General features: G+C 69.2%; 38 protein-coding genes and 1 pseudogene. 15 read left to right on the top strand and 24 right to left on the bottom strand.

Translation table 11 applies throughout. The features are described 5' to 3' along the window. From tssI to uvrD, 6 genes are all read right to left on the bottom strand, one after another. A partial coding sequence (gene tssI, locus ACFOJE_RS11150; protein WP_377814418.1) for a type VI secretion system tip protein TssI/VgrG occupies positions 1 to 849 on the bottom strand: 849 nt, incomplete at its 3' end. A gap of 58 nt (positions 850 to 907) precedes the next feature. Then, positions 908 to 1,426 carry an Hcp family type VI secretion system effector gene (locus ACFOJE_RS11145; protein WP_377814417.1) on the bottom strand — a complete coding sequence of 173 codons (519 nt, stop codon included), beginning with the start codon at positions 1,424 to 1,426 and terminating at the stop codon, positions 908 to 910. A gap of 272 nt (positions 1,427 to 1,698) precedes the next feature. Continuing rightward, complete coding sequence (locus ACFOJE_RS11140) at positions 1,699 to 2,004, bottom strand: PepSY domain-containing protein (RefSeq protein ID WP_377814416.1); 306 nt, start codon at positions 2,002 to 2,004, stop codon at positions 1,699 to 1,701. A 131-nt stretch (positions 2,005 to 2,135) separates the two neighbouring features. Further along, on the bottom strand, positions 2,136 to 3,074 hold the full coding sequence (locus ACFOJE_RS11135; RefSeq protein WP_377814415.1) for a Tim44 domain-containing protein: 939 nt from the start codon (positions 3,072 to 3,074) through the stop codon (positions 2,136 to 2,138). Positions 3,075 to 3,171: 97 nt separating this feature from the next. Continuing rightward, a complete protein-coding gene (locus ACFOJE_RS11130) occupies positions 3,172 to 3,768 on the bottom strand; it encodes a TetR family transcriptional regulator (protein ID WP_377814414.1) in 597 nt (198 codons plus the stop codon). Positions 3,769 to 3,852: 84 nt separating this feature from the next. Further along, on the bottom strand, positions 3,853 to 6,036 hold the full coding sequence (gene uvrD, locus ACFOJE_RS11125) for a DNA helicase II (protein ID WP_377814413.1): 2,184 nt from the start codon (positions 6,034 to 6,036) through the stop codon (positions 3,853 to 3,855). Between the two features lie 118 nt (positions 6,037 to 6,154). Here uvrD and ACFOJE_RS11120 point away from each other — a divergent pair, with 118 nt between their 5' ends. Beyond that, positions 6,155 to 8,308, top strand: a complete 2,154-nt coding sequence (locus tag ACFOJE_RS11120) for a putative bifunctional diguanylate cyclase/phosphodiesterase (RefSeq protein WP_377814412.1) — start codon at positions 6,155 to 6,157, stop codon at positions 8,306 to 8,308. 11 nt (positions 8,309 to 8,319) lie between these two features. On the opposite strand, the gene trhP is transcribed toward ACFOJE_RS11120, so the two are convergent. Next, positions 8,320 to 9,681, bottom strand: a complete 1,362-nt coding sequence (gene trhP, locus ACFOJE_RS11115; protein WP_377814411.1) for a prephenate-dependent tRNA uridine(34) hydroxylase TrhP — start codon at positions 9,679 to 9,681, stop codon at positions 8,320 to 8,322. A 368-nt stretch (positions 9,682 to 10,049) separates the two neighbouring features. Further along, positions 10,050 to 12,788, bottom strand: coding sequence for a DNA polymerase I (polA, locus tag ACFOJE_RS11110; RefSeq protein WP_377814410.1), 2,739 nt, complete (start codon positions 12,786 to 12,788; stop codon positions 10,050 to 10,052). A gap of 75 nt (positions 12,789 to 12,863) precedes the next feature. Here polA and ACFOJE_RS11105 point away from each other — a divergent pair, with 75 nt between their 5' ends. Further along, entirely contained in the window at positions 12,864 to 13,145 is a 282-nt protein-coding gene (locus ACFOJE_RS11105; protein ID WP_377814409.1) for a DUF2782 domain-containing protein, read from the top strand. 15 nt (positions 13,146 to 13,160) lie between these two features. Next, positions 13,161 to 14,111, top strand: coding sequence for a homoserine kinase (locus ACFOJE_RS11100; protein WP_377814408.1), 951 nt, complete (start codon positions 13,161 to 13,163; stop codon positions 14,109 to 14,111). Positions 14,112 to 14,220: 109 nt separating this feature from the next. Here ACFOJE_RS11100 and ACFOJE_RS11095 read toward each other — a convergent pair whose 3' ends face one another. After that, positions 14,221 to 14,568 carry a hypothetical protein gene (locus ACFOJE_RS11095; protein WP_377814407.1) on the bottom strand — a complete coding sequence of 116 codons (348 nt, stop codon included), beginning with the start codon at positions 14,566 to 14,568 and terminating at the stop codon, positions 14,221 to 14,223. A gap of 485 nt (positions 14,569 to 15,053) precedes the next feature. Between ACFOJE_RS11095 and ACFOJE_RS11090 the strand changes: the two genes are divergently transcribed. Beyond that, positions 15,054 to 16,079, top strand: coding sequence for a cytochrome-c peroxidase (locus tag ACFOJE_RS11090; protein WP_377814421.1), 1,026 nt, complete (start codon positions 15,054 to 15,056; stop codon positions 16,077 to 16,079). Positions 16,080 to 16,106: 27 nt separating this feature from the next. Here ACFOJE_RS11090 and ACFOJE_RS11085 read toward each other — a convergent pair whose 3' ends face one another. From ACFOJE_RS11085 to recC, 10 genes and pseudogenes are all read right to left on the bottom strand, one after another. Continuing rightward, positions 16,107 to 16,529, bottom strand: coding sequence for a hypothetical protein (locus ACFOJE_RS11085; RefSeq protein ID WP_377814406.1), 423 nt, complete (start codon positions 16,527 to 16,529; stop codon positions 16,107 to 16,109). A gap of 28 nt (positions 16,530 to 16,557) precedes the next feature. Further along, positions 16,558 to 18,441 carry a patatin-like phospholipase family protein gene (locus tag ACFOJE_RS11080; protein ID WP_377814405.1) on the bottom strand — a complete coding sequence of 628 codons (1,884 nt, stop codon included), beginning with the start codon at positions 18,439 to 18,441 and terminating at the stop codon, positions 16,558 to 16,560. A 129-nt stretch (positions 18,442 to 18,570) separates the two neighbouring features. After that, positions 18,571 to 18,903 carry a DMT family transporter gene (locus tag ACFOJE_RS11075; protein WP_377814404.1) on the bottom strand — a complete coding sequence of 111 codons (333 nt, stop codon included), beginning with the start codon at positions 18,901 to 18,903 and terminating at the stop codon, positions 18,571 to 18,573. A gap of 136 nt (positions 18,904 to 19,039) precedes the next feature. After that, positions 19,040 to 19,446 (bottom strand): annotated as a pseudogene (locus tag ACFOJE_RS11070) (YpsA SLOG family protein); the annotation flags it as partial. A 153-nt stretch (positions 19,447 to 19,599) separates the two neighbouring features. Then, positions 19,600 to 19,884, bottom strand: coding sequence for an excalibur calcium-binding domain-containing protein (locus ACFOJE_RS11065; RefSeq protein ID WP_377814403.1), 285 nt, complete (start codon positions 19,882 to 19,884; stop codon positions 19,600 to 19,602). Positions 19,885 to 19,996: 112 nt separating this feature from the next. Next, a complete protein-coding gene (locus ACFOJE_RS11060; RefSeq protein ID WP_377814402.1) occupies positions 19,997 to 20,284 on the bottom strand; it encodes a hypothetical protein in 288 nt (95 codons plus the stop codon). Positions 20,285 to 20,835: 551 nt separating this feature from the next. Then, positions 20,836 to 21,519: a TSCPD domain-containing protein gene (locus tag ACFOJE_RS11055; RefSeq protein WP_377814401.1), complete on the bottom strand. Its 684-nt coding sequence runs from the start codon at positions 21,517 to 21,519 to the stop codon at positions 20,836 to 20,838. Between the two features lie 93 nt (positions 21,520 to 21,612). Continuing rightward, positions 21,613 to 23,442 carry an exodeoxyribonuclease V subunit alpha gene (recD, locus tag ACFOJE_RS11050; RefSeq protein WP_377814400.1) on the bottom strand — a complete coding sequence of 610 codons (1,830 nt, stop codon included), beginning with the start codon at positions 23,440 to 23,442 and terminating at the stop codon, positions 21,613 to 21,615. A gap of 118 nt (positions 23,443 to 23,560) precedes the next feature. After that, a complete protein-coding gene (locus tag ACFOJE_RS11045) occupies positions 23,561 to 27,238 on the bottom strand; it encodes a UvrD-helicase domain-containing protein (RefSeq protein ID WP_377814399.1) in 3,678 nt (1,225 codons plus the stop codon). Between the two features lie 52 nt (positions 27,239 to 27,290). Continuing rightward, positions 27,291 to 30,620, bottom strand: coding sequence for an exodeoxyribonuclease V subunit gamma (recC, locus tag ACFOJE_RS11040; RefSeq protein ID WP_377814398.1), 3,330 nt, complete (start codon positions 30,618 to 30,620; stop codon positions 27,291 to 27,293). 142 nt (positions 30,621 to 30,762) lie between these two features. Here recC and ACFOJE_RS11035 point away from each other — a divergent pair, with 142 nt between their 5' ends. The 9 genes from ACFOJE_RS11035 (at position 30,763) to ACFOJE_RS10995 (ending at position 39,202) form a co-directional block, all read left to right on the top strand. Next, positions 30,763 to 31,875: a PilT/PilU family type 4a pilus ATPase gene (locus tag ACFOJE_RS11035; protein WP_377814397.1), complete on the top strand. Its 1,113-nt coding sequence runs from the start codon at positions 30,763 to 30,765 to the stop codon at positions 31,873 to 31,875. A 195-nt stretch (positions 31,876 to 32,070) separates the two neighbouring features. Beyond that, on the top strand, positions 32,071 to 33,759 hold the full coding sequence (locus ACFOJE_RS11030) for a Na/Pi cotransporter family protein (protein ID WP_377814396.1): 1,689 nt from the start codon (positions 32,071 to 32,073) through the stop codon (positions 33,757 to 33,759). A gap of 151 nt (positions 33,760 to 33,910) precedes the next feature. Then, a complete protein-coding gene (locus tag ACFOJE_RS11025) occupies positions 33,911 to 34,819 on the top strand; it encodes a glutamate/aspartate ABC transporter substrate-binding protein (RefSeq protein WP_377814395.1) in 909 nt (302 codons plus the stop codon). Between the two features lie 25 nt (positions 34,820 to 34,844). Then, positions 34,845 to 35,591 (top strand): amino acid ABC transporter permease, encoded by a 747-nt coding sequence (locus tag ACFOJE_RS11020; RefSeq protein WP_377814394.1) that lies wholly within the window; start codon positions 34,845 to 34,847, stop codon positions 35,589 to 35,591. Beyond that, positions 35,588 to 36,256: an amino acid ABC transporter permease gene (locus ACFOJE_RS11015; RefSeq protein ID WP_377814393.1), complete on the top strand. Its 669-nt coding sequence runs from the start codon at positions 35,588 to 35,590 to the stop codon at positions 36,254 to 36,256. Before ACFOJE_RS11020 ends, ACFOJE_RS11015 begins: the two co-directional genes overlap by 4 nt. After that, on the top strand, positions 36,253 to 36,981 hold the full coding sequence (locus ACFOJE_RS11010) for an amino acid ABC transporter ATP-binding protein (RefSeq protein ID WP_377814392.1): 729 nt from the start codon (positions 36,253 to 36,255) through the stop codon (positions 36,979 to 36,981). The genes ACFOJE_RS11015 and ACFOJE_RS11010 overlap by 4 nt, the downstream gene beginning before the upstream one ends. 118 nt (positions 36,982 to 37,099) lie before the next feature. After that, positions 37,100 to 38,113, top strand: a complete 1,014-nt coding sequence (locus ACFOJE_RS11005) for a DUF5924 family protein (protein ID WP_377814391.1) — start codon at positions 37,100 to 37,102, stop codon at positions 38,111 to 38,113. A gap of 108 nt (positions 38,114 to 38,221) precedes the next feature. Then, a complete protein-coding gene (locus ACFOJE_RS11000) occupies positions 38,222 to 38,710 on the top strand; it encodes an acyl-CoA thioesterase (RefSeq protein ID WP_377814390.1) in 489 nt (162 codons plus the stop codon). A 75-nt stretch (positions 38,711 to 38,785) separates the two neighbouring features. Beyond that, entirely contained in the window at positions 38,786 to 39,202 is a 417-nt protein-coding gene (locus ACFOJE_RS10995) for a DUF3301 domain-containing protein (RefSeq protein ID WP_377814389.1), read from the top strand. A gap of 40 nt (positions 39,203 to 39,242) precedes the next feature. On the opposite strand, the gene zapE is transcribed toward ACFOJE_RS10995, so the two are convergent. The 4 genes from zapE to ACFOJE_RS10975 all read right to left on the bottom strand — a co-directional run bounded on the left by zapE (position 39,243) and on the right by ACFOJE_RS10975 (position 43,089). After that, on the bottom strand, positions 39,243 to 40,367 hold the full coding sequence (gene zapE, locus ACFOJE_RS10990) for a cell division protein ZapE (protein WP_377814388.1): 1,125 nt from the start codon (positions 40,365 to 40,367) through the stop codon (positions 39,243 to 39,245). Positions 40,368 to 40,420: 53 nt separating this feature from the next. Next, positions 40,421 to 41,302, bottom strand: coding sequence for an alpha/beta fold hydrolase (locus ACFOJE_RS10985; protein ID WP_377814387.1), 882 nt, complete (start codon positions 41,300 to 41,302; stop codon positions 40,421 to 40,423). A gap of 90 nt (positions 41,303 to 41,392) precedes the next feature. Then, the gene (ycaC, locus tag ACFOJE_RS10980; protein WP_377814386.1) at positions 41,393 to 42,019 is read right to left on the bottom strand and encodes an isochorismate family cysteine hydrolase YcaC; all 627 of its coding nucleotides are present in this window, start codon (positions 42,017 to 42,019) and stop codon (positions 41,393 to 41,395) included. 74 nt (positions 42,020 to 42,093) lie between these two features. Beyond that, on the bottom strand, positions 42,094 to 43,089 hold the full coding sequence (locus ACFOJE_RS10975; RefSeq protein WP_377814385.1) for a TerC family protein: 996 nt from the start codon (positions 43,087 to 43,089) through the stop codon (positions 42,094 to 42,096). A gap of 345 nt (positions 43,090 to 43,434) precedes the next feature. Between ACFOJE_RS10975 and ybaL the strand changes: the two genes are divergently transcribed. Next, complete coding sequence (gene ybaL / locus ACFOJE_RS10970) at positions 43,435 to 45,135, top strand: YbaL family putative K(+) efflux transporter (RefSeq protein ID WP_377814384.1); 1,701 nt, start codon at positions 43,435 to 43,437, stop codon at positions 45,133 to 45,135. 43 nt (positions 45,136 to 45,178) lie between these two features. Continuing rightward, positions 45,179 to 45,799: a DedA family protein gene (locus ACFOJE_RS10965; RefSeq protein ID WP_377814383.1), complete on the top strand. Its 621-nt coding sequence runs from the start codon at positions 45,179 to 45,181 to the stop codon at positions 45,797 to 45,799. 56 nt (positions 45,800 to 45,855) lie between these two features. Here the strand turns inward: ACFOJE_RS10965 and ACFOJE_RS10960 are convergent. Further along, the coding region (locus ACFOJE_RS10960; protein WP_377814382.1) for an energy transducer TonB at positions 45,856 to 46,428 on the bottom strand (573 nt) is incomplete at its 5' end.

Here is a 46,428-nt window from a genome sequence, read left to right as displayed (position 1 = left end):
GTAGTCGTGACGATGGCGCTCCAGGGCCCGGCGGGCCAGCGCCTTGCCCCGCTCGCGGTCGGTGAAGCGGCCGGGGTAGTCGTAGTCTTCCAGATCCGGCGCCGGCTCCCGCTCCGGCGACCGTTGGCAGGCCGCCTCCAGGCGCAGGCGCGGCTTTTCGAAGTCGTAGTCGCGCCGGGTCACCCGCCCGGGGCGGGTTTCCAGGCGCAGGCCGAAGCGCTCGATCACCGGCGTATCCGCCACCAGGCCGCTGCCCTGCCGGTAGGCGGTCGGCGCCAGGCGGGGAAACGCCGTCTGGTCGTCGCCGAACACCAGCACATGCCCGTCGGGCGCGTGGCGGAAGTGGTAGTGGATCCCTTCCTCCTCGCACAGCCGCTGGACGAAGTGCAGGTCGCTCTCGTCGTACTGCACGCAGTACTCGCGCGGCGGGTAGTCGCTGCCGAGCGGGAAGCGGCAGGCGTCCTCGAGGATACCGTGCTCCTCGAGCACCCGGGCGACGATCTGCGGCACGGACAGCTGCTGGAAGATGCGCTGGTTGACCCGCTGGGCCAGGTAGGCCAGCCGCGGCACCAGCGCGACCCGGTAGCGGGTCAGCCGCCGGCCGGATTCGCCCTGGGCGACCCGCTGGATCAGCCCGTGCACGCCGTGGCCGGTACGGTCGAAGGCGAGAAAGGCCGGCCGGTGCAGCAGGCGCTCCAGGGCCAGATCGGGCCGTTCGCCGACCAGCTCCAGGTCGAAGCGATACGGCTGGCTGATCGCCTCGCGGCCGCTGAAGCCGAGCACCTGCAGCTCGGACGGCTGGCCTTCGATGGTCAGGCGGAAACGGGGCTGGTTGGCCGGCTGGAACATCCGCGGTCCTCGTGCAGGAAGAGAATGCCGGCCGGGGAAACCCGGCCGACGGACCGACTCAGGCGGCGATCGGCGAACGCCAGTCGTCCGAGCCTGAGGTGCCGGAGACTTCGTGGGTCCAGACGATCTTGCGGTAGGTGAAGTAAACGTCCTCCAGGTGGGTGAAGTGCGCCATGTTCGGGTCCTGGCAGTTCGGCATGCGCGACTGCACGTCGACGATCACCGCGTCCTCCAGCTCGATGGTGAAGTAGTGCTCCTGGGTGCCGGTGGCCGAGGTGCGATACCACTCCAGACGGCACTTGGAAAGGCGCTCGCCGGAGGTCAGGGCGTTGAAGATCAACGGCGAGGACTTGTCGAACACCTTGGTGATCATCAGCGGCTTGTGCACGCGCTGCCCGGTCGGCTGGCCGGACTGCGGGTCGCGCGGGATGATGACCTGGTGGTTGAAGGCCTGGACCAGGATCTGGTCTTCGTGTCCTTCCTGGAAGATGTTGCCGACCGAATCCTCGGTGAAGGTGCCGGCGGTGATCAGGCCCTGCTTGGTGCCTTCGAGGGACAGGTACGCGGGTGTTGGCATGAGAGCTCTCCTTGCCTGGGTCATGGACCGGATGGGTCCGGGAGCCATGACCAGGACAAGAGTCGTGCCGCTTCCGGATTTCCCTTGCCGATCAACAGGTTGAGGAACAAGGGCCGGAGCCCGTGTGAAGTGGGTCACCAACGGCTGCGCAGCTTGTTGCCCATGGCCGGGCGCATCTTGCGCAGCTCCTCCCGGAGCCCGGGCGATGCGGGCCGGAGGCCGTTACCGAGCGGGCCCGCCGGCAAGGACTTGCGCAGCGCGCCGGCCGGCAATCAGTCCTGCTGATCGCGGAGGATCTTGCCGTTGGTGGCGTCGACCTCCACGTCCCACTCCGTGCCCTGGGCGTCGCGCAGCTCCACCTGGTAGACATAGCGGCCGTACTCCTGCTCCAGCTCCTTGTCCTTGAAGGTCGCGCCGGGGTGCTTGGACAGGGCCGCGGCGTTGAGCTGGTCGAACGGCAGGATGGTGCCGGCGTCACGCAGCTTGACGATCTCGTCCGGGCCGAGGTCGCGAGCCTGGGCCAGGCCGGCGGTGGCGGCGAGCAGTGAGGTGGCGAACAGGGCGGTCAGTTTTTTCATGTCTGCTTCTCCGAAGAATGAGTGCTTTCGATGGGACTCACTCTAGCGGGGCAACCTTAACCAAAGCTGTACGGGCACCCGGAAAAAACGAAACCCGGGCACAGGCCCGGGTTTCGTCGGTATCGCGCGGATCAGCCGTTCTGGCGGATGCCGGCGAGCAGCCAGGGCTGGTTCTGGCCCTGCCGGCGCTCCATGCGCCAGCTTTCGCTGAAGGGCTCGCCCTGGTCGAAGCGGGAGGACTTGGACACGCCGCTGAAGGTCAGGGTGGCCACGGTCTTGTCGGCCAGATCGTCGATGCCATCCAGCTGCACGTGCAGATCGTCGATGTAGGTGGACTGGTAGCCGTCACCCAGGCCGTCGCGCTCCTGCTTCAGGAAGGAGAGCATCTGCGGGGTGACGAACTCGGCGATCTTGTCCATCTCGTTGGCGTCCCAGTGCTGCTGCAGGGCCATGAAGTGCTCCTGGGCTGCCGCCAGGAAACGCTGCTCGTTGAACCAAGCCGGCGCGTTGAGCACCGGGCGGGCCGTCGCCCGCGAACCGCCGACGGCATTCGGCGCGGCAGGCGCCTGGCGCTGCAGGGGCGCACCGGGCATGGCGCGGCCCTGGGGCATCGGCGCATGGCCGGCCATGGCCGGTTGCTGCTTGTGCCGGCGGGCGACGACGAAGCGGAACACCAGGAAGGCGATCAGGGCGATGATCAGGAAGTCGAGGAGCTGGAAGCCCTGGAAGCCGTCGCCCATGAACATCGAGGCCAGCAGGCCGCCGGCGGCGATGCCGGCCAACGGGCCGAGCCAGCGCGAAGCACCGCTGGCCGGACGGACCGGAGCGGCGGCGGGATTGGCCTGCGGCTGCGTGGCCGGGCGGGTCGTGGTCGAGGCGCCGGGTGCAGGGGCAGGTGCGGCACCGACGGAATTCGGCTGCTGCTGCGGGGCCTGGCGGGTCTGGGTGGTCTGATGGGTCGGCGCGCTGCCGAACGACTTCCCACCGCCAAAACGCTTGGCGGCGTTGACGTCAAGGCTCAGCGTCAGGGCGACGCAGAAAGCCAGGGCGAGGCTGAGAAAACGCTGCATGTAAGGTTCCCGTTGATTGGTTTACGCGCGTCATCTTGCCCAGCGTGACCATGCATTGCCAGTATAAAAAGTGTTTCGGGCTTTTGCCCTTTTCCACCTAACGGACGGCCGGACACGCCTGCGGCCGTCGCAGCCAGACCGGCAGCCAGCAGCGCAGCCGCCGACGCAGGAAGGCACGGAACTGGATCTCGCTCTCCTCGGGATGGCGCAGCCAGTGGGCGAAGGCACGCAGATAGACCAGGGTCAGGGCGCACTCCTCGCCGACCCGCCAGCAATGGCTGCTCTCGCAGCCGGCGGCCTCGCGCCACCATTGTACGGTGCGACTGATCCGCTGCAGACCGCCCAGCTGCAGGTGCAGGTGCCCGGGTTCGAGCTTGTAGCAGAGCATCTGCTCGGTCACCTCGCGGTGCGGCTCGAGAGCCTTCAGCCAGGCGACCAGCAGCTCCTCCAGGCGCCCCAGCAGCTCCAGGGCCGGCAGGTCGGCTCCCCTGGAGCGGGCCAGCAGGGCGGCGTCGGCGCGGTCGAACCAGGCCTCGACCAGGGCGTCCTTATCCCGGTAGTGACGGGCGATGTCGTCCAGGGCGACGCCCAGTTCGGTCGCCACGTCGCCCAGGCGCAAGCACTCCCAGCCACGGCGTTCGGCGAGAATCAGGGCGGTATCCAGTATGCGGGCGGCACTCAGGGTATTCGGCATCGGATTCACCTCCGCCTTGAGTATGGCCGACGACCGGCGGGCGCGCCGCGACCTCGACCAGCGGCGCCGCCCGACGCTTTTCGGCTACAACGACTCCAGCTTGGCGTAGCTGAGCATCAGCCACTTGCTGCCTTCGCTCTCGAAGTTCACCTGCACCCGGGCGTGAGCGCCGGCGCCCTCGAAGTTGAGGATGGTGCCCTCGCCGAACAGCGCATGGCGCACGCGCTGGCCGAGGCTGAACGGGGTCTCCGGCACGCCGACGCCGGCGAAGCTCGGGCCGCCGGCGCGCGGAGCGGCGCCGAAGGGCCGACTGACGCTGCCCGACAGGCGCACTTCCTGGATCAGCGCCGGCGGGATCTCGCGGACGAAACGCGAGACCTTGTTGTAGGTCTCGCTGCCGTAGAGCCGGCGGGTCTCGGCGTAGGTCACCACCAGACGGCGCATGGCGCGGGTGATGCCGACGTAGGCCAGACGGCGCTCCTCCTCCAGGCGACCGGGCTCTTCCAGGCTCATCTTGTGCGGGAACAGGCCCTCCTCCATGCCGACCAGGAACACCAGCGGGAACTCCAGGCCCTTGGCGCTGTGCAGGGTCATCAGCTGCACGCCGTCCTCGAAGTCGCCGGCCTGCTGCTCGCCGGCCTCCAGGGAGGCGTGGTCGAGGAAGGCGGCCAGCGGCGACCGAGCCTCCTCGTCCTCGTAGTTCTCGAAGGCACGGGCGGCGCTAACCAGCTCCTCCAGGTTCTCCACCCGGGACTGGGCCTTCTCGCCCTTCTCCTCGCGGTGGTAGGCGAGCAGCCCGGACAGCTCGATCACCACCTGGGTCATCTGCGGCAGCGACATCTCCTCGACCTTCAGCGCCAGGGTGTCGATCAGTTCGACGAAGGCGTTCAGCGCGCTGGCGGCCCGGCCGGAGACCACCTTGGTACCCACCGCCTGGTGCAGCGCGGCCCACAGCGAAAGGTCCTCGCGACGCGCCAGCTCGCGCAGGCTCTCGACGGTCTTCTCACCGATGCCGCGCGCCGGCAGGTTGATCACCCGCTCCAGCGCCGCGTCGTTGTGGCGCTGGTGGATCAGCCGCAGGTAGGCCATGGCGTTCTTGATCTCGGCGCGCTCGAAGAAGCGCTGGCCGCCGTAGATGCGGTAGGGAATCTTCTCCCGCAGCAGGGCCTCCTCCAGCACCCGCGACTGGGCGTTGGAGCGGTAGAGGATGGCGATCTCGCTGTGCGCGAGGCCCTCCTTCAGCGCCCGCTCGATGCCCTCCACCACGTAGCGCGCCTCGTCGTGCTCGTTGAAGGCGGCGTACAGGCCGATCGGCTCGCCGTCGCCGCCCTCGGTCCACAGCTCCTTGCCCAGGCGGCCCTGGTTGTTGGCGATCAGGGCGTTGGCGGCCTTGAGGATGCTGGCGGTGGAGCGGTAATTCTGCTCCAGGCGGATGGTTTCGGCGTCCGGGAAGTCGTCGCAGAACTGGCGGATGTTCTCGATCTTCGCCCCACGCCAGCCGTAGATCGACTGGTCGTCGTCGCCCACCACCATCAGGCTGGCGCCGCCCTGGGCGAGCAGGCGCAGCCAGGCGTACTGCACGGCGTTGGTGTCCTGGAACTCGTCCACCAGCAGGTGGCGGAAGCGCCGCTGGTAGTGCTCGAGCAGGCCCGGCCGGTCGCGCCACAGATCGAGGGCGCGCAACAGCAGTTCGGAGAAGTCGATCACCCCGGCACGGGCACAGGCGGCCTCGTAGGCGCCGTAGATCTTCAGCTGGGTGGAGAGGAACAGGTCGCCGCCGGCCTGGATGTGCTGCGGCCGCAGGCCCTCGTCCTTCTGCGCGTTGATGAACCACTGGGACTGGCGCGCCGGCCAGCGCTGCTCGTCGAGGCCCAGCTCGCGGATCACCCGCTTGACCAGGCGCTGCTGATCGTCGGAGTCGAGGATCTGGAAGTTCTCGCTGAGGCCCGCCTCCTGCCAGTGGGCGCGCAGCAGGCGGTGGGCCAGACCGTGGAAGGTGCCGACCCACATGCCCATCGGGTTGAGGCCGAGCAGCTGCTCGATGCGCCCGCGCATCTCGGCGGCGGCCTTGTTGGTGAAGGTCACCGCGAGGATCGAATGCGGCGAGGCGTTCTCCACTTCGATCAGCCAGGCGATGCGATGCACCAGCACGCGGGTCTTGCCCGAACCGGCGCCGGCCAGCACCAGCTGGCGACCGAGGGGCGCGGTCACGGCCTGGCGCTGGGCATCGTTGAGGTTATTCAGGAGAAAAGAGAGGTCTTCATGCATCAGACCATTCTAGCGACCGCTGCGAAGACGGGGCAAACTCCGTACTGCCGGGCAGGCTGGAAAGCCGAGGGAGGCGCCGGGTTATCGCAATCAGGGACAGTACAGGGAAACGTTGGCCATGCATTTTCTCTTCTCGCCCGATGTCACCCCGCCGGCGCTGGAACCGGAAGCGATATACAAACGCTACGGAGAACAAATCGAGGCGGCGCTGAACCGCCGGCTGTATCACGGCTCGATCCTGCCCACCCTGCTTACGCTGGTCGGCGGCCTGTGCGGCGTGGCCCTGTTCCGGAGCCAGCACGACCCACAGGTACTGGTGGTCGTACTGGCCTGGCTGCTCCTGCTGATCGGCCTGAGCCTGTGGCAGATCGTCAGCTTCCTGCGCTCCCCGGCCACGCGGCAGGCCGAACCCCGCTGGCGGCAGCTGTTCCTGCTGGGAGCCCTGGCCTCGGGCGCGACCCTGAGCCTGCTCGGCATCGTCTTCCTGCCGCAGGCCGAGTCCCCCCAGAGGGCGCTGCTCTACGGCCTGCTGACGGCGGTGACCATCTGTGCCAGCGTGGCCTATGCCGTCAGCCTGCGGGCCTTCCTCGCCTTCATCCTGCCCTCCCTGCTGCCGGTCGGCCTCTATCTGCTCACCGAAGGGTACGACCGCCTGCAGGCCTGGGGGATCTTCAGCCTGGTCCTGCTCGCCGCGCTGCTGCTCACCGGCTGGCAGATCAACCGGACCGAGCGGCGCAACCTCCTCAGCACCTTCCAGCAACAATCGCTGCTGGAGTTCGAGGAGCAGGCCTGGCATGCCACCGTGCGGCTGAACGACGAGCTGGCCAACGAGGTCCGCCAGCGCCAGCGTGTCGAGGAGGAGCTGCGCGCCGCCCAGCTGGCGCTGGAGGAGCGCGTCACCGAGCGGACCCGGGCGCTCGGCGCCAGCGAACGGGCGCGGCGCGAGGAGGAAGCCAAGCGGCTCTATCTGACCAGCCACGATCCGCTGACCGGGCTGGCCAACCGCAATCAGCTGCTGCAGCGCCTGGAGGAACTCGCCCGCCAGCCGCGTCAGCGGAGCGAGGAACTGGCCCTGCTGCACATCGACCTGGATCGCTTCAAGCTGATCAACGACAGCCTCGGCCATCGCCTGGCCGACGAGATCCTCTGCGAGCTGTCCCACCGCCTGAGCAGCAGCCTGCGTCAGGCCGACACCATCGCCCGGGTCGCCGAGGACCAGTTCTCCGTCCTCCTCGAATGCGGTTGCCCGGAGGAACTCGATTCGTTGGCCCGCCGCCTGCTGGCAGTGCTGCGCCACAGCGTGCAGATCGGCGAGCACGAGGTGGTGGTCAGCGCTTCCCTAGGCATCGGCCTGCTGTCGGTGGCGGACGGCGATCCGGCCCGGCTGCTCAGCCAGGCGAGCATGGCCATGCGCCATGCCAAGCAGTTCGGCGGCAACACCGTGCAATTCTGGCGCGAAGGTCTGCAGAACAGCAGCCACGAGCGCCTGCTGCTCGAGGCGCAGCTGGACAAGGCGCTCGAGCAGGGCCATCTGGAGGTGTTCTACCAGCCCCGCCTGGGCCTTTCCGAGAACCGCCTGCAGGGCGCCGAAGCCCTGGTGCGCTGGCGCCACCCGCAGCTCGGTCTGGTTTCCCCGGCCGAATTCATTCCCCTCGCCGAAGAAACCGGGCAGATCCGCGCCATCGGCGCGTTCGTCCTGCGCCGCGCCTGCACCCAGGTGCTCGCCTGGCAGCAGGCCGGGCTCGGCGAGCTGTGCATCTCGGTGAACATCTCCATGCAGCAGCTGCGCGAGCGCGATTTCGCCGCCCAGGTCGCCACGGTGCTGGAAGAAACCGGCCTGCCGGCGCACCAGCTGGAGCTGGAGCTGACCGAAAGCCAGCTGTCGGACAACATCGAGGAACTGAAGGAGCTGCTGCTGCAGCTGCGCGGGCTGGGCGTGCGCCTGGCGATCGACGATTTCGGTACCGGCTACTCGTCCCTCGCCTACCTCAAGCACCTGCCGGTGAACGTGGTGAAGATCGACCAGACCTTCATCCGGGCGCTGGACGGCTCGGGCAAGGGCGGCGATGCGGCGATCATCCGGGCGATCATCGCCATGGTCCACAGCCTGGGCCTGGAGGTGGTGGCCGAGGGCGTCGAGCAGCAGGCGCAGCTGGAGTTCCTGCGCGACCACGGCTGCGACGAGATCCAGGGCTACCTGATTAGCCGCCCGGTGGAGGCCTCGGCCTTCGCCGACCTGTTGCGCAGCCGGGAGGCCAGCCCGGTCGCCTGAGCGGCGGACGCTCAGCCGCGGGTGGTGGCGCCGTCCAGCTCGCGCATCAGCAGGGCGTAGTCCAGGTTCACCCCTTCCGGCACCGGCAGGTAGAGGACGTGACCGTCGCCGGGCGCCACCTCGGTGCGCTCGCCGTGCTTCTTCTCCAGGGTCTCCAGGCGGAAGTTCAGGTTGCCCTGGGGCGTCATCAGCTCCAGGCGGTCGCCGACCGCGAAGCGGTTCTTCACCCGCACCTCGGCCAGGTCGCCACGACGCTCGCCGGTCAGCTCGCCGACGAACTGCTGGCGCTCGGAAACCGAATAGCCATGCTCGTAGTTCTGGTATTCGTCGTGCACGTGGCGGCGCAGGAAGCCCTCGGTATAGCCGCGGTGGGCCAGGGACTCCAGGGTATCCATCAGCGACCGGTCGAACGGCCGGCCGGCCACCGCGTCGTCGATCGCCTTGCGGTAGACCTGGGCGGTGCGCGCCACGTAGTAGTGGCTCTTGGTGCGGCCCTCGATCTTCAGCGAATGCACGCCCATCTTCACCAGCCGCTCCACGTGCTGCACGGCGCGCAGGTCCTTGGAGTTCATGATGTAGGTGCCGTGCTCGTCCTCGAAGGCCTCCATCAGTTCGCCCGGCCGGTTGGCCTCCTCGAGCAGGAACACCTGGTCGGTGGGGCTGCCCGCGCCCAGGGTCGGCTCGATCTGCTGCACCGGGATCGGCTGGTACTGCTGGACGATGTTGCCCAGCTCGTCTTCCTTGCCCTCGTGGGCCTTGTATTCCCAGCGGCAAGCGTTGGTGCAGGTTCCCTGGTTGGGGTCGCGCTTGTTGATGTAGCCGGACAGCAGGCAGCGGCCGGAGTAGGCCATGCACAGGGCGCCGTGGACGAACACTTCGAGTTCCATGCCCGGCACCTGCTCGCGGATCTCGCCGATCTCCTCCAGCGACAGCTCGCGGGAGAGGATCGCCCGGGTCAGCCCCTGGCGGCGCCAGAACTCGACGCTGGCCCAGTTCACCGCGTTGGCCTGTACCGAGAGGTGCACGGCCATCTCGGGGAAGTGCTCGCGCACCATCATGATCAGCCCCGGGTCGGACATGATCAGCGCATCCGGCCCCATGTCGATCACCGGCTGCAGGTCCTTGAGAAAGGTCTTCAGCTTGGCGTTGTGCGGCGCGATGTTGACCACCACGTAGAACTGCTTGCCCTGGGCATGGGCCTCGTCGATGCCGAGCGCCAGGTGGGCGTGGTCGAACTCGTTGTTGCGTACCCGCAGGCTGTAGCGCGGCTGCCCGGCGTAGACGGCGTCGGCCCCGTAGGCGAAGGCGTAGCGCATGGACTTGAGGGTGCCGGCGGGCGACAGGAGTTCGGGACGGAAGGCAGGAGCAGTCATGGCGCGGCGACTCGCAGGGGTAGCGAAAAGAGCGGGGAATTCTACTGTGCTTTACCGTCAGGGCAATCGCCCGGGCGGAAATGGGACGGGAAGCCCGTATCGCAGACGAAAAAAACCCCGGACTTCGTATGGGGGAGGATGAAGTCCGGGGTCCAAGTTCGGATCTCTAGGGCGGGATCCGAGTATCTGCCAACACTTAACACAACAAGGAGCATCGAAAGGCCTTTCAGCCAATCGTACGAACTCTGACTGTACGGTCGAACCAGAAGTTCCGAACGATCGGAAAAAAAATGTCCCGCCATGTCAGTTTTTTCCGCCGGGAAGCCGACGATGGCAGCGTCGGCCCCGGTCTTCCTGAGTCCGCTGGGTCAGTGCGCCTCGTCCCAATTGGCGCCGACGCCCGCCTCCACCACCAGCGGCACCGCCAGCTCGGCAGCGGTGCTCATCAGCGGGCAGACGGCCTCGCGCACCCGCTCGATCTGGTCCTCGCGCACCTCCAGCACCAGTTCGTCGTGCACCTGCAGGATCACCCGGGCGTCCGCGCCGCTCTCCTGCAGCCAGGCGTCCACCGCCACCATGGCGCGTTTCATGATGTCCGCCGCGGTGCCCTGCATCGGCGCGTTGATCGCGGTGCGCTCGGCGGCCTTGCGCATGGCGCCGTTCTTCGAGCGGATCTCCGGCAGGTACAGGCGACGGCCGAACAGGGTCTCGACGTAGCCCTGCTCGCCGGCCTGCTCGCGGGTGCGCTCCATGTAGGCGAGCACGCCGGGGTAGCGGGCGAAGTAGCGGTCGATGTAGGCCTGCGCCTCCTTGCGCTCGACGCCGATCTGCTTGGCCAGGCCGAAGGCGCTCATGCCGTAGATCAGGCCGAAGTTGATGGCCTTGGCGCGGCGGCGCTGCTCGCCGCTGACCTCCTCCGGGGCCAGGCCGAAGACTTCGGCGGCGGTGGCCCGGTGCACATCCAGGTCGTTCCGGAAGGCGTGCAGAAGGCCTTCGTCCTGGGCCAGATGAGCCATGATGCGCAGCTCGATCTGCGAGTAGTCGGCGGCCAGCAGCTTGTAGCCCGGCGCCGCGACGAAGGCCTGACGGATGCGCCGGCCCTCGGCGGTGCGGATCGGGATGTTCTGCAGGTTCGGGTCGCTGGAGGACAGCCGGCCGGTGGCGGTCACCGCCTGGTGGTAGGAGGTGTGGATGCGCCCGGTGCGCGGGTTGATCTGCTGCGGCAGCTTGTCGGTGTAGGTGCTCTTCAGCTTGCTGACGCTGCGGTAGTCCATCAGCACCTGCGGCAGCGCATAGCCCTCCTCGGCCAGCTCGGCGAGCACGCTCTCGGCGGTGGAGGCCTGGCCCTTGGCGGTCTTCGACCGAATCGGCAGGCCGAGCTTGTCATAGAGGATGGCACCGAGCTGCTTGGGCGAGGCGAGGTTGAACTCCTCGCCGGCCAGCTCGAAGGCCTGGCGCTCGAGCTGCTGCATCTTCTCGCCCAGCTCGACGCTCTGCTCGCCGAGCAGTTTGGCGTCGACCAGCGCGCCGTTGCGCTCGATGTGCGCCAGCACCGGCACCAGCGGCATCTCGATCTCGGTCAGCACACGGGTCAGCCCCGGCACCTCCTCCAGCTTCGGCCACAGGCACTGGTGCAGGCGCAGGGTCACGTCGGCGTCCTCGGCGGCGTAGGGGCCGGCCTGCTCCAGGGCGATCTGGTCGAAGGTCAGCTGCTTGGCGCCCTTGCCGGCGATGTCCTCGAAACGGATGGTGCCGTGGCCGAGGTATTTCAGCGCCAGGCTATCCATGTCGTGACGGGTCGCGGTGGAATCCAGCACGTAGGATTCGAGCATGGTGTCGTAGGCCACGCCGCGCACCTCGATGCCATAGTGCGCCAGCACGTTCATGTCGTACTTGGCGTGCTGGCCGACCTTGGCCCGGGCCGCATCCTCCAGGATCGGCTTGAGCGCCGCCAGCACCCGCTCGCGGTCGAGCTGCTCGGGCACGCCCATGTAGGAGTGGGCCACCGGGATGTAGGCGGCCTCGTGGGGAACGACGGCGAAGGACAGCCCGACCAGCTCCGCCTGCTGGGCGTCCAGGCTGGTGGTCTCGGTATCGAAGGCGATCAGCTCGGCCTGCTCCAGCTTCTCCAGCCAGGCCGCGAAGCGCGCTTCGTCGAGCACCGTCTCGTAGCGGGACTCCGGGATGGCGACCGCTTCGGCCGTGGCGACGACCTCGCCGGACTGCCTGGCCTCGCGCAGCAGCTCGTCCAGCCAGCTGCGGAACTCCAGCTGGCGGTACAGCTCGATCAGCGCCTCGCGGTCCGCCTCGCCGGGATGCAGGGCGTCCACCTCGATGTTCAGCGGCACGTCGGTCTTGATGGTCGCCAGCTCGTAGGACAGGAAGGCCGCCTCCTTGTGCTCCTCCAGCTTGGCCGCCAGCGACTTGGCGCCGCGGATCGCCAGGCCGGCCACCTGCTCCAGGTGCCCGTAGACCCCCTGGAGACCGCCGGCGATGCCGTTGAGCAGGCCGCAGGCGGTCTTCTCGCCGACTCCGGGCACGCCGGGAATGTTGTCCACCTTGTCGCCCATCAGGGCGAGGAAGTCGATGATCAGCTCCGGGCCGACGCCGAACTTCTCCTTCACCCCGGCCACGTCCAGGCTGCTGCCGGTCATGGTGTTGACCAGGCTGACGTGCGGGCAGACCAGCTGGGCCATGTCCTTGTCGCCGGTGGAGATCACCACGTCGCGGCCCAGCGCCGCGCACTGGCGGGCCAGGGTGCCGATCACGTCGTCGGCCTCCACCCCCTCGACGCACAGGAGCGGCAGGCCGAGGGCGCGGACGCTGGCGTGCAGCGGTTCGATCTGCACCCGCAGGTCGTCCGGCATCGGCGGGCGGTGCGACTTGTAGTGCTCGAACAGCTCGTCGCGGAAGGTCGGCCCCTTGGCGTCGAAGACCACCGCGAAGGGGCTGTCCGGATACTGCCGGCGCAGCGCCAGGAGCATGTTCAGCACGCCCTTGACCGCGCCGGTGGGCATCCCCGAGGAAGTGGTCAGCGGCGGCAGCGCGTGGAAGGCGCGATACAGGTACGAGGAACCGTCCACCAGGACGAGGGGAGTCTGGCTCATGATGAAGAATCAACCTTTTCCGCGGGTCCGACGCTAGAATGTGGGGACCATTGACAACAAAAGGACAAGGTTAACATGCGCACACTCCCTCGCCTGCTACTGGCCAGTCTGCTGGCGGCCGGTACGGTCGGTGCCTTCGCCCAGGACGAGAAAGCAGAGCCGGATGTGGTGATCCGCAAGGAGGGTGACAAAACCATCCAGGAGTACCGTGTCAATGGCTTTCTCTACGCCATCAAGGTCATCCCGAAGTATGGCAAGCCCTACTTCCTGGTACGCGCCGACGGCAGCGACGCCCCGTTCGTCCGCTCGGACCAGCCGGACATGCTGATTCCCTCCTGGCAAATTTTCAAATGGTAAGCGAGCGTCTCTGACATGTCGGTTTTCACCCCCCTCGAACGCCACGAACTGGAAGCCTTCGTCGAGCCCTACGGACTCGGCCGCCTGCTCGACTTCCAGGGCATCGCCGAAGGCAGCGAGAACAGCAATTTCTTCGTCAGCCTGGAACAGGGCGAATTCGTCCTGACCCTGGTCGAACGCGGCTCGGCGGACGATCTGCCGTTCTTCATCCAGCTGCTCGACGTGCTGCACGCCGCCGACCTGCCGGTTCCCTATGCCCTGCGCACCACCGACGGCAAGGCCCTGCGCAAGCTGGCGGAGAAGCCGGCCCTGCTGCAGCCGCGCCTGCCCGGCAAGCATGTGCAGGAACCCAACCCGCACCACTGCACCGAGGTCGGCAAGCTGCTGGCCCGCCTGCACCTGGCGACCCACGACAAGCCGCTGATCCGCCGCAGCGACCGCGGCCTGGACTGGATGCTGGACAAGGGCCCTGACGTGGCCCTGCTGCTGCCCGACGAGCAGCTGCCGCTGCTGCGCGACGCCCTGGCCGAGGTCGCCAAGTACAAGGCACGCCTGCTCGACCTGCCGGCCGCCAACCTGCACGCCGACCTGTTCCGCGACAACGCGCTGTTCGACGGCCCGCACCTGACCGGCGTGATCGACTTCTACAACGCCTGCTCGGGTCCGATGCTCTACGACCTGGCGATCGCCGTGAACGACTGGTGCTCCAAGGCGGACGGCCAGCTCGACGCGCACCTGACCCAGGCCCTGCTGGCCGCCTACGCCAGCCTGCGGCCGTTCCACGCCGCCGAAGCCGAGCTGTGGCCGATCATGCTGCGGGTCGCCTGCCTGCGTTTCTGGCTCTCCCGCCTGATCGCCGCCCAGGCCTTCGCCGGCCAGGAAGTGCTGATCCACGACCCGGAGGTCTTCCACCAGCGCCTGCTGGCCCGCAAGCACGTGCAGATCGCGCTGCCCTTCGCCCTCTGAGCCCCCGGCGGGCGCGGCTTCGCCCGCCCGCTCTCCGGTCCCGCAACGGGACCGGCCCGAAAAGCCTCCCCCACCCGCTCGCCCCCTAGAACACCGGAAGCAGCCGCCCTCAGGCTATCGGGTAATCGAACTTCTCGTTGTGCTCGCTGGCATTGTCGGACCAGAGCAGCCGGACGACGTTCTTGCGCTTGACCACCATGTGGGTCACCGCGCTGATCTCCACGGACTGCAGGGAGTTCAGGGTTTCCAGGGGGAAGATCTGGTCGACCTCGGCCTGGACGATGAAGCTGTTGCCTTCGGGGAATTCGATCCGGACGTTCCTGGCCTGGCCCTTGCCCTTGTTCCAGATGCGCAGGCAGGGCTTCTTGCCTTCGTCCTTGACGAACTCCGCCCCCAGATCGGCCTTGCTCTCCAGCAGGAGCCGCTCGGTCTCCTTCTCCTCCAGGAAATGATCCATCCGCTCCTGGCTCCGCCTCAGAGCCTGGTGCTGCTTTTCCAGCCGGGACGTCTTCCATATCGCGTAACCAGAAAGGATCAAGGCCACGCCCCCCATGACCTCACCCGCGCCCACGCCAATAGACATCGTTCAACCCTTGTATTGCTGCCGCCATGCAGTGGCGTTGTCAGAGTTCGATACATCACCGAGTCCGCGTCGACTCGTTGCGCCGCAGGGACCGCCCCGCTCCCCCGGTGCTCGCCGGATGGCACAGTGTAATGAGCCGCTCGCCCGGGGGATGCCGCGTTTAACGGCTCAAAATCCCCTGTGTTATGCGAAAGAACGTCGCTTGGCAGCGGAAATCGGCACGCCGAGGAACGCGGCCGGCATCGCGACGATCATATGCAGCATCGTCGCCGGCAGAGCGACGTCCGGCCCGCGGGAAGAACCGCTTCCCCCACCGGTACATCCACAAGGAAGAGGATACAGTCGTGCTCCGTTACCCCCTGATCGCTTTCGGCATCCTAGGCCTGTTCGGTGCCGGCCAAGGATTCGCCCAGACCGACCTGCTCGAGCGGGCCAGGCAACAGTTCAAGCCGATCCCGGCCGAAGCGCCGGCGCTACCCGGCAACCCGGCCTCGCCGGAGAAGGTCGAGCTGGGCAAGATGCTCTATTTCGACCCGCGCCTGTCCGCCAGCCACGCGATCAGCTGCAACTCCTGCCACGACCTCGGCCGCGGCGGCGCCGACGAGCATTCCACCTCCATCGGCCACCACTGGCAGCACGGCGCACGCAACTCGCCCACCGTGCTCAACGCCGTGTTCAACACCGCGCAGTTCTGGGACGGTCGCGCCAAGGACCTGGAGGAACAGGCCGGCGGCCCCCTGGTCAACCCCGTGGAAATGGCCTCGGCCAAGGCCCACGTCGTCGAGCAGCTGCAGGGCATCCCCGGCTACGTCGACGCCTTCAAGAAGGCCTTCCCGAACGACAAGGACCCGCTGTCCCTGGCCAACGCGCAGAAGGCGATCGCCGTGTTCGAGGCGACCCTGATCACCCCCAACGCGCCCTTCGACCGCTTCCTGCAGGGCGACGCCAACGCCCTCACCGCCGAACAGAAGGATGGGCTGACGCTGTTCCTGGACAAGGGCTGCTCGGCCTGCCACAACGGGATCAACGTCGGCGGCGGCATGTACATGCCGTTCGGGGTGGTGGAGAAGCCGGGCGCCGAGTTCCTCCCGCCGGAGGACAAGGGCCGCTTCGCCGTGACCAACACGCCGAGCGACAAATACGTGTTCAAGGTGCCGACCCTGCGCAACATCGCCCTCACCCGCCCCTACTTCCACACCGGCAAGTCCTGGGACCTGCGCCAGGCCGTCGCGGTGATGGGCACCAGCCAGCTCGGGGCGAAACTCAACGACAGCGAGATCGACAGGATCACCGCCTTTCTCGGCAGCCTGACCGGCGACCAGCCGAAGATCACCTACCCGGTGCTGCCGCCGAGCGTGACCGCCACGACCCGGCCGGAGCCGTGAGGACGCCGGCCGGGCCCGCCGGAGGTCTCAGCAAAGTCGCGTGACCACCACCCGCACCGGCCCGCCTTCCTCCGGGCCCAGCGGATGGTTGTTGTCGTAGCGGCCCGGCCAGTCGTTGGCGAAGAAGTAGAGCTGACGATCCGCCCACTGCGCGGCCTCCGCCGGGGCGCTCCACTCGCCTTCCGAACCGACCGGGAAGGCGTGCCGCAGGTCCTTGCCCACGCTGCCGCAGAGCAGGAACACCCGCCGCCAGGGCAGGCGGTTCCAGCCCTCCAGCAGCCAGCCCGGCCAGCCGTCCGGGCTGCAGGCGATCCAGCCGTCCTTCCATTGGCCGCTGGCATCGAAGCGATAGCGCGCACCGGGCGTGATCTCGATGCCGCTCGGGCAATACAGGTCGCGGGGGTCCACCTCGACCGGGCGGCTGGTTTCGCTGGGGTCCAGTTGGCGCATGGGCGTCTCCCGGTCGAATCGGAACGGTTTAGGCCACGGTTCTAGGCAGGGTCCGCACCGCCGCGTGTCTGGAAGCGGCGATATCCGGCCGCGAGAGCGCGATGTTGGTCATCCGCGCCCCGATCACCCGGTCGGACGAATCCAGCGCCAGCACGGCGATGCCCTGGAGCCTGCCGCGCCGGTCTCCGTCGCCGCGGACGTTGCAGTACCAGCTGATCCGGACGCGCAGGACCTCTTCCTCGAAGGGTTTGCCGCCCGGCACACGCTGCCGCTCCTCGGGCTTATCGAGCTTCTCGATCGTCATGTCGGCGACCTGGAAGCGCAGCTCCTCGCCGAAGGTGCGGCGCAGGCCCTCGATGCCGTCGGCGGGCAGGCCCCCGATCGGCGTGGGCAACTGCGTCGCAGAGCCCGGCCGATTCCAGGAGACCTCCAGCAGATCGCGCACCGGCAGGAAGGCCCGGGCCTGATCCTGGCCGTGCTCGAACAGCGCATCCATCAGGGCGACGGAGCGGTCGAGCTTCGAGGACGGGCCGAGCGGCCGGCCCAGTTCGCGCTCGACTCGCCTGCTGTCCATGGCCACGCGCAGGATCTGCACCCGCTTGTCGCCCCCGCGGCCGTCGCCGTCGATCCGCGCGTTGACCGCCGCGGCCGAGGCGACTTCCTGATTCAGCGAGAGGTTCCCGGACAGCTCGTTGCGCCGGTCCCAGAGGCGCTTGTCCAGATCCTTGGTATCGCAGCGCTGCGGGTTGACCTGCACGATCCAGATCTCGTCGGGCTTGTCCTCGGGATCGACGCCGGCGAAGAAATCCGCGATCGGCGGGTTCTGCGAGAAGAGCCCGTCCCAGTAGACGTGCGATTCATGGGGCGGATCGGCATCGGGAATCTCGACCCCCTGGAAGATCCAGGGCACCGCCGCCGAGGCGCGCACGGCCTCCAGACTGATACCGCGCCGCTCGGGCGCGCGCCGGGAGTTGAAGGCGACGAACTCGCCGGTCCCGACGTCCGCCGCGCCCAGCAGGAGCAGCGGCAAGGCGTCCCTCAGCGCGGCCACGCGAATCCGGATCCGCTCCAGCTCCTCCTCGTCGAACTCGCGCTTCTGTTGATCGGCAAGCCGCTCGATCTCCGCCACGTCCCGCTCGACCGCCGGCGTCCAGTGCTGCGCCAACGCTTGCGCCAGAAGCCCCTTCGGGTGCCTGGCAGCGACCTCGGCGAGAACCTTTCGCGCCGCCAGATAGCAGCGGAGCGTCGCCGGCAGCCCCTGCCGGGGCGGCAGCGGCGTGCCGTCCTCCTGCAGGCCGTGGCCTTGCAGCAGCTCGTCCCGGTAGCCCAGCGCCTGCCAGGCGCCGATGGTGTCGGCGACGCTCAGGAATTGCCCCAGCGCCGCGATCTGCGCGAAATCGACGAAGCGGGCGGCCAGCGCATCGATGCGGAAATAATCGGGCCGGATGCTCGCGGCCAGCGGCTGGGCGAGACCGGCGGCCAGCGGCCATACCCGGGTCAGCCCCTGGTTGAGCTGCTTCAGCGGGGCCATGTAGGGATTGAGCTGGATATCGAAGGGGAAACTGTCGAGGATCCAGACGCCGAGGGCGTTCCACCAGACCTCGCCGGGACGTTGCGCGGAGTTCTCCTGCCAGAGCTGCCGGAGCGATGTCCGGGCCGCCTCCGGACTCCTGAACAGAGCCCCGTACCAGGCGACGAGCGCCGAAAGGGCGCCGCCGGAAGTGCCGCTGATACCCAGCCAGCGCAGCGGCTCGTCGTCCGGCCCGGTAGCGAGCAGCCTCTCCAGCAGCACGCCGGCGGCCCCCGCCGCATAAGCCGCCTGGGCACCGCCGCCCTGGCAGGCGATCGCGATGCCGCGCCTCTTCTGCTGAACCGGATCGGCCTGGGCCGGGCTTGTCGGCGTGTCGCTCATCGTCCATCTCCTTCTGGTTGATGCGCTTCGCTCCATAGGACAACGCCACCGCCCGATCGTGCTTGTCGCACGCCGGCAGGGGCGGCTGGACGATCGGGGGCCTCCTGACCGCTCCCGCGTGTCAGACCACTAATGCACCGCCGACTTGGAAAAGAGGTTCAACACCACCACCCCGGCGATGATCAGCGCCATGCCCGCCACGGCCGGCAGATCCAGCTTCTGTCCGAAGATCAGCCAGGCGATGAGCGTGACCAGGACGATCCCCACCCCCGACCAGATGGCATAGGCGACTCCCACGGGAATGGTGCGCAGCGTGAGCGACAGGCAATAGAAGGCGACCCCGTACCCCGCCACGGCCAGCAGCGACGGTCCCAGTCTGGAAAAGCCCGCGCTGGCCTTGAGGGACGAAGTCGCGATGACCTCGGCGAAGATCGCGACGAAGAGAAAAAGCCAGTTCTTCATGGATGTATTCCGGAATCGGGTCTGCTATCGCCGCGATGCCGACGGAATGGACTCGAAGGTGATCTGTCCATCGGGCTAACGCGGCGCTGAAGCACGAAGGGTATCAACAAGCGCCGCGGGTTGGAGTCGGGCTTTTTCAGAAAGCTGTGTTGCGGTAGTGGCGAAGCAGGCCGCTAATCGCCTCGTAGGCGAAGGCATAGGCCTGAGGCTCGCGTTCATGGCTGGGGCCGGCGACATTCAAGCTCGTTATGCCCTGCGAGCACACGAATGAATGCAACAACTGGGATGCCCTGGCGGGGGATATCTCCCGCCCGTCTATCAGGCGGTAGGGCTTGTGGCGCCGTATGCACTCGGCGAGGGCGAGTTCGGTTCCTCCTGCCGGGTGTTCGAAGTAGATGATCGCCGTCCCCTGGGTGTCGGTGATGTTGCGGATGGTTCTTTGCCGATAGCTTGCACCTGAAAGCTCGCTCAAGGGGTAACGAGCAGGCAGCACACCGTCGGCCGCGATACGCCCTTGGGGGCACCATCCACCGCATGGGAACCTGCATCCAGAGCGGCATCCAGAGCCGCCCGGTCGACTCCCGTTTGTCCGCCGCTGACGATAATCGTGAGGGACATAAGCGGCTAACGATCAAGTTGGCTGACGAAGTGGTCGAAGCCAAGCGTGTTGTCAGAAGCGTGCTGCATGGTTACCCCTTAAAACCTGGAGTCGTTTTCGCAAGGGACTCCATCACGGTCACCGTCCATTTTGGTGTTGGGGCAGTTCCTTAGAAAATACTCGGCTTCCGCTCTTGAATGCATTTGGCTGCAATGTTGCCGGCCGTCGCATGAAAAATGCTGTGTTGGCTGTGCAATTGCAACTGCAGGCGTCTTGAACGATTGAGGTTCGCTTCGAAGTCCTGTCTGTGTTGGGGCGACGTTCTTCTGGTAGTAACTCCAGCCGGCAAATGCAAGCAGCGCGCAAATTATTAGCTTCTTCAATAGCTCACTAACTCTTCAGTTCTGTCTCTCATGTCTGAGCCAAAGAGCGGCCACAGGCAAATTTTCGGCTACCCCAGTGAACGGGCGAACAACTTGATCGAATTGTTGGAAGCTACTCTTCGCCTTCCTTTCTAATTTTGAATACGCAGCCATTTACGCCCCAGGCAAAGAGCAACTTTGCCGCGAATGCTCCGGAGAGAAAAATCGCCAACAGATTCGAAAAAAGAATGAGCGGAATGTACAACTTGCCGAAGTTCGCAAGAAACATTCCGAGCGGAAGGTTGACGAATAGCAGCGGGACTATGCTGAACAGAATCATCAGGCCAAGCAGCTTTAGGAAGAATTTTGCGGCGAAGCCCAAGGTCGCTTCGGTTTTATTTTCGGATTGACTTTGTTTCATGGCTAACTTCCATGTTGGGAAATTGCTCTATCTCAAGCTCATGCGGTGCCGAAGGCAACTGTGTTGAGCAGAATGTTAGGTTTCACCGATCACCATACGCTTGACCTCACTAATGGGATATGGAGGGTTGCGCGAATGGATGACAGCATGACAATTTGGGCAAACAGAAAAATAACTTGCCAATGACGAACTCTAAAACTACATCGCCTATAAAACGGGCTACAAGTGAGACGATTTCTTCCATGGTCCACCAGTCTATAACTACTATGCGACACAAAATGGCGTACCCCAATACACCATCTGCTGCATAACATTCCCTTGTCTGGGGCTTCGCTCTCTTTTCAGGCTGGGCGATGAGGAAGCGAAACACTTTCGGGGAGTTATACACCATGGACGGAAATCCCGACGGCTGAATATGTGACCGGGTTCGCATTCGTCATTATTCCAGCTGCTCGAACTCTTCCATGTAAATGAGTGGAATTTCATCCGTTCTCAAGGATTGCGCTATCGGATTGGATAGTGCTCCCAGGGCCTGGCTGTTCCTCCCCGCCTCACCCGCACTTCGAATGCCCGCAGTTCAGGCAGGTTTCGCAGCCCTCCACCTGCACCACCGCCTGGGTGTTGCACTGGCCGCAGAGTTGCGCGCCGGGGGGGAAGCCTTCGCCGGGTTCCAGGGCCACGGCGCCCTGGCTGGCTTCGTAGGCGGCGCGTTTTTCCGCCAGGTAGCGGCGCTGGGCTTCGTCGAGGGCCTGGCCCTGGAGCAGGCCGATGGCGATCATGTGCCGCTCCAGCACCGCGCCGATCTCGGCGACGATGGAGGGCATGTAGACCCCGCCCTTCTTCAGGTAGCCGCCGCGGGGGTCGAACACGGCCTTCAGCTCCTCGACGAGGAAAGTGCAGTCGCCGCCCTTGCGGAACACCGCGGACATGATGCGGGTGAGCGCGACGATCCACTGGAAATGGTCCATGTTCTTCGAGTTGATGAAGATCTCGAAGGGCCGGCGCTGCTCGTAGGGGGTACCGGCGTTGAGCAGGATGTCGTTGATGGTGACGTAGAGGGCGTGCTCGAACAGCGGCGACTTGATCTTGTAGGTCACGCCGATGAGCATTTCCGGGCGCTGCAGGGTCTCGTCCATCTGCACCGGCGGGCTGCCGGGGGCGTCCGCCGCGGGGCGCTGCAGGCTTTCGTCGACCACTTCGAAGCGCTTGATGCGCTGGCTGATCCTGACCGTCATGCCCCCTCCCCCGTCGGAAATGCCCTTCTACAGGTATAACCGGCATTCGGCGGGACGTCGAAGGCGGAAATCCGCGCCGGGGCCGCGCCGTTCCTAGAACAGGTCTAGCTGGTCGCCGGCCGGCTCGATCTGCGGGCACGCCGGCGCGGGCGATGCGCCCAGCCGCTCGGCCAGGCCGGCGGCGCGTTCGGCGCGGGTTTCCACGGCCTCGCGCAGGCGCGCCGGCAGACCCCAGATCTCCACCGTCCGCCTGGCGCGAGTGATGCCGGTGTAGAACAGCGAGCGGCTCAGCAGCGGGCTCGGCGTCTCCGGCAGCACCAGGAGCACCTCGCCGAACTCCGAGCCCTGGCTCTTGTGCACGGTCATGGCGAAGGCGCTGTCGTGGCTGGGCAGGCGCGCCGGGGCGAAGGGCCGGTAGCCCTGTTCGCTCTCGAAGAACACCCGCAGGCCGTTGGGCGTCGCCAGGCAGATACCGATGTCGCCGTTGTACAGGCCGAGGGCGTAGTCGTTCTGCCGCACCATCACCGCGCGGCCGGGATACCAGCGCTCGCGGCTGGCGACGTTGGCGCGGCGCTTGATGCGCGCCTCGAAGGCCTCGTTGATGCCGGCCACGCCCCACTGCCCCTCGCGCTGGGCGGTGAGGACGCGGAAGGCGGCGAAGGCGGCGAAGGCCGCCGCCGGGTCGCCCTTCCCGGCCGCCGTCAGGTAGGGCGCATAGCCCCGCGCCAGCCGGTCGAGCAAGGCGGCGGCGCTGGGCGCGGCGTTCCAGAGCAGATCGGCCCGCCCCTCCTGCAGCAGTTGCAGGGTGCCGCGGCCGTCGCCGGCGTTGATCCGCCGTGCCAGTTCGCCGATGCCGCTGTCGCCGGCGAAGCGGTGGCTGTGGGTGAGCAGCACCACGGCGTCGCCGAGGAGCGAACGCGGTTTCGAGACCGGCACGCGCTGCCCGATCAGTTGCTCCAGGCGCTTCGCCGCTTCGGCGTCGAAGCCGCGGCCCTCGCAGAGTTCGGCGAACACCGCGCCGGCCTCCACCGCGGCCAGCTGGTCCTTGTCGCCGAGCAGGATCAGCCGCGCCTGCGGCGGCAGGGCTTCCAGCAGCTTGGCCATCAGCGCCAGGTCGATCATCGAGGCCTCGTCCACCACCAGCACGTCCAGCGGCAGCGGGTTGGCCGCGTCGTGGCGCACGGCGGGGCTGTCTCCGCGGCTGCCGAGCAGGCGGTGCAGGGTGCGCGCCTCCTCGGGCAGGGCCGCCTTGACCTCGTCGCTCACCGGCAGCTCGGCCTTGGCGTTGCGGATCGCCTCGGCCATGCGCGCCGCGGCCTTGCCGGTGGGGGCGGCGAGGCCGATGGCCAGGCCCTGGCAGCCCGGCTGTTCGAGCAGCGCGGCGAGCAGGCGGACCACGGTGGTGGTCTTGCCGGTGCCGGGGCCGCCGGAAATCACCGCCAGGTTGCGGCGCACCGCCTGGGCCGCGGCCAGACGCTGCCAGTCCGGCTGCTGGGTATTGAAGGCAAACAGCCGCGCCAGGCTGTCGCGCAGGGACGCTTCGTCTAACTCGGGCTGGCGGCCGGCGCGCTCCAGCAGGCGGGCGGCAAGACGGGTCTCGTAGGCGTGGTAGCGCGCCAGGTACAGCCGCTCGCCGTCGAGGATCAAGGGGGCGAAGGCACCGAGTGCGCCGACCAGCCGGCTGCCGGCGAGTTCGGCGCGCCACTGGGCGAGCGGCGGCAGCACGCAGCCGGCGTCCAGCTCCGGCCAGGCCGGACGGCCGGCGAGGCGGGCCAGCGGCAGGCAGACGTCGCCCGCCGCCAGAGCCGAGCAGCACAGGGCGGCGGCGGCCAGGACGCTGTCCGGAGCCCTGGGGTCGAGACGCCGCAGGCTGTCGACGAAGGCCCGTTCCAGGGGGCCGAGAGGCAGGTCGTGCAGGCTCATCGGGCCTCCTTGGCGACAGGGACGGCAACCGCCCCGTGGGAACGAAACGGTTCGCGACGGGGTGCGGGATGGGCGTGATGGCGAACGAGTTCGCTCCTACGCAAAGCGCGGCGAGGCATCAGCGACCCTCCGCGAACAGGCGGTCCAGCGCATCCAGCAGGCCGTCCGCCGGGCGGGCGAAGTAGACGCCGGCTTCGGGCATACCGCGCAGGAACAGGTAGAAGGCCCCGCCCAGCTGCTCGTCGCGGAAATCCGCCAGGCGCTGGCGGAGGAAGCGGCGCAGTGCCACCAGGTAGATCAGGTACTGCAGGTAGTAGTGCTCGCCGGCCAGGGCCTGCAGCAGGCGCTCGCCGCCGTAGTGGCCGGCGTCCGGGCCGAGCCAGTTGGACTTGTAGTCGGCGATGTACCAGCGCCCCTCGTGCTCGAAGGTCAGGTCGATGAAGCCCTTGAGGAAGCCGCGCAGGCTGTCGAACTCCAGCCGCCCGGCGGCCTCGCGCAGCGGCTCGGCGAGCCCCATTGCCGGATCGGTGAGGACGGCGCGCAGGCGCTGCACGTCCAGCCCTGCAACCGGAAAGGTGAAGCCCAGTTCGGGCAGGCGCCGGCCGGGATCGAGGGCCGAGAGGCGCAGGCCCCGGCCGTCCAGGTCGCAGTCGAGCACCCGCTGCAGCTGGTCGGCGGTCAGCGCGCTCCAGTCGACCGGCAGGCCGTGGGCCTCCAGGGCCGGCTCGACCAACGTCTCCAAGCGGCCCTTGCCGCGCGCCCAGCTCTCAAGGATGGCGTGCAAGCAGGTGCCGGAGCGGGCGCCGCGGGGGAAGGCGTGGAAGCCGGCGCCCGGCTCGCTGGCGTCGGGCATGCTCAGGCTGTCGCGGTCCGGCGCCTCCATGTGCTTGCCGGCGGCCAGGCCGGAGAAGCTGCCGATGCGCCAGGCGCTGTACAGGCTGCGGGTCAGTTCGGCGAGCCGCTGCGGGGTCCGGGCGCGGATCTGGCCCTGGGCGGTCGCCTCGTCGGCGAGCGGCGCCAGGCGTTCGCAGGTGCCGGCACTGGCGTCGACCAGCGCGTCCAGCTCGCCGCGCAGGGTCTCGCCGACGCAACCGGCCAGATGCGCGGCCAGTTCGCTCAGGGCGTCCTCGCCGGGCAGCTTGCGGCCGTGCAGCAGCCAGGCCAGGGCGCTGGTGTGCAGGCCTTCCTCGGCGAGGCTGCCGTCCTTCTTCGGCTTGCAGTCCACCGGCCCCCAGTGCAGCCAGAGGCGGTCGCGGGCGCGGGTCACGGCGACGTAGGCCAGGCGCAGCTGCTCGGCGAAGATCTCGCGGCGGGCCCGCTGCAGGTTGTCGTCGAGCTGATCGCTGCCCAGGTCGAGCAGCGGGCGGCCGTCCTCATCGTGGCAGCGGGCGCTGTCCTTGTGCTTGCCGAGCAGGCGGCCGTCCCACAGGTAGGGGCAGAACACCAGGGGATATTCCAGGCCCTTGCTGGTGTGCACGGTGACGATCTGCACCCGCTCGGCATCGCTCTCCAGGCGCAGCAGCACCTCGTCGCCGCCGCCCTCGCTGCGGCGCTGGGCGTCGAACCAGGCGAGCAGCGGCTCCAGGCCGGGACGTTCGAGACTGGCGGCCTGCAGCAGTTCGGCCAGGTGCAGCAGGTTGGTCAGGCGCCGCTCGCCGTCGGCCAGCTCGAGCAGGCGCTCGGCCACGTTCTGCTCATCGAGCCAGGCGCGGAAGGCGCGCATGAAGCCGTGCTGCTGCCAGAGCTGGTGGTAGCGCTCGGCCGCCTCGCGCTCCAGGTCCCAGGCCGCCTCGTCGTCCTGGCAGCGGGCCAGCTCGACGGCATTTCGCCCGAGCAGGCGGGTGGCCAGGGCGTAGCGCAGTACGCCCTCGCGGCCGGGCTCGGCGTAGGCGGCGAGCACCGCGGCCAGCTCCTGGGCCTCCTCGCTCTGCCAGACGCTGTCGCGCCCGCGGCGCACGCTGGGCACGCCGCGGGCGGCGAGTTCGGCGGCGATCTCCCCGGCCTGGCGGTGGTTGGCGACCAGGATGGCGATGTCGCCGCCCTTGAGCGCCGTGCGCTCGCCCCCCTCCTCGAAATAGGCGCGGCCCTCGGCGCCGGCGGCGAGCAGCGCGGCGATGCGCCGGGCGGTGTCGACGGCGACCCGCGCCCCGGCCTCGCCCTTGCTCAGATAGTCGTCGCCGAGCCAGACCAGCCCCAGCGGCGCGCCCCGCTCCGTCTCGTCCAGCGCCGGCAGCACCAGCTTCGCCCGGGGCTTGCTGCTGGCCTGGACCGGCGGGTAGTCGAGGCCGGGCTCGGCGAACGGCCGCGGGCGCGCGAACAGAAGATTCAGCGCCTGGATCAGCTCCGGCGTGGAGCGGTAGTTGGTCGGCAGGTTGTACTGGCGCCGGGCCTCGCCGCGGGCCTTCAGGTAGGTGGCCAGGTCGGCGCCGCGGAAGGCGTAGATCGCCTGCTTGGGGTCGCCGACGAAACAGAGGTCGGCACCCGGGCTACTGCGCGACTCGCTGTCCGCGTCAGCTTCTCCCTCGGACCTCGCCGTACCCGCCGTACTGTCTCGCTCCTCGCTCGAAGCCTTCCTTGCCATCGAGCCGCTCGTGACGCCCGGAACTACGGGGCCTGCCGGATAGATCCGGCTGAAGATCGCGTACTGCACCGGGTCGGTGTCCTGGAATTCGTCGATCAGCGCCAGCGGGTAGCGCTCGCGCAGGGTCGCCGCCAGGTGCTCGCCGGCCGGGCCCTGCAGGGCCTGGTCGAGGCGGTTGAGCAGGTCGTCGAAGGCCAGCAGACGTTGCTCGGCCTTGCGCGCCGGCAGCTCCTCGTTGAGGCGCGCCAGCAGGCGCACCTGCAGGGCGACCAGCCGCGCCTGGCCGGCCGGCAGGCTGTCGCCGAGGATCTTGCTCAGTTCGTCGAGGGCCAGGGCGAGCTGGCAGGACGGCGCGTCGTAGCCCTTCTTGCAGGCCTTGGCCAGGGCCTCGCTGCCGAACTTCCTGAGCCCCTCGGGCGGCTCGAACAGGGCCGCGGGATCGGCGAAGTAGGCGTCCAGCTCGCCGGCCCAGAGGGCGAACTTGACCGGCTTGTGGGTGGTCTGGCTGAGCCCGCCGTGGTTCGCCAGCTCCGCGACCCAGTCCGCGCCGTTCTTGCGCCAAAGCCCGGCGGCGCATTCCCAGGCCGCGCGGGCGGCCTCGAAATCGGCCGGGGCCGGCAGGGCGTGCGGCTCCACGCGCAGGTAGGGCTTGCCCAGGTGGCTGCGCAGGCGCTCGCGCAGCCAGACCGGGGTGATGCCGCTCTTGGCCAGGAAGCCGGCCCAGGCCGGGTCGGCCGCGGCCAGCTCGGCACGCCAGGCGTCGGCGAGCAGCGCGTCGAGCACCTCGCGGTCGTCCTGGGTCAGCTCGCTGTCGAAGTCGCCGCCGGCCTCGAAGGCCGCGTCCTGCAGGGCGCGCTGGCAGAAACCGTGGATGGTGAAGATCGCCGCCTCGTCGAAGCCGTGCACCGCCAGCAGCAGGCGGCGGCGCGCCTCCTCGCCGGGATGGCGGGCGTGCAGGTCGTTGAGGAAGGCGTCGCCGCTGGGCACGCCGTCGTAGAGCGCGAGCAGCTCGGCCAGGCGGGCGCGGATGCGCTCGCGCAGCTCGGCGGTGGCCGCGGTGGTGTAGGTGACCACCAGGATCTGCCCGACGCCGAGCTGGCGCTCCAGCAGCAGGCGGGCGTAGAGCGCGGTGAGAGTCCAGGTCTTGCCGGTGCCGGCGCTGGCCTCGATCAGCGAGCGGCCGTCGAAGGGGGCGTGGAGAAGATCGAGGCTCATCGGCTCATCGTCCTGACAAGGGCGGATTCGGTCATGGAAGCGCGGCTGCCCGTCATGCTTCGTCTTCCCCGGCCAGGGCCGCCAGCGCCGGGCCGAGCAGTCGCTCGGCGAGCGCCTCGAAGCGCGCGTCCAGCGGATCGCGGTCGCGGAAGGCCAGGGCGTACCAGGGGTCGCAGCACTCGCCGGCCAGGCCGAACTCGCTGCCTTCCCAGGCCACCCGGGCCTTGGCGCGGGCGGCCTCGACCGGCGGCTTCTGGCTCCGCGCGCCCGGCGAGGCCAGCGCCTGGGCGAAGTCGTGGCTGGCGCGGGTCAGCAGCGGCAGGGGTTCGCAGAGGGCCTGGCGATAGGCGGCGAGCCAGGGTTCGAGCAACTCGGCGGCATCGTCCAGCGGGCCGAGCCGCCAGTCGCCAGCCGGCGACAGCAGCCGGCTTTCCCGGCCGATCCCGGCGGTCGCCGACAGGTTCAGCAGCAGGTGGCGCAGCCAGAAGCGCGGCAGGTCCCAGGGCCCGGGCCGGGTCAGCCGCCAGTCGAACAGGCCCTCGGCGGTGGCGCCGTCGAGCCAGCCGTGCACGCGCACCCCGGCCAGGTTCGCATCCACCGGCAGGGGCTGCGGCGCGGCCTCGGGGCGGGCGTCGAACAGCCGCGGGGCGAAGGCGCGCACCGGGCCGCGCTCCCGGCCCCAGAGGGCGTAGCCCAGCTCGCCGGGCGGCAGCCAGCCGGCGGCGCGGGCCACGGCGCGCTCGTCGGCCTCGCTCCAGCCGTGCTCCACCGCGCTCAGGGCCAGCCGGCGCAGGCCGCCGCGGGCCGGGCCTTCGAGGGCGAAGGGCTCGTCGGGGGCGATGGCCTGCTCGGCGTCGGCCAGGCGCAGGCCGAGGCGCTGTTCGAGGAGAAAGCGCGCCGGGTTCTGGAAGCATTTCAGCAGCAGCGACGGCTCGACGGTCAGCCAGTCCGCGTCCGGCTCTGGCAGCGGCGAGGCGAAGGACTCGGGCGTCGCCGGCGGCTCGGCCAGGCGCCGGGCGGCGCGGAACCAGGGCGCGGCGAAGCCGGTGCGGCGACCGTCCTCGAAGTTGCCGGGCGAGAAGGGCTGCAGGGGATGGGCGACGACGATGCGCTCGCTGGCCCTGGCGGAGTCCCCGCAGACGGCGGTCTGGTCCACCGCCTCGAGGATCTCGCTGACCAGCACCGAGGGCGGCAGCTCGGCGTTGTCCCGCGGGTCGCGGCCGACGTAGCTGAGATACAGCGCCTCGCGGGCCGAGAGCAGGGTTTCCAGCAGCAGGTAGCGGTCGTCCAGGCGCCGGGCGCGGTCGCCGCGCCGCGGGTGCCGGGCGATCAGGTCGAAGCCGGCGGCCGGGGTACGCCGCGGCAGGGCGCCGTCGTCGAGGCCGAGCAGGCAGACCAGGCGGAACGGCAGGCTGCGCATCGGCACCATGGTGCAGAAGGTCACCGCGCCGGTGAGAAAGCCCGAGGCGCCGCCGCCCTGCTCCAGGGCGCCGGTCAGCTCCTGGCGCACCAGGGCCAGCTTCAGCGGCCGCTCGATGCCGGCGGCCTGGGCCTGGTCGCGCAGCGCGGCGCAGGCCTGGGACAGCAGCAGCAGGGTGTCGCCGGCCTCGCTCTCGTCGAACAGCTCGTCGATCAGCTGCTGCAGGCGGTCGGCCCAATCCGCCAGCGGCCGCGGCCGCTGCAGGTCGTCGGCCAGGGCGGCGAGCTGGCCGACGAAGCCGACCAGCCGGCCGAGCAGCTGGGCGCGGGCGCCTTCCAGGGCGTCCAGCGGCCAGCAGTCGCCGAGCAGCGGCGCCTCTTGGCCGGCCAGTTGCGGCGGGGCGGCGAAGCCCAGCAGCAGGCGGTCGAGACCCTGGCGCCAGGTGAAGGAGGCGTCGTCCGGCAGGCCCAGGCGGGCGCGGTGGGCGCCGTTGCGGCCCCAGCGCACGCCGGCCTCGCGCAGCCAGTCGCGCAGCAGCGGCAGGTCCTCCTCCTCGATGCCGGCGCGGCGGGCGATGGCCGGCTGCTCCAGCCAGGCGAGGATCTCCTCGGCGGCGAAGCGGCTTTCCGGCAGGCCGAGCAGGCCGAGGAAGGCCTCGATCAGCGGGACCTCGGCGCGCAGGCTGCGGTCGGCCAGGCTGTAGGGAATCCGTGGGGCGGCCATCCGTGGGGCGGCCATCCGTGGGGCGGCCGTCCGCGGGGCGCTCGTGCGCGGCACGCCGCGGCCGTCGCGGGAGGCGAACACCGCCTCGATGTAGGGGGCGTAGCGCTCGATGTCCGGGGTCAGCACGACGACCTGGTCGGGGCTGAGGCCGGGATCGGCCTGGAAGCGGGCGAGCAGCTGGTCGTGGAGGATCTCCACCTCGCGCAGCGGCGAGTGGGCGATGTGCAGTTCCAGGGAGCGGTCGTCCTCGCCCAGGGCCAGGCGCTCCTCCGGCCGGCGGGCGCGCAGGCGCAGGATGTCGTTCTGCAGGGCGTGCAGCAGGCTGTCGTCGGCCAGGTCCTCGTCCGCCGAGTACAGGCCGATCTCCTGCCCGGCGCCCTCGCCGGCCAGGGCGAACAGGCTGTCGAAGAAGTCCCGGCCCTGCTTGCCGAGGCTGGCCAAGAGCGGGTTGCCGATGTCCAGGTACCAGTCGCCGTCGTCCGCGCCGGGCTGCTGCGCCAGCTCGCGGACGTCGCGGATCTCGCCCCAGGCCTCGCGGCAGGGGTTGAGAGCGAAGACGATCACCTCGGTGTGCCGGGCCAGGCCGTCGAACACCCGCAGGTGGTGCGGCGGCAGGCTGCTGATGCCGAACAGCAGCAGGCGCTCGGGCAGCCCGGCGATGGGCTCGGGGGAGTACAGGCGGTGCAGCAGGTCGTCGAGCAGGCGCGCGCGGTGCGGGTGGCCGTCCTTGGTCAGCTCCTGCCAGAGCAGCGCCTGCCAGTCCTCGTCGGGGCCGAGGCCGAGGCGCTCGCCGCGCTCCCAGGCGGCCAGCCAGTCGTCGCGATAGAGCAGGTACTGGTCGAAAACGTCGGCGATCCGCCCCGCCAGCGCCAGGCGCCGGCGCTCGTCGCCGCCGTCCAGGTAGTGCGCCAGGCGCGGCGCCAGGGCCAGCTGCGCGGGCTCGCAGAGCCAATCGTAGAGGCGCCAGCCGAGGGTCGCCGGCGTGAAGGCGGACTGCTCGGGCAACTGGCCGAGCACCAGACGCGACAGGTCCCAGACGAAGCTGGACGGCAGCTGGATATCCAGCTGCATGGCGATGCCCTGCTTGCGCGCCAGTTCCAGGGTCAGCCAGCGGCCCATGCCCTGGCTCGGCACCACCACCCGCGCCGGCGCCAGCGGATCGCTCTGCGGCTGGGCCAGCAGGGTGGTGGCCAGCTCGCCGAGGGTTTCCAGGTCGGGGGCGTGATAGAGGCTGAGCATGGGCGACTCGCTGGGGAACGAACGGATAAGGATAACAGGCACCGTCATTCTGCCCGAAGCGTGCGTCAGTTCGTGTCGCGGGTTTGCCGCCGACCGACGGCTGCACCATCATCGGGCCATATTCCGAGCGAGAGAGCGCCGCATGCCCACCCCCTCCGATTCCCCGGACATCACTCCCCTGCTCCGCCGGCTCGCCGAGCGGGGCGGTTCGGACATGTTCTTCAGCGTCGGCGCGCCGCCGCACCTCAAGCAGGACGGCGCCTGCCAGCCGCTGGAGACGCCGCCGCTGGCCCCGGGCGAGGTCCGCCGGCTGGTCTGGCCGCTGCTGTCGGCGGAGCAGCGGGCCGAGTTCGAGCGCGAGAAGGAGCTGAACCTGGCGGTCGACCTGGAAGGCATCGGCCGCTTCCGCCTCAATCTCTACCTGCAGCGCGGCGAGCTGACGATGGTGGCGCGCTACGTGAAGAGCGAGATCCCGAGCATCGCCGAACTCGGCCTGCCGCCGGTGCTGGAGAAACTGGCGCTGCGCGACCGCGGGCTGATCCTGGTGGTCGGCGCCGCCGGCTCGGGCAAGTCGACCACCCTGGCGGCCATGCTGGAGCAGCGCAATCGCAGCCGCAGCGGCCACATCCTCTGCATTGAGGACCCCATCGAGTTCGTCCACCGGCACCGCCGCTCGCTGATCGACCAGCGCGAGGTCGGCCTGGACACCCACAGCTTCGCCGCCGCCCTGCGCAACATCCTGCGCGAGGCGCCGGACGTGATCATGATCGGCGAGATCCGCGACCTGGAGACCATGCAGCACGCCCTGCACTACGCCGAGACCGGCCACCTGTGCCTGGCCACCCTGCACGCCACCGGCGCGCCGCAGGCCATCGAGCGGATCGTCCACTTCTTCCCGGAGAACGCCCGCGGCCAGGTGCTCGCCGACGTCGCCCAGAACCTGCTGGCGATCGTTGCCCAGCGCCCCGTGCCGGGGCTCGACCGGCACCGGGCGATGGCCGTGGAGCTGCTGCTGAGCACCCCGCACCTGCGCGACCTGATCCAGCGCGACCAGTTGCGCGAGCTCCGCCAGGCCATCGCCGAGGCGCCGGAGCCGGGCCTGCAGACCTTCGACCAGCACCTGTTCCAGCTCCACGAGGCCGGCCGGATCAGCGCGGAAGAAGCGGTCCGCCATGCCGACTCGCGCACCGACCTGAGCCTACGCATTCGCCTGGAGCACGCCGCGGAGGAGAGTGGCCCGGAGTTCCGCGCCTAGCCCAGACAAAACGACAAGACCTTCGGACCATCTGGCCACCCTTGCGTGGGCGCGAACGCTGCTGCACCCTGTCCTGGCGCATTACCGAACTGTGACAAGACCCACCGAACGCCTTCGCGCCGCCCGCGGTCCACCGTGGAGGGGCGCGCCGGCGTCCGCGACACTCCGCCATTCCGCCGCCAGGGAGGCCCGATCATGGTGACCTTGCTCGATCTGCTCTCGGCCATCGCCCTGCTGGTGTGGGGCACCCACATCGTCCGCACCGGCATCCTCCGGGTCTACGGCGCCTCCCTGCGCCGGCTGCTCGGCCAGAGCATGCGCCGAACGCCGCTGGCCTTCCTCGCCGGCATCGGCGTCACCGCCCTGGTGCAGAGCAGCAACGCCACCGCCCTGCTGGCCGGCTCCTTCGTCGCCTCCGGGCTGATGGCGCTGGCCCCGGCGCTGGCGGCGATGCTCGGCGCCGACGTCGGCACCGCGCTGATGGCGCGGGTGCTGACCGTCGACCTGTCCTGGCTGTCGCCGCTGCTGCTGCTGACCGGGGTCAGCCTGTTCCTCTCGCGCCGGCAGAGCCGGGCCGGTCAGCTCGGCCGGGTGGCCATCGGCCTCGGCCTGATCCTGCTCGCCCTCGACCTGATCGTCGAGGCCAGCGAGCCGATCACCCACGCCCCCGTGCTGGAGCTGCTGTTCGCCTCGCTGAACGGCGACATCCTGCTGGCGACCTGCGTCGGCGCCCTGTTCGCGCTGATCGCCTATTCCAGCCTGGCCGCCGTGCTGCTCACCGCGACCCTGGCCGGCGCCGGGCTGATCGGCCTGCCGGTGGCCATCGCCCTGGTGATCGGCGCCAACATCGGCAGCGGCGTGCTGGCCTTCCTCAACAGCCGCACGCAGATCGCCAGCGGCCGGCGGGTCGCCCTCGGCCACCTGCTGTACAAGCTGCTCGGCCTGCTGGTGCTGCCGCTGCTCGACCCGCTGGCGGCCTGGATGGCCACCCTGCCGCTCGGCCCGCAGGACCGGGTGATCGGCTTCCACCTGGCCTACAACAGCCTGCGCTGCCTGCTGCTGCTGCCCAGCGTCGGCCCGATGGCGCGCCTGTGCACCCGCCTGCTGCCGGACCAGGCCCGCGAGGAAGGGGTCGCCCGGCCCCGCTACCTGGACTCCAGCGCCCTGCCCACGCCGAGCTTGGCGCTGGCCAACGCGGTGCGCGAGACCCTGCGCATCGGCGATCTGGTGGAGCGCATGCTCGACCACCTGCTGGCCGTGCTGCAGGGCCGCCAGCCGGAGCTGGGCAAGGCCATCCGCCGCCTCGACGACGACGTCGACGCCCTCTACGCCGGGGTCAAGCTGTACCTGGCGCAGCTGCCGCGGGGCGCCCTGGCCGAGAACGAGGACCGACGCTGGGCCGAGATCATCGAGTGGGCGATCAACCTGGAGCAGGCCGGCGACATCATCGAGAAGATGCTAGGCAAGGTGCAGCACCCGAAGACCGAGCGGCAGCCGGCGTTCACCCGCAGCGACCTGGAGGAGCTGTCGCTGCTGCACGGCGAGCTACTGGCCAACCTGCGCCTGGGCCTGTCGGTGTTCCTCTCCGGCGACGCCGCCAGCGCGCGTCAGCTGCTGCGCCGCAAGCGCGGCTTCCGTGCCCTCGAACGGCGCCTGGCGCACGCCCACGTCGACCGCCTGCACCGCCAGGTGGCGCAGTGCATCGAAACCAGCTCCGCCCACCTGGAGCTGCTGGAGGACATGAAGCGGCTCAACTCGCTGTTCTGCAGCAGCGCCTACGTGGTGCTGGAAGCCCAGGCGCTGGTGGCGGGCGGCGCCGACGAGGGTGCGCCGGCAGACGGCGAGCTGAGCCGGCTGATCGGGCCGCTGGCCAGCGAGGGCTGAGCGCGGCCCGCCATTCGCCCTGCGACAACGCCCATCCTGGCACGTCTCTGGCAGGTCTGGAGCAGGCCGGCGCGCGAAGACGGCTTTCGCGCGCCGGCCGACTTTCGCTACCTTTGCTCCCAGGATCGAACACAGACAACAGGGCCCATCCATGCGACTTCCAGCGAAGACAACCCTCGCGCTTCTCTTCTGCGCCTGCCTGGCCACCGTGGCCCGGGCCGACGAACTCACCGGCACCCTGAAGAAGATCAAGGAGTCCGGCACCATCACCCTCGGCCACCGCGACGCCTCCATCCCCTTCTCCTACCTCGGCGGCGCCTCGCGCCAGCCGATCGGCTACGCCCACGACCTGCAGCTGAAGGTGGTCGAGGCGCTCAAGCAGCAGCTCGGCCTGCCGGAGCTGAAGGTGCGCTACAACCTGGTCACCTCGCAGACCCGCATCCCGCTGGTGCAGAACGGCACCGTCGACCTGGAGTGCGGCTCCACCACCAACAACCTCGAGCGCCAGAAGCAGGTGGCGTTCTCCGTCGGCATCTTCGAGGTCGGCACCCGCCTGCTGACCAAGAAGACCTCCGGGATCAACGACTTCCCCGATCTGGCCGGCAAGAACGTGGTGACCACCGCCGGCACCACCTCCGAGCGCCTGCTCAAGGCGATGAACGCAGAGAAGCGGATGGGCATGAACATCATCGCCGCCAAGGACCACGGCGAATCCTTCCTGATGCTCGAATCCGGCCGCGCCGCGGCCTTCATGATGGACGACGCCCTGCTCTACGGGGAAATGGCCAAGGCCCGCAACCCGGACGACTGGACCGTGGTCGGCACGCCGCAGTCCTTCGAGATCTACGGCTGCATGCTGCGCAAGGGCGACACGGCGTTCAAGAAGGCCGTCGACGACGCCCTGGTCGCCACCTTCAAGTCCGGCGAGATCGACGCCATCTACGACAAGTGGTTCCTCCAGCCGATTCCGCCGAAGAACCTCAACCTGAACTTCCCGATGAGCGCCGAACTGAAGCGGCTGATCGCCGAGCCGACCGACAAGTCGGCCGAAGAACGCTAGCCGCCTGCCACCGGAGCGACTGTCCATGGATTACAACTGGGACTGGGGCATCTTCTTCAAGCCCACCGGGATCGGCGACGAGATCTACCTGGACTGGTACCTCACCGGCCTCGGCTGGACCGTGGCGCTGGCCCTGAGCGGCTGGCTCGTCGCCCTGGCGCTGGGCTCCCTGCTCGGCGTGCTGCGCACCCTGCCCGGTCGCGTCCTGCCCGGCATCGCCGGCGCCTACGTGGAGCTCTTTCGCAACGTGCCGCTCCTGGTGCAGCTGTTCGTCTGGTACTTCCTGGTGCCGGACTTCCTGCCCGAGCCGCTGCAGGTCTGGTTCAAGCAGGATCTGAGCCCGGCCGCCTCGGCCTTCCTCAGCGTGACGCTCTGTCTCGGCCTGTTCACCGCCGCCCGGGTCTGCGAGCAGGTGCGCACCGGCATCCAGGCCCTGCCCCGGGGCCAGACCGCGGCCGCCCGCGCGCTGGGCCTGCGCCTGCCGCAGATCTACCGCCACGTACTGCTGCCGCAGGCCTTCCGCCTGATCGTCCCGCCGCTCACCTCGGAGTTCCTCAACATCTTCAAGAACTCCTCGGTGGCCTCGCTGATCGGCCTGATGGAGCTGCTGGCGCAGACCCGGCAGACCGCCGAGTTCTCCGCCAACCTGTTCGAGGCCTTCACCCTGGCCACGCTGATCTACTTCAGCCTGAACATGAGCCTGATGCTGCTGATGCGGGCCATCGAGAAGCGGGTCGCGGTGCCGGGCCTGATCGCCGCGGGAGGCCGGTGATGGATTTCGGCGCGATTCTCCCCGCCCTGCCGGTGCTCCTGGAAGGCATGCGGACGACCCTCGAGCTGATGCTGCCGGCGGTGCTCGGCGGCGTGCTGCTCGGCACCCTGCTGGCGATGATGCGCCTGGCGCGCAACCGGCTGGCGGCCGCCCTCGCCGCCACCTACGTCAACTACTTCCGCTCCATCCCGCTGCTGCTGGTGATCACCTGGTTCTACTTCGCGGTGCCCTTCGTGCTGCGGGAAATCACCGGCGAGGATACCCCGGTCGGCGCCTTCGCCTCCTGTCTGGCGGCCTTCGTCCTGTTCGAGGCGGCCTACTTCTGCGAAATCGTCCGCGCCGGCATCCAGTCGGTGCCCAAAGGCCAGATGAATGCGGCCCTGGCGCTCGGCATGCGCTACGGCCAGTGCATGCGCCTGGTCGTCCTGCCCCAGGCCTTGCGCAAGATGGCCCCGCTGCTGCTGCAGCAGAGCATCATCCTGTTCCAGGACACCTCGCTGGTGTACACGGTCGGCCTGATGGACTTCCTCAACGCCGCCCGCTCGCAGGGCGACATCATCGGCCGGCCCCACGAATTCCTGCTGGTCGCCGGCCTCGTGTACTTCATCATCAGCTTCGCCGCCTCGCAGCTGGTCAGGCGTCTGCAGACAAGGTCAGCGACATGATTTCGATCCGCAATGTCAGCAAATGGTACGGGGACTTCCGGGTGCTGGACGGCTGCAGCACCGCCGTCGGCAAGGGCGAGGTCGTGGTGGTCTGCGGCCCGTCCGGCTCCGGCAAGTCGACCCTGATCAAGTGCGTCAACGGCCTCGAGCCGTTCCAGCAGGGCGACATCCGGGTCGACGGCACCTCGCTCGCCGATCCGAAGACCGACCTGCCGAGGCTGCGCGCGCGGGTCGGCATGGTGTTCCAGCATTTCGAGCTGTTCCCCCATCTGTCGGTCATCGACAACCTCTGCCTCGCCCAGATCAAGGTGCTCGGCCGCAGCCGGGAGGCGGCCCGGGACAAGGGCATGGCGCTGCTCGCCCGGGTCGGCCTGGCCGAGCAGGCGCAGAAGCATCCCGGCCAGCTCTCCGGTGGCCAGCAGCAGCGGGTGGCGATCGCCCGCGCCCTGGCCATGGACCCGGTGGTCATGCTGTTCGACGAGCCGACCTCGGCGCTGGACCCGGAGATGGTCAGCGAGGTGCTCGAGGTCATGGTGCAGCTGGCGCAGGAAGGCATGACCATGATGTGCGTGACCCATGAGATGGGCTTCGCCCGCAGGGTGGCCGACCGCGTCATCTTCATGGATCGCGGGGCCATCCTCGAAGACGTGCCGGCCGACCAGTTCTTCGCCGCGCCGCGCGCCGAGCGGACCCGCGAATTCCTCTCGAAGATCCTCGACCACTGACCGCCCCGCCCCCGAGCGCCCGCATCGCCGACGCCTCGCGGATCGCCGGCCGCCCGGCGGAGGCACTTCGCCGCTAAACTCGTACCTCCTTTTCGCCATCGACCCGACTCCGACCGACATGCCGCCCTGGAAACAACGCCTGCAGCAGCTGATCGCCCTGGCCAGCCGCTACCCCCGCCTGCTCGCCCTGTTCGGCTTCGCCTCCGGCATCGCCAGCTTCCTGCTGGTCAAGCGCAAGGAAAGCCTGGCCGGCGTGCTCGCCGTGGTGATGCTGGCCGGCTGGGTCTGGCTGCTGCTGGAAAACCTGGTGACCCGCGGCATCAGCCAGCGCTTCGGCCTGACCCTGCCGCGCTCGCTGCTGCGCTACGCGACGCAGATGATCCACCAGGAAAGCCTGTTCTTCGTCCTGCCCTTCTTCCTCACCACCACCACCTGGAACAGCGGCCAGGCGCTGTTCACCGGACTGCTCTGCCTGGCCGCGCTGGTCTCGATCATCGACCCGCTGTACTACAAGTGGCTGGGCGAGCAGCGCTGGGCGCTGATGGCCTTCCACAGCCTGGCCCTGTTCGCCGTGCTGCTCACCACCCTGCCGCTGATCTACCACCTGGCGACGCCGCAGAGCTACGAGCTGGCCCTGGCCATCTCCACGCTGCTGGCCTTTCCCAGCCTGCTCGGCGCGCAGCGCGGCCAGGGCTGGCGGCGCAAGCTGGCGCTGCTCGCGCTGGTCGCGGCGCTCGGCGGCGCCGGCTGGCTGGCGCGCACCTGGGTGCCGCCGGCCACCCTGTGGCTGAACCAGGTGGCGGTGAGCCTGGAGCTGGACGACCGCCACCGTGCCCCCGGCCGCGGCCTCAAGCGGGTCTCGCTGGCCGAGCTGCGCAGCCACGGCCTGTACGCTTACACCGAGATCAACGTGCCGCGCGGGCTGAAGGAGCGCATCTGGCACGTCTGGCGGCAGAACGGCCAGGAACGGGACCGCATCCCGCTGGACATCAGCGGCGGGCGCAAGGAGGGCTACCGGGCCTGGAGCCACAAGCGGAACTTCCCCGGCGATCCGCTGGGCAACTGGGAGGTCCGCGTGCAGACCGAGGCCGGCCAGCTGATCGGCGTGCTGCGCTTCAAGGTCGTCGATTAGTCGAAGACCGCCCGCTTTCCGCCCGCCTGCGGGCGCAAGCTGCAGCACGACGCAGCGGAGTCCGGTATGGTTAGGCCTCCGCACTGTTTTTCCGGAGCCGAAGTACCCATGCAACCCAATGCCCAATTGTCGATGACCGTGCTGATGACGCCGGATATGGCCAACTTTTCCGGCAACGTGCACGGCGGCACCCTGCTCAAGTACCTGGACGAAGTCGCCTACGCCTGCGCCGCCCGCTACGCCGGCAGCTACGTGGTGACCCTCTCGGTGGACCAGGTGGTCTTCCGCCAGCCGGTGTACGTCGGCGAGCTGGTGACCTTCCACGCCTCGGTCAACTACACCGGCACCTCCTCCATGGAGATCGGCATCAAGGTGCTCACCGAGGACATCCCGACCCGCGCGGTGCGCCACACCAACAGCTGCTTCTTCACCATGGTCGCCCTGGGCAAGGACGGCAAGCCGACCGCGGTACCGACGCTGCGCCCCGAGACCGAGCAGGAGAAGCGCCGCTACGAGCAGGCCAAGCGCCGCCGCGAGCTGCGCCACGATCTGGAGGAGCGCTACCGGCAGATCAAGGAAGCCTCGTCCAAGGACTGAAGTCCAAGCGACGGAACGCACGGCGCCGGTCGGCATATCGGCTAAGCTGGGACCGTTTCCACGAGCAAACCGATCATGCTGACTCTGGGTAATCTATTCATCCTGATGCTGCTGGGCGCCGGCGCCGCCTGGCTGTGGCACGCCCACGGCCTGAACGAGCGGGCTCTGGCGGCGGTCCGCCAGTACTGCGCGAAAGCGGACGTGGAACTGCTCGACGACAACGTCGCGCTGCGCCGCCTCGCCCTGCTCCCGGACGCCCGCGGCCGCCGCCGGCTGGCGCGGATCTACGGTTTCGAGTTCACCGTCACCGGCGAGCAGCGCCACGACGGCAGGATCGTCATGTTCGGCCGCCACGTCGCCCGCATCGAGCTGGCGCCCCACCCCGTCCCCGAGCCGCACGCCCCGGCGCCAGCGCCGGGCAAGTCCGCCGAGATCATCCAGCTCGACCAGTGGCGGCGCGACCACCAGCGCCACGAGCAGCAGCGCCGCTAGCCCCACCGGCCTCTTCGGCAGCCTGCCGGCCCGGTATCCCCTAGACCCGCGAGAACCGCTCCAGCTGCATCTCCCGCAGACGGCTGAGGGTGCGCCGGAAGGGGAACTCCAGATAACCCTCGGTGTATAGCTCCTCCAGCGGCACCTGCGCCTCCAGATAGAGCGGCACCCGGCGGTCGTAGCACTCGTCGACCAGGGCGATGAAGCGCCGCACGCCGTTGTCCCCCGGCGACAGGTCGGGCAGCTGGCGGTCGCCGGCCTCCACCCGCTCCCTGGCGTCCTCGGTGCCGCGGGCGATGTAGGCTTCCCGCCGCCGGCCGCCGAGCTTCGGCACCTCGCCGAGCAGGATGGCCGGGAAACGGTCGCACAGGGCGATGAAGTCCAGGGCCGACCAGGGCTGCTCGCAGAGGGCGGCGTAGCGGCACCAGATGGCCGTCTCGCCGTGGCGCAGCGCCTCCAGCTGCCGATGCCCCAGCTCGACCGGCCCGTCGTCTACCGGCCGGCCCGCGGCCAGACGCTCGAAGACCGCCTCCAGGGCGCTCGGCGTTCCCGGCCGGGCGACCCAGAAGCGCGGGTGCCCGGCGCCCGGATGCAGGCGGTGGTCCTGCCCGCCGTCGACGCCAAGCACCTGCATGTGGCGCTGGATGGCGTCGATCGCCGGGACGAAGCGCTGGCGGTTGAAGCCGTCGGCGTAGAGCTGCTCCGGCGGCTGGTTGGAGGTGGCGACCAGCACCACGCCCTGCTCGAACATCGCCTGCAGCAGGCGGCCGAGGATCATGGCGTCGCCGATGTCGCTGACGAACAGCTCGTCGAAGCACAGCACCCGGACTTCCTCGGCCAGCTCGCGGGCCAGCGCCAGCAGCGGGTCCGCCGTGCCGGTGAGCTGGAACAGGCGGCGGTGCACCCAGCGCATGAAGTGGTGGAAATGCTGGCGCCGGGCCGGCACGCGCAGGCTGCGGTAGAAGCTGTCCATCAGCCAGGTCTTGCCGCGCCCGACCGGCCCCCAGAGGTACACGCCCCGCACCGGCGACGAAGGGTCGTCCCGGTGCAGGGCCTGGTGGCAGTCCTCCAGCGCCTGCGCGGCCTGCGCCTGGGCCGCGTCGGGCTGGAAACCCTGCTGGGCGACGGCCTGCCGGTAGGCGGCCAGGGGAGAGAGATCGGTCATGCGCGGGGCCCTCGGTCGATTCCGGGATTCTACCGCCCGGCGGGCCGTTCCTCTCAGTCTCTTTCCAGCAGAAAAGCGGCCACCCGCTCGGCGCTCGCCTGCGGCTGCTCCTGCATGAAGCAGTGTCCGCCGGGCACGGCCCGGGCCGTGACGTGGGGGTTGAGGGCGCACCAACGAGCGGCCGCCCTGACCACGAAGGGGAAGCTGCGCTGGCCGTGCAGCACCAGGGTCGGCGCGCGCACCTGCGCCAGCGCCGCCCAGAGGCCGCGGGGGAACGAGGTGAAGATCTCCACCTCGCGGCTCGGCCGGCACTTCAGCTCGACGCCGCCGTCGTCGGCATCGCGCAGGGCGTACTCGACGTAAGCGCGCAGGGCCGCGTCGCTCCAGCCCCTGAAGGTGCCCCGCCCGTGCAGGGCGGCATAGGCGCCGGCGCGGTCCGGCCAGTGCTGGCGGCGCGTCGCCGACTGCCGCGCCAGGGTGTTGAAGCGGTGCAGGCCGAGCAGTTCGGAAAGGCCCATGACGCCGATCATCCCCGGCGTGAACAGCACCGGGTCGAGCAGCGCCGCGCGGCGGAACAGCTCGGGCCGGTGGGCCAGGATCAGGCAGCTCAGCACGCCGCCGAAGCTGTGCCCGCAGGCGAAGCGCGGCACCTCGCCGAAGCGTCCGTATCCGGCCTCGAAGGCTTCCACCGCCAGCTCCGCCGAGCAGTTCCAGCCGAGGAAGCGACCGCCGTGGTCGCTCTCGCCGTGGCCCTGGACGTCGCTCAGCCAGAGGTCGAAGTCGTCGGCCAGCACGGCGAGCAGCGGCTCGTAGGTTCGCCCGCAGAAGCCGTTGCCGTGCAGGAAATGCAGCAGCGGCCTGCCGCTCGGTTCGCTATGCCAGCCGCGCAGGGCGAAGCCGGCGGAGGTGACGTGGGACCAGGGGCGCAGGTTCATCGGGCGAGATCCGTCTGCCGGAAAGGAGGGAACCAGTGTAGCGGTGCCGCCCGGCGCGTTTCCACGCGTCGGGGGCGCCGTACCGGCGGATCACTTGCCGGCGGTCAGGCGGTCGTAGCCGGTCATCAGGTTGCGGTAGTCCGGGATGTGCCCGGCGAACAGCGCGCCCAGCCCCTCAACGTCGTTGCGCCAGTCGCGGTGCAGCTCGCAGGCCACGGCGAACCAGCCCATCAGTTGCGCCCCGGCGGCGGTCATGCGGCTCCAGGCGGAATCACGGGTGAGCTCGTTGAAGGTGCCGGAGGCATCGGTGACGACGAACACCTCGAAGCCCTCCGCCAGGGCCGACAGGGCCGGAAAGGCCACGCAGACCTCGGTCACCACCCCGGCGACGATCAGCTGTTTGCGGCCAGTGGCCTTCACCGCGCGGACGAAGTCCGCGTTGTCCCAGGCGTTGATCTGTCCGGGGCGGGCGATGTAGGGCGCTTCGGGGAAGAGTTCCTTGAGTTCGGGCAGCAGCGGGCCGTTGGGGCCGTTCTCGAAGCTGGTGGTGAGGAGGGTCGGCAGCTCGAAGTACCTGGCCAGGTCGGCCAGGGCCAGCACGTTGTTGCGGAAGCGGTCCGGCTCGATGTCGCGGACCAGGGACAGCAGGCCGGTCTGGTGGTCGACCAGGAGGACGGCGGCCTGCCGCTTGTCGAGGCGTCGGTAGGGGGTGGTCATGGCGCAGCTCCTTGCTTGGGGGTCCCCTTCCAGTGTGGACGCCGGACGGCCGCCGCGCTTCCCGCGCCTGCCCCTCAACGCTGCCCGGCGGACGAAGCGGCCTCGCCGCGGGTCTTCCACAGCGAGTAGAGCACCCCGCCCAGCAGCAGCGAGAAGGTGACGCCGAGGGAGATCGCCGCGGGGATCTTGCCGATGATGCCGACCAGGAAGATCTTGCCGCCGATGAACACCAGCACCAGCGCCAGCGCGTACTTGAGGTAGGCGAAGCGGTGGATCAGCGCGGCCAGGGCGAAGTACAGCGCGCGCAGGCCGAGGATGGCGAAGATGTTCGAGGTGTAGACAATGAAGGGGTCCTGGGTGATGGCGAAGATCGCCGGCACGCTGTCGATGGCGAACACCAGGTCGGCGCATTCGATCAGGATCAGGGTCAGCAGCAGCGGGGTGGCCCAGAGCACCGGCCTGCCGCTGGCGTCCGGCAGGCGGACGAAGAAGCGGCCGTCGTGCAGGCGGTCGGTGATCCGCAGGTGTCCCCGCAGGTAGCGGACCAGCAGGTTGTCGTCCAGGTTCTGCGCCTCCTCCACCTTGGAGAACAGCATCCGCACGCCGGTCAGCAGGAGGAACAGGCCGAAGAGATAGAGGATCCAGCTGAAGTTGGCGATCAGGGCCGCGCCCAGGCCGATCATCAGCGCACGCAGCACGATCACGCCGAGGATGCCCCAGAACAGCACCTCGTGCTGGTATTTGCGCGGAACGGCGAAGAAACCGAAGATCGTCGCCATGAGAAAGACGTTGTCCATGGACAGCGATTTCTCGATCAGGAAGCCGGTGTAGTAATCCAGCCCGGCGGCGCCGCCCTTCTGCTGCCAGACCCAGAGGCCGAACAGCAGGCCCACGGTGATGTAGCCGGCCGACAGCAGCAGGCTTTCCCTGACTCCGATTTCGCGGTGTTCGCGGTGCAGCACGCCGAGGTCGAAGACCAGCAGCGCGCAGACGATGCCGAGGAAGGCCAGCCAGAGCCAGGCCGAGGTGCCGAGGAAGTCGGCGGTGAGAAATTGCTGCAGGGTGTCCATGAGCCCCTCCCGTTGTCGTCGTCAGTGAAGAAAACATGACTCCGACATGGCGGCAGCAAACCGTCAGAGGGGCCCGGCGTCACGGGTCTTAACTTATGGGGCCCGACCGGCCCCGGCAATCGGCGAATCTTTACAGAACATGACGCCCCTCCGCTTCGGCGAGGCGGTGCCGAACGCCGCGGGAAAGGCGCGTATGGCACCGAAATGCCCTGAAATCCTTGCCCGCGGCGCGGCCGGAGGCTTTCACGTACCATTCGTCGGAACCGCCGAACCCGGCGCAGACCGGGAAGAACCGGACCCGGCAGGCAACTGGCGCAGACCAGGCATCGACAATTAGGGGAAAAAATGGAGCACAGCGTTTCACTGATCACGACCCTGGCGGCCGGCTTCGGCCTGGCCCTGCTCTTCGGCTTTCTCGCCGAGAAGCTGAAGTTCCCGGCCCTGGTGGGCTATCTCCTCGCCGGTATCGTCCTCGGCCCGGGCACCCCCGGCTTCGTCGCCGACGTGGGCCTGGCGTCGCAGCTCTCCGAGATCGGCGTGATGCTGCTGATGTTCGGCGTCGGCCTGCACTTTTCCCTGAACGACCTGCTGGCGGTGAAGAAGATCGCCCTGCCCGGCGCGCTGGTGCAGATGGGCCTGGCCACCCTGCTGGGCATGGGCGTCGCCCTGTGCTGGGGCTGGAGCGTCGGGGCGAGCCTGGTGTTCGGCCTGTCGCTGTCCTGCGCCAGCACCGTGGTGCTGCTCAAGGCCTTGGAGGCGCGCGGCACCCTGGAGTCGATGAACGGCCGCATCGCCGTCGGCTGGCTGGTGGTGGAGGACCTCGCCACCGTGCTGGTGCTGGTGCTGATGCCGCCGCTGGCCGGTCTGCTCGGCGGCAGCGTCGAGGCCGGCGAGCCGGCCCGCCCGCTGTGGATCACCATCGGCCAGACGCTCCTGCAGGTGACGGCCTTCATCGCGCTGATGCTGATCGCCGGGCGCCGCGTGCTGCCCTGGTGCCTGCTGCAGGTGGCGCGCACCGGCTCGGGCGAGCTGTTCACCCTGGCGGTGGTTTCCGCCGCCATCGGCATCGCCTACGGGGCGGCCGAGCTGTTCAGCGTGTCTTTCGCCCTCGGTGCCTTCTTCGCCGGCATGGTGATGCGAGAATCGGATTTCAGCCACCGCGCCGCACACGAGACGCTGCCGCTGCGCGACGCCTTCGCGGTGCTGTTCTTCGTCGCGGTGGGCATGCTGTTCGACCCCGGGGTGCTGATCGAGGAGCCGCTGCACGTCCTCGCCGTGGTGCTGATCATCGTGCTCGGCAAGGCGATCGCCGCGGCGGGGCTGGTCGTGGCCTTCCGCTACCCGCTGAACACCGCCCTCACCGTGGCCGCCAGCCTGGCCCAGATCGGCGAGTTCTCCTTCATCCTCGCCGGCCTCGGCCAGTCCCTCGGCCTGCTGCCCCAGGAGGGGCTGAGCCTGGTGCTGGCCGGCGCGCTCATCTCCATCGCCCTCAACCCGCTGCTGTTCCGCGCGGTCGATCCGTTCAGGCGGTGGGTTCTGCAGCACTCGGCGCAGGCGCGCCGCCTGGAGCACCGCGAGGACCCGCTGGCGGTCCTGCCGATGGATACCGAGGACAAGTATCTGGAAGGCCAGGTGGTGATCGTCGGCTACGGCCGGGTCGGCCGCGGCGTCGCCGAGGCGCTGCAGGAGCGGGGCATCCCCTTCGTCATCGCCGAGCAGAACCGCGAGCGCGTCGAGGCCATCCGCGCCCTGGGGATGGCGGCGGTTTCCGGCGACGCCAGCGACCCCGCCACGCTGATCCAGGCCCACATCGTCAAGGCGGCCATGCTGGTCATCGCCATTCCCGAGCCGCGCGACGTGGCGCGGATGACGGACACCGCCCGCGCATTGAACCCAGCCATCGAAGTGGTGATCCGAACCGATAGCCGGGATGCCGCCCAGACGTTCCGCCAGTCCGGCATCGGCAAGGTCTTCGTCGACGAGGAGGAGCTGGTGCGCGGCCTGCGGCAGTACGTCCAGGCTCGCTTCAAGCCCGGCGAGGCCTGACAATGGCGCACCGATCCACAACCACTGAAAAGGAATCTCAAACGTGTTCGATTCGATAACCGGCCTGATCGAGCAGGGAGGCTATCTCGGTATCCTCGGCCTGATGTTTCTGGAAAACCTCTTTCCGCCCATCCCCTCCGAGGTGATCATGCCGCTGGCCGGCTTCCTGGCGGCGCGTGGCGACTTCAACTTCTTCGCCGTGGTCGTCGCCGGCACCCTGGGCTCCTTCATCGGCGCCCTGCCCTGGTACTACGCCGGCGCGCTGCTCGGCGAGAACCGCATGCGCCGTCTGGCGGAACGCTTCGGCCGCTGGCTGACCATGTCGGGGCAGGACGTGAGCGAGGCGTCCCTCTGGTTCCGCGCCCACGGCGGCAGGAAGGCGGTGTTCTTCGGCCGTCTGGTTCCGGCCATCCGCACGCTGATCTCGGTGCCGGCCGGCATCGCGCACATGCCGTTCCGCACCTTCGCCGCCTACACCCTGGCCGGCTCGATGATCTGGACCACGGTGCTCACCCTGGCCGGCTACCTGCTGCACGCCGAATACAACCGGGTGGCGGATTACGTCGACCCGGCCTCGAAGGTGGTGGTCCTGGCGGTGGTCGGCATCTACCTGTACCGGCTGGTCACCGCCGGCTCGCGTGCGGCATCCCGGGACCGCGGCTGAGCGCGGCGCTCGCTCCCGGTAAAGCCAGGCGCCCGACCGGGCGCCTGGGCCTTCCGTCAGCGCTCGGTCAGCGAGTAGGCGAAGGGCGCGACCACTTCCAGGGTGCCGCCTTTGAGCAGTTCCGGCGGCGGCGGCGGCAGCGGGTCGGCGCGACGGAACATCTGCAGGGCGGCCCGGTCCAGGCTGCGCACGCCGGAGCTCTGCTCCACCTCGCAGGAGAGCAGGTGACCCTGGGCGTCGATCCTGAAGCGGATCACCACCTTGCCTTCGTCGCCGCGCCGGCGGGCCTCGCTGGGGTAGTTCTTGTAGCGGCTCAGATGGGCGCGCACCAGGCCCTGCCAGTTGGGCGCGGCGTTCGACGGGGTCGGGCTGCCGCTCTGGGCCGCGGTCCTGGCCTGGGTCGGCGTCGAGCTGGTGCTCGGCGTGCTGGTGGTGGGCTGGCTCTTGGCTACCTGCGGGGGAGCTGCCTCCTCCACCGGCTTGGCGACGGGCTTGGGCGGCTGCGGGGGGGCCTTGGGCTTGGGCGGCGGCAGGGCCAGCTTCGGCTTGGGCGCCTCGATCGGCTTCTGCTGCGCCACCGGCTTGGCCGGCGGCTCCGGCGGCGGGGTGGCGGGCTTGGGCGGGGCCGG

The sequence above is a fragment of the Azotobacter bryophylli genome (genome assembly GCF_042643485.1).
In the GTDB taxonomy this organism is placed as follows: Bacteria; Pseudomonadota; Gammaproteobacteria; order Pseudomonadales; family Pseudomonadaceae; genus Azotobacter; species Azotobacter bryophylli.
Note: the sequence above shows the minus strand (reverse complement) of the source record. Positions and strands in the feature narration are given on the sequence as shown.

Excerpts from the sequence above, each read along its gene's own strand:
- uvrD (WP_377814413.1), bottom strand. The coding sequence starts at position 6,036 with ATGCATGAAGACCTCTCTTTTCTCCTGAATAACCTCAACGATGCCCAG.
- ACFOJE_RS11105 (WP_377814409.1), top strand. The coding sequence starts at position 12,864 with ATGCGCACACTCCCTCGCCTGCTACTGGCCAGTCTGCTGGCGGCCGGT.
- ACFOJE_RS11025 (WP_377814395.1), top strand. The coding sequence starts at position 33,911 with ATGCGACTTCCAGCGAAGACAACCCTCGCGCTTCTCTTCTGCGCCTGC.
- ACFOJE_RS11085 (WP_377814406.1), bottom strand. The coding sequence starts at position 16,529 with ATGCGCCAACTGGACCCCAGCGAAACCAGCCGCCCGGTCGAGGTGGAC.
- ACFOJE_RS10975 (WP_377814385.1), bottom strand. The coding sequence starts at position 43,089 with ATGGACACCCTGCAGCAATTTCTCACCGCCGACTTCCTCGGCACCTCG.
- polA (WP_377814410.1), bottom strand. The coding sequence starts at position 12,788 with ATGAGCCAGACTCCCCTCGTCCTGGTGGACGGTTCCTCGTACCTGTAT.
- ACFOJE_RS11075 (WP_377814404.1), bottom strand. The coding sequence starts at position 18,903 with ATGAAGAACTGGCTTTTTCTCTTCGTCGCGATCTTCGCCGAGGTCATC.
- zapE (WP_377814388.1), bottom strand. The coding sequence starts at position 40,367 with ATGACCGATCTCTCTCCCCTGGCCGCCTACCGGCAGGCCGTCGCCCAG.
- ybaL (WP_377814384.1), top strand. The coding sequence starts at position 43,435 with ATGGAGCACAGCGTTTCACTGATCACGACCCTGGCGGCCGGCTTCGGC.
- ACFOJE_RS11055 (WP_377814401.1), bottom strand. The coding sequence starts at position 21,519 with ATGACGGTCAGGATCAGCCAGCGCATCAAGCGCTTCGAAGTGGTCGAC.
- ACFOJE_RS11010 (WP_377814392.1), top strand. The coding sequence starts at position 36,253 with ATGATTTCGATCCGCAATGTCAGCAAATGGTACGGGGACTTCCGGGTG.
- ACFOJE_RS10985 (WP_377814387.1), bottom strand. The coding sequence starts at position 41,302 with ATGAACCTGCGCCCCTGGTCCCACGTCACCTCCGCCGGCTTCGCCCTG.
- recD (WP_377814400.1), bottom strand. The coding sequence starts at position 23,442 with ATGAGCCTGCACGACCTGCCTCTCGGCCCCCTGGAACGGGCCTTCGTC.
- ACFOJE_RS11130 (WP_377814414.1), bottom strand. The coding sequence starts at position 3,768 with ATGCCGAATACCCTGAGTGCCGCCCGCATACTGGATACCGCCCTGATT.
- recC (WP_377814398.1), bottom strand. The coding sequence starts at position 30,620 with ATGCTCAGCCTCTATCACGCCCCCGACCTGGAAACCCTCGGCGAGCTG.
- ACFOJE_RS11080 (WP_377814405.1), bottom strand. The coding sequence starts at position 18,441 with ATGAGCGACACGCCGACAAGCCCGGCCCAGGCCGATCCGGTTCAGCAG.
- ACFOJE_RS11020 (WP_377814394.1), top strand. The coding sequence starts at position 34,845 with ATGGATTACAACTGGGACTGGGGCATCTTCTTCAAGCCCACCGGGATC.
- ACFOJE_RS11035 (WP_377814397.1), top strand. The coding sequence starts at position 30,763 with ATGCCCACCCCCTCCGATTCCCCGGACATCACTCCCCTGCTCCGCCGG.
- ACFOJE_RS11120 (WP_377814412.1), top strand. The coding sequence starts at position 6,155 with ATGCATTTTCTCTTCTCGCCCGATGTCACCCCGCCGGCGCTGGAACCG.
- ycaC (WP_377814386.1), bottom strand. The coding sequence starts at position 42,019 with ATGACCACCCCCTACCGACGCCTCGACAAGCGGCAGGCCGCCGTCCTC.
- ACFOJE_RS11005 (WP_377814391.1), top strand. The coding sequence starts at position 37,100 with ATGCCGCCCTGGAAACAACGCCTGCAGCAGCTGATCGCCCTGGCCAGC.
- ACFOJE_RS11135 (WP_377814415.1), bottom strand. The coding sequence starts at position 3,074 with ATGCAGCGTTTTCTCAGCCTCGCCCTGGCTTTCTGCGTCGCCCTGACG.
- ACFOJE_RS11095 (WP_377814407.1), bottom strand. The coding sequence starts at position 14,568 with ATGGATCATTTCCTGGAGGAGAAGGAGACCGAGCGGCTCCTGCTGGAG.
- ACFOJE_RS11030 (WP_377814396.1), top strand. The coding sequence starts at position 32,071 with ATGGTGACCTTGCTCGATCTGCTCTCGGCCATCGCCCTGCTGGTGTGG.
- ACFOJE_RS11100 (WP_377814408.1), top strand. The coding sequence starts at position 13,161 with ATGTCGGTTTTCACCCCCCTCGAACGCCACGAACTGGAAGCCTTCGTC.
- ACFOJE_RS11140 (WP_377814416.1), bottom strand. The coding sequence starts at position 2,004 with ATGAAAAAACTGACCGCCCTGTTCGCCACCTCACTGCTCGCCGCCACC.
- ACFOJE_RS11145 (WP_377814417.1), bottom strand. The coding sequence starts at position 1,426 with ATGCCAACACCCGCGTACCTGTCCCTCGAAGGCACCAAGCAGGGCCTG.
- ACFOJE_RS10995 (WP_377814389.1), top strand. The coding sequence starts at position 38,786 with ATGCTGACTCTGGGTAATCTATTCATCCTGATGCTGCTGGGCGCCGGC.
- ACFOJE_RS11060 (WP_377814402.1), bottom strand. The coding sequence starts at position 20,284 with ATGAAACAAAGTCAATCCGAAAATAAAACCGAAGCGACCTTGGGCTTC.
- ACFOJE_RS11000 (WP_377814390.1), top strand. The coding sequence starts at position 38,222 with ATGCAACCCAATGCCCAATTGTCGATGACCGTGCTGATGACGCCGGAT.
- ACFOJE_RS11045 (WP_377814399.1), bottom strand. The coding sequence starts at position 27,238 with ATGAGCCTCGATCTTCTCCACGCCCCCTTCGACGGCCGCTCGCTGATC.
- trhP (WP_377814411.1), bottom strand. The coding sequence starts at position 9,681 with ATGACTGCTCCTGCCTTCCGTCCCGAACTCCTGTCGCCCGCCGGCACC.